Origin of the sequence: Prodigiosinella confusarubida (genome assembly GCF_002847015.1) — a bacterium.
GTDB lineage: Bacteria > Pseudomonadota > Gammaproteobacteria > Enterobacterales > Enterobacteriaceae > Prodigiosinella > Prodigiosinella aquatilis.
On record NZ_CP025085.1, the window covers coordinates 1441632 to 1499302 of the forward strand.

52 protein-coding genes and 3 pseudogenes (1 of these 55 only partly in view) are annotated in these 57671 nt (G+C 52.2%); 33 read left to right on the forward strand and 22 right to left on the reverse strand.

Translation table 11 applies throughout. The features are described from left to right. Positions 1 to 464 precede the first annotated feature (464 nt). Both CWC46_RS06605 and bhsA read left to right on the forward strand, forming a co-directional pair. The gene (locus CWC46_RS06605) at positions 465 to 1229 is read left to right on the forward strand and encodes a transporter substrate-binding domain-containing protein (RefSeq protein WP_021017662.1); all 765 of its coding nucleotides are present in this window, start codon (positions 465 to 467) and stop codon (positions 1227 to 1229) included. Between the two features lie 251 nt (positions 1230 to 1480). Next, positions 1481 to 1729, forward strand: a complete 249-nt coding sequence (bhsA, locus tag CWC46_RS06610; protein ID WP_037382669.1) for a multiple stress resistance protein BhsA — start codon at positions 1481 to 1483, stop codon at positions 1727 to 1729. Between the two features lie 163 nt (positions 1730 to 1892). On the opposite strand, the gene alr is transcribed toward bhsA, so the two are convergent. Then, positions 1893 to 2972 carry an alanine racemase gene (alr, locus tag CWC46_RS06615; RefSeq protein WP_021017660.1) on the reverse strand — a complete coding sequence of 360 codons (1080 nt, stop codon included), beginning with the start codon at positions 2970 to 2972 and terminating at the stop codon, positions 1893 to 1895. A gap of 17 nt (positions 2973 to 2989) precedes the next feature. Next, positions 2990 to 4393 (reverse strand): replicative DNA helicase, encoded by a 1404-nt coding sequence (gene dnaB / locus CWC46_RS06620; protein ID WP_021017659.1) that lies wholly within the window; start codon positions 4391 to 4393, stop codon positions 2990 to 2992. 124 nt (positions 4394 to 4517) lie between these two features. Between dnaB and CWC46_RS06625 the strand changes: the two genes are divergently transcribed. After that, positions 4518 to 5507: a quinone oxidoreductase gene (locus CWC46_RS06625; RefSeq protein WP_021017658.1), complete on the forward strand. Its 990-nt coding sequence runs from the start codon at positions 4518 to 4520 to the stop codon at positions 5505 to 5507. Positions 5508 to 5827: 320 nt separating this feature from the next. Here CWC46_RS06625 and pspG read toward each other — a convergent pair whose 3' ends face one another. The 3 genes and pseudogenes from pspG to CWC46_RS23215 all read right to left on the reverse strand — a co-directional run. Further along, entirely contained in the window at positions 5828 to 6049 is a 222-nt protein-coding gene (gene pspG, locus CWC46_RS06630) for an envelope stress response protein PspG (RefSeq protein ID WP_021017657.1), read from the reverse strand. Between the two features lie 177 nt (positions 6050 to 6226). Then, on the reverse strand, positions 6227 to 7264 hold the full coding sequence (gene dusA, locus CWC46_RS06635; protein WP_021017656.1) for a tRNA dihydrouridine(20/20a) synthase DusA: 1038 nt from the start codon (positions 7262 to 7264) through the stop codon (positions 6227 to 6229). 172 nt (positions 7265 to 7436) lie between these two features. Further along, positions 7437 to 7559 (reverse strand): annotated as a pseudogene (locus CWC46_RS23215) (MFS transporter); the annotation flags it as partial. Between CWC46_RS23215 and CWC46_RS06645 the strand changes: the two are divergent. Continuing rightward, positions 7555 to 7935: pseudogene (locus CWC46_RS06645) on the forward strand (tyrosine-type recombinase/integrase); the annotation flags it as partial. The pseudogenes CWC46_RS23215 and CWC46_RS06645 sit on opposite strands and share 5 nt — an antisense overlap. Before the next feature lie 81 nt (positions 7936 to 8016). Here CWC46_RS06645 and CWC46_RS06650 read toward each other — a convergent pair. Further along, the gene (locus tag CWC46_RS06650; protein WP_021017654.1) at positions 8017 to 8625 is read right to left on the reverse strand and encodes a TetR/AcrR family transcriptional regulator; all 609 of its coding nucleotides are present in this window, start codon (positions 8623 to 8625) and stop codon (positions 8017 to 8019) included. Positions 8626 to 8718: 93 nt separating this feature from the next. On the opposite strand from CWC46_RS06650, the gene CWC46_RS06655 reads away from it, so the two are divergent. From CWC46_RS06655 to CWC46_RS06670, 3 genes are all read left to right on the forward strand, one after another. Next, positions 8719 to 9600 (forward strand): SDR family oxidoreductase, encoded by an 882-nt coding sequence (locus CWC46_RS06655; protein WP_021017653.1) that lies wholly within the window; start codon positions 8719 to 8721, stop codon positions 9598 to 9600. 385 nt (positions 9601 to 9985) lie between these two features. After that, the gene (gene abiEi / locus CWC46_RS06665) at positions 9986 to 10525 is read left to right on the forward strand and encodes a type IV toxin-antitoxin system AbiEi family antitoxin (protein ID WP_021017652.1); all 540 of its coding nucleotides are present in this window, start codon (positions 9986 to 9988) and stop codon (positions 10523 to 10525) included. Beyond that, positions 10515 to 11438, forward strand: coding sequence for a nucleotidyl transferase AbiEii/AbiGii toxin family protein (locus CWC46_RS06670; protein ID WP_021017651.1), 924 nt, complete (start codon positions 10515 to 10517; stop codon positions 11436 to 11438). Before abiEi ends, CWC46_RS06670 begins: the two co-directional genes overlap by 11 nt. 407 nt (positions 11439 to 11845) lie before the next feature. Here the strand turns inward: CWC46_RS06670 and CWC46_RS06675 are convergent, their stop codons facing one another. Next, positions 11846 to 12568 (reverse strand): UTRA domain-containing protein, encoded by a 723-nt coding sequence (locus CWC46_RS06675; protein ID WP_021017650.1) that lies wholly within the window; start codon positions 12566 to 12568, stop codon positions 11846 to 11848. A 205-nt stretch (positions 12569 to 12773) separates the two neighbouring features. On the opposite strand from CWC46_RS06675, the gene CWC46_RS06680 reads away from it, so the two are divergent. The 5 genes from CWC46_RS06680 to CWC46_RS06700 are packed head-to-tail and all read left to right on the forward strand — an operon-like array spanning position 12774 to position 17338. Continuing rightward, positions 12774 to 13832, forward strand: a complete 1059-nt coding sequence (locus tag CWC46_RS06680) for an ABC transporter substrate-binding protein (RefSeq protein WP_021017649.1) — start codon at positions 12774 to 12776, stop codon at positions 13830 to 13832. A gap of 41 nt (positions 13833 to 13873) precedes the next feature. Then, positions 13874 to 14698 carry an alkaline phosphatase family protein gene (locus tag CWC46_RS06685; protein WP_021017648.1) on the forward strand — a complete coding sequence of 275 codons (825 nt, stop codon included), beginning with the start codon at positions 13874 to 13876 and terminating at the stop codon, positions 14696 to 14698. Further along, a complete protein-coding gene (locus CWC46_RS06690) occupies positions 14695 to 15537 on the forward strand; it encodes an ABC transporter permease (protein ID WP_021017647.1) in 843 nt (280 codons plus the stop codon). The genes CWC46_RS06685 and CWC46_RS06690 overlap by 4 nt, the downstream gene beginning before the upstream one ends. A gap of 20 nt (positions 15538 to 15557) precedes the next feature. Then, on the forward strand, positions 15558 to 16343 hold the full coding sequence (locus tag CWC46_RS06695; RefSeq protein ID WP_021017646.1) for an ABC transporter permease: 786 nt from the start codon (positions 15558 to 15560) through the stop codon (positions 16341 to 16343). A 2-nt stretch (positions 16344 to 16345) separates the two neighbouring features. Further along, entirely contained in the window at positions 16346 to 17338 is a 993-nt protein-coding gene (locus tag CWC46_RS06700) for an ABC transporter ATP-binding protein (RefSeq protein ID WP_021017645.1), read from the forward strand. Positions 17339 to 17365: 27 nt separating this feature from the next. Here the strand turns inward: CWC46_RS06700 and CWC46_RS06705 are convergent, their stop codons facing one another. Continuing rightward, positions 17366 to 18295 carry a LysR family transcriptional regulator gene (locus CWC46_RS06705; RefSeq protein WP_021017644.1) on the reverse strand — a complete coding sequence of 310 codons (930 nt, stop codon included), beginning with the start codon at positions 18293 to 18295 and terminating at the stop codon, positions 17366 to 17368. Positions 18296 to 18429: 134 nt separating this feature from the next. Between CWC46_RS06705 and lysA the strand changes: the two genes are divergently transcribed. Then, positions 18430 to 19695, forward strand: a complete 1266-nt coding sequence (gene lysA, locus CWC46_RS06710) for a diaminopimelate decarboxylase (RefSeq protein WP_021017643.1) — start codon at positions 18430 to 18432, stop codon at positions 19693 to 19695. Between the two features lie 136 nt (positions 19696 to 19831). Here the strand turns inward: lysA and CWC46_RS06715 are convergent, their stop codons facing one another. The 7 genes from CWC46_RS06715 to CWC46_RS06745 are packed head-to-tail and all read right to left on the reverse strand — an operon-like array spanning position 19832 to position 26526. Continuing rightward, a complete protein-coding gene (locus CWC46_RS06715; protein WP_021017642.1) occupies positions 19832 to 21223 on the reverse strand; it encodes an FAD-binding oxidoreductase in 1392 nt (463 codons plus the stop codon). A 41-nt stretch (positions 21224 to 21264) separates the two neighbouring features. Beyond that, positions 21265 to 22080, reverse strand: coding sequence for an ABC transporter permease (locus CWC46_RS06720; protein ID WP_021017641.1), 816 nt, complete (start codon positions 22078 to 22080; stop codon positions 21265 to 21267). A gap of 4 nt (positions 22081 to 22084) precedes the next feature. Then, entirely contained in the window at positions 22085 to 22903 is an 819-nt protein-coding gene (locus CWC46_RS06725) for an ABC transporter ATP-binding protein (protein ID WP_021017640.1), read from the reverse strand. After that, positions 22900 to 23883, reverse strand: coding sequence for an ABC transporter substrate-binding protein (locus CWC46_RS06730; protein WP_021017639.1), 984 nt, complete (start codon positions 23881 to 23883; stop codon positions 22900 to 22902). Before CWC46_RS06730 ends, CWC46_RS06725 begins: the two co-directional genes overlap by 4 nt. 14 nt (positions 23884 to 23897) lie before the next feature. Beyond that, positions 23898 to 24779, reverse strand: a complete 882-nt coding sequence (locus CWC46_RS06735; protein ID WP_021017638.1) for a creatininase family protein — start codon at positions 24777 to 24779, stop codon at positions 23898 to 23900. Positions 24780 to 24800: 21 nt separating this feature from the next. Beyond that, complete coding sequence (locus CWC46_RS06740; protein WP_021017637.1) at positions 24801 to 25256, reverse strand: RidA family protein; 456 nt, start codon at positions 25254 to 25256, stop codon at positions 24801 to 24803. Beyond that, the gene (locus tag CWC46_RS06745; RefSeq protein WP_021017636.1) at positions 25246 to 26526 is read right to left on the reverse strand and encodes an amidohydrolase family protein; all 1281 of its coding nucleotides are present in this window, start codon (positions 26524 to 26526) and stop codon (positions 25246 to 25248) included. Before CWC46_RS06745 ends, CWC46_RS06740 begins: the two co-directional genes overlap by 11 nt. Before the next feature lie 217 nt (positions 26527 to 26743). Here CWC46_RS06745 and CWC46_RS06750 point away from each other — a divergent pair, with 217 nt between their 5' ends. From CWC46_RS06750 to ahpF, 6 genes are all read left to right on the forward strand, one after another. Then, the gene (locus CWC46_RS06750) at positions 26744 to 27658 is read left to right on the forward strand and encodes a LysR family transcriptional regulator (RefSeq protein ID WP_021017635.1); all 915 of its coding nucleotides are present in this window, start codon (positions 26744 to 26746) and stop codon (positions 27656 to 27658) included. Between the two features lie 271 nt (positions 27659 to 27929). Further along, entirely contained in the window at positions 27930 to 28919 is a 990-nt protein-coding gene (locus tag CWC46_RS06755) for an ABC transporter substrate-binding protein (RefSeq protein ID WP_021017634.1), read from the forward strand. Between the two features lie 29 nt (positions 28920 to 28948). Continuing rightward, a complete protein-coding gene (locus tag CWC46_RS06760) occupies positions 28949 to 30367 on the forward strand; it encodes an amidohydrolase family protein (RefSeq protein ID WP_021017633.1) in 1419 nt (472 codons plus the stop codon). Between the two features lie 29 nt (positions 30368 to 30396). Beyond that, a complete protein-coding gene (locus tag CWC46_RS06765; RefSeq protein WP_037382560.1) occupies positions 30397 to 31395 on the forward strand; it encodes an isopenicillin N synthase family dioxygenase in 999 nt (332 codons plus the stop codon). A gap of 177 nt (positions 31396 to 31572) precedes the next feature. After that, positions 31573 to 32136 (forward strand): alkyl hydroperoxide reductase subunit C, encoded by a 564-nt coding sequence (ahpC, locus tag CWC46_RS06770; protein WP_021017631.1) that lies wholly within the window; start codon positions 31573 to 31575, stop codon positions 32134 to 32136. 81 nt (positions 32137 to 32217) lie between these two features. After that, positions 32218 to 33774, forward strand: a complete 1557-nt coding sequence (gene ahpF, locus CWC46_RS06775) for an alkyl hydroperoxide reductase subunit F (RefSeq protein WP_021017630.1) — start codon at positions 32218 to 32220, stop codon at positions 33772 to 33774. Positions 33775 to 33926: 152 nt separating this feature from the next. Here ahpF and uraH read toward each other — a convergent pair whose 3' ends face one another. From uraH to CWC46_RS06790, 3 genes are all read right to left on the reverse strand, one after another. Then, positions 33927 to 34259 (reverse strand): hydroxyisourate hydrolase, encoded by a 333-nt coding sequence (gene uraH / locus CWC46_RS06780; protein ID WP_021017629.1) that lies wholly within the window; start codon positions 34257 to 34259, stop codon positions 33927 to 33929. Next, positions 34256 to 34756, reverse strand: a complete 501-nt coding sequence (uraD, locus tag CWC46_RS06785) for a 2-oxo-4-hydroxy-4-carboxy-5-ureidoimidazoline decarboxylase (protein ID WP_021017628.1) — start codon at positions 34754 to 34756, stop codon at positions 34256 to 34258. The genes uraH and uraD overlap by 4 nt, the downstream gene beginning before the upstream one ends. Positions 34757 to 35005: 249 nt before the next feature. After that, entirely contained in the window at positions 35006 to 35941 is a 936-nt protein-coding gene (locus CWC46_RS06790; RefSeq protein ID WP_021017627.1) for a LysR family transcriptional regulator, read from the reverse strand. A gap of 155 nt (positions 35942 to 36096) precedes the next feature. Here CWC46_RS06790 and CWC46_RS06795 point away from each other — a divergent pair, with 155 nt between their 5' ends. The 10 genes from CWC46_RS06795 (at position 36097) to CWC46_RS06845 (ending at position 48761) form a co-directional block, all read left to right on the forward strand. Continuing rightward, positions 36097 to 37131, forward strand: a complete 1035-nt coding sequence (locus CWC46_RS06795) for an aromatic ring-hydroxylating oxygenase subunit alpha (protein ID WP_021017626.1) — start codon at positions 36097 to 36099, stop codon at positions 37129 to 37131. 9 nt (positions 37132 to 37140) lie between these two features. Beyond that, entirely contained in the window at positions 37141 to 38109 is a 969-nt protein-coding gene (locus CWC46_RS06800) for a PDR/VanB family oxidoreductase (protein WP_037382556.1), read from the forward strand. 108 nt (positions 38110 to 38217) lie between these two features. Beyond that, the gene (hpxO, locus tag CWC46_RS06805; RefSeq protein ID WP_021017624.1) at positions 38218 to 39372 is read left to right on the forward strand and encodes an FAD-dependent urate hydroxylase HpxO; all 1155 of its coding nucleotides are present in this window, start codon (positions 38218 to 38220) and stop codon (positions 39370 to 39372) included. A gap of 252 nt (positions 39373 to 39624) precedes the next feature. Then, on the forward strand, positions 39625 to 40395 hold the full coding sequence (locus CWC46_RS06810; protein ID WP_021017623.1) for an HpcH/HpaI aldolase family protein: 771 nt from the start codon (positions 39625 to 39627) through the stop codon (positions 40393 to 40395). 38 nt (positions 40396 to 40433) lie between these two features. Then, positions 40434 to 41600, forward strand: a complete 1167-nt coding sequence (locus CWC46_RS06815) for an ATP-grasp domain-containing protein (protein WP_021017622.1) — start codon at positions 40434 to 40436, stop codon at positions 41598 to 41600. Continuing rightward, the gene (locus CWC46_RS06820) at positions 41600 to 43312 is read left to right on the forward strand and encodes an IucA/IucC family protein (protein ID WP_021017621.1); all 1713 of its coding nucleotides are present in this window, start codon (positions 41600 to 41602) and stop codon (positions 43310 to 43312) included. Before CWC46_RS06815 ends, CWC46_RS06820 begins: the two co-directional genes overlap by 1 nt. Continuing rightward, a complete protein-coding gene (locus CWC46_RS06825; RefSeq protein WP_021017620.1) occupies positions 43312 to 44478 on the forward strand; it encodes an MFS transporter in 1167 nt (388 codons plus the stop codon). The genes CWC46_RS06820 and CWC46_RS06825 overlap by 1 nt, the downstream gene beginning before the upstream one ends. Further along, entirely contained in the window at positions 44453 to 46228 is a 1776-nt protein-coding gene (locus CWC46_RS06830; RefSeq protein ID WP_021017619.1) for an IucA/IucC family protein, read from the forward strand. The genes CWC46_RS06825 and CWC46_RS06830 overlap by 26 nt, the downstream gene beginning before the upstream one ends. Then, positions 46225 to 47403 carry a type III PLP-dependent enzyme gene (locus CWC46_RS06835; protein ID WP_021017618.1) on the forward strand — a complete coding sequence of 393 codons (1179 nt, stop codon included), beginning with the start codon at positions 46225 to 46227 and terminating at the stop codon, positions 47401 to 47403. Before CWC46_RS06830 ends, CWC46_RS06835 begins: the two co-directional genes overlap by 4 nt. A 233-nt stretch (positions 47404 to 47636) precedes the next feature. Beyond that, positions 47637 to 48761 (forward strand): ABC transporter substrate-binding protein, encoded by a 1125-nt coding sequence (locus tag CWC46_RS06845; protein WP_021017616.1) that lies wholly within the window; start codon positions 47637 to 47639, stop codon positions 48759 to 48761. Between the two features lie 108 nt (positions 48762 to 48869). On the opposite strand, the gene tnpA is transcribed toward CWC46_RS06845, so the two are convergent. The 3 genes and pseudogenes from tnpA to CWC46_RS06860 form a co-directional block, all read right to left on the reverse strand. Continuing rightward, positions 48870 to 49328: an IS200/IS605 family transposase gene (gene tnpA, locus CWC46_RS06850; RefSeq protein WP_021017615.1), complete on the reverse strand. Its 459-nt coding sequence runs from the start codon at positions 49326 to 49328 to the stop codon at positions 48870 to 48872. Positions 49329 to 49513: 185 nt separating this feature from the next. Further along, positions 49514 to 51580: a TonB-dependent receptor family protein gene (locus tag CWC46_RS06855; RefSeq protein ID WP_021017614.1), complete on the reverse strand. Its 2067-nt coding sequence runs from the start codon at positions 51578 to 51580 to the stop codon at positions 49514 to 49516. A 142-nt stretch (positions 51581 to 51722) separates the two neighbouring features. Beyond that, positions 51723 to 51953 (reverse strand): annotated as a pseudogene (locus CWC46_RS06860) (response regulator); the annotation flags it as partial. 116 nt (positions 51954 to 52069) lie between these two features. Here CWC46_RS06860 and yghU point away from each other — a divergent pair. Then, positions 52070 to 52924 carry a glutathione-dependent disulfide-bond oxidoreductase gene (yghU, locus tag CWC46_RS06865; RefSeq protein WP_021017612.1) on the forward strand — a complete coding sequence of 285 codons (855 nt, stop codon included), beginning with the start codon at positions 52070 to 52072 and terminating at the stop codon, positions 52922 to 52924. 84 nt (positions 52925 to 53008) lie between these two features. After that, entirely contained in the window at positions 53009 to 53683 is a 675-nt protein-coding gene (locus CWC46_RS06870) for a glutathione S-transferase family protein (RefSeq protein ID WP_021017611.1), read from the forward strand. A 244-nt stretch (positions 53684 to 53927) separates the two neighbouring features. Here the strand turns inward: CWC46_RS06870 and CWC46_RS06875 are convergent, their stop codons facing one another. Further along, entirely contained in the window at positions 53928 to 54974 is a 1047-nt protein-coding gene (locus CWC46_RS06875; RefSeq protein ID WP_021017610.1) for a LacI family DNA-binding transcriptional regulator, read from the reverse strand. Between the two features lie 420 nt (positions 54975 to 55394). Here CWC46_RS06875 and CWC46_RS06880 point away from each other — a divergent pair, with 420 nt between their 5' ends. Together CWC46_RS06880 and CWC46_RS06885 are read left to right on the forward strand one after the other, a co-directional pair. Then, a complete protein-coding gene (locus CWC46_RS06880) occupies positions 55395 to 56735 on the forward strand; it encodes a PTS sugar transporter subunit IIC (protein WP_021017609.1) in 1341 nt (446 codons plus the stop codon). A 15-nt stretch (positions 56736 to 56750) separates the two neighbouring features. Then, positions 56751 to 57671, forward strand: partial view of a glycoside hydrolase family 1 protein gene (locus CWC46_RS06885; protein WP_021017608.1) — the 5' portion only. 516 nt of this gene lie beyond the right edge of the window; only the first 921 of its 1437 coding nucleotides appear in the window; it begins with the start codon at positions 56751 to 56753; the stop codon falls past the right edge of the window.

The window sequence follows — 57671 nt, forward strand, 5'->3', positions numbered from 1 at the left end:
TGGGGAGGATTTTTACGGGAGACGTTGCATTATCGTGCTTCATTACTGTGTATTTATAATGGTTAATCATACTTTTCCACGCATAAAACATCTCACTTGTGCACCAAATAAAGAATGTATACCCAAAATAATTCGAGTTGCAGGAGGGCGGCAAGTGAGCGAATCCCGATGAGCTTACTCAGGTAAGTGATTCGGGTGAGCGAACGCAGCCAACACACCTGCAACTTGAAGTATGACGGGTATACCTATCTATATACATGAGGTGTGAATTTATCCTGCGGTTTGAATTTTTAATTTACTCAAAATGTTAATTGTTATGGCTATGACCCTGGGGATCCGTATTTCTGTGTGGATGATCCCGCTCTGGCTACTGGCAATAGCGATAGGCTATTCAATCAAAAAGAAAAAAAGTACAGTGTCTGCTTTGGTAGTCAATTCGGGTAATAGTTAATCAAGGGGAAGAAATGAAAAAATGGTTGCCGCTCGTCCTGCTGACTGTCGCAGGCGGTGCCAGTGCCGCCTCGCATCTGGATCAGATCCAGAAGCAGAGTGTGTTGAAAGTATGCACTACGGGAGATTACAAGCCCTACACCTCGTTGCGCGGCGACGGAAGCTATGAAGGGATTGATATCTCAATGGCGGAATCGCTGGCGAAAAGCCTGGGAGTAAAAGTTGAGTGGGTGAAAACCAGCTGGAAAACGTTAATGCCTGATTTTCAGTCCGGTAAATGTGATATTGCCATGGGCGGGATTTCAGTCACGCTGGCGCGGCAGAAGCAGGTGTTTTTCACCAATATGCTGGATGTGGACGGTAAAATTCCGTTCGTTCGCTGTGAAGACAAGAATAAATATCAAACCATTGAGCAGCTTAATCGACCTGCTGTTCGCTTGGTAGAACCCGCGGGTGGTACTAATGAGGCGTTTGTACACGCGTATTTACCGAAAGCCACTCTGGCTTTGCACGATAATGTAACCATTTTTCAGCAATTGGTGGATAAGAAAGCGGACGTCATGATTACCGATGCCTCTGAAGCATTGTTCCAGCAGAAACACTATCCGCAGTTGTGTGCGGTAAACCCTGACAAACCGTTGCAGTATGGTGAAAAAGCCTACATGTTGCCGCGTGATGATATGAGCTGGAAACTGTATGTCGACCAGTGGCTGCATCTCGCTAAAATGACGGGGCAGTATCAGAAAATCCTCGGCCAGTGGTTGGCCAGCTCGAAATAACCCTTCTTTGCCCTGTCACGACCTCACCCGGAACGCTGTCGTATTCAGGGCGCTTTCCGGGTCCAAAACCTACAATTTTAATGTACTGATATGCGTGAGTAGTGTGATGTTTCTTACTCTTAAAATATTCAGTTATTTTGAATGACAATGGCAAATTAACCCGTTTTTAATGACCAGATAGCAGGATTATGATGCTCCACATCGAAGGCAATATCAGCCTTCATAACCAAAAAAATTGTGAGAATCTTATCATGAAAGCTATCAGAAATTTTGTTGCAGTTATCGCCTTGTCTACCATTTCTTTCGGCACCTTCGCTGCTACAGAAGTGCAGAGCACACAAGGCCAGAGTATGGGTACCGTATCCGCCACTGGTTTTAGTCTGGATGATCTACAGTCGCAGTTGGCAGAGAAAGCCAATGCCGCTGGCGCGAAGTCTTTCCGTATTATCTCGACCAATGGTGGGAACCAACTACGTGGTGTAGCCGAGCTGTATAACTGATGCCATTTTTGGCATGGAAAGGTACTTGTAGAAAGATACGCGTTCCTGAACCGGGAACGCGTCATGCAGTTTTACTGCTGCTTTTCCATGGACAGCTGGCGCGATATGGCAGAAATCCGCATGGTGTTCATGGTGTTATGCGGCTTCTGCTTCGTTTTTCAGCTTATTCGTCAACGTATTCCAGTTGAATACGGGAGGTCAGGCGAGTAATCAGTTCATAGGCGCTGATGCCGTTAAAGGCAGCAACTTTTTCCACCGGTAGATTTTTCCCCCACAGAATCACCTCATCACCAACGTTGTCCTGCGCCTCCGGTCCCAGGTCGACCGAAATCATGTCCATCGAAACCCGGCCTACTAACGGCACCTCACGACCATTGACCCACACCGGCGTCCCACTTTTAGCACCACGCGGATAGCCGTCACCATAGCCCATGGCCACCACACCCAGTTTTGTATTGCGTGGGCTACTCCAGGTACTGCCGTAACCGACAGGTTCTCCGGCCTGGTGGTCACGTACCGCAATAAGATGTGAAGTCAGCGTCATGGCGGGCTGCAAATTCCATCGGCTGGCATCGCCCGTGTCCAAAGGGGAAACACCATACAGAATAATGCCAGGGCGGACCTGATCACGGTGAGCTTGCGGCCACAACAAAATGCCGCCAGACGCCGCAATGGATTGTGCTCCCGGTTTGTCTTTGGTGAATGCATCAAAACAGCTGAGTTGGCGCGCTGTGGTATCCAGTTCTGGTTCATCAGCCCGGCAAAAATGGCTCATGATATTCACCGGTTGCACCACATTGTGGCAATGGGTGAGCCGCTGGTAGAACGCTTCTGCCTGTTCCGGCAGCACACCGAGACGGTGCATGCCGGTATCCAGTTTCATCCATACTTTTAATGGGCGCGAGAGCGAAGCTTGTTCCAATGCTGCCAGTTGTTCCACGCTGTGGATAGCGGTTTCCAACTGGTGCTCGGCCAGCAGCGGCACATCGTTGGCAGAGAAAAAGCCTTCCAGCAGTAGGATCGGTTTAGTGATTCCTCCGGCACGTAATACCAGTGCTTCACTGAGACGAGAGACGCCATAACCGTCAGCGTCGTTGAGAATGTGGGCGGCTTCCAGTGCGCCGTGCCCATAGGCATTGGCTTTTACAACGGCAATCAGACGGCTTTGTGGCGCCATCTGGCGAATTAATTGCAGGTTGTGTTGCAAAGCGCGGCGATTAATGACGGCGGTTGCCGTTTTCATTCTGCATCCTTAGCGAATTAGTCATCATATTGTGGGCCAGCGTAATTATCGAAACGCGACCACTGCCCGTTAAAGGTCAAGCGCACAGTACCGATAGGGCCGTTACGCTGTTTCCCTAAAATAATTTCGGCGATACCTTTCATATCACTGCTTTCATGATAAACCTCGTCACGGTAGATAAACATAATCAGGTCGGCGTCTTGCTCGATGGAGCCGGATTCACGCAGGTCTGAGTTTATCGGACGTTTATCGGCGCGTTGTTCCAGCCCGCGATTGAGCTGTGACAGCGCCACTACCGGGACTTGCAATTCTTTTGCCAACGCTTTGAGTGAACGGGAAATTTCTGCAATTTCCAGTGTGCGGTTATCTGACAGCGCTGGCACTCGCATCAATTGCAGGTAGTCGATCATAATCAGACTCAGGCCGTCGTGTTCGCGGAATACCCGACGGGCGCGGGAGCGAACTTCAGTTGGCGTCAGGCCGGAGGAATCATCAATGTACATATTGCGTTTTTCCAGCAGCAACCCCATGGTGCTGGAAATGCGCGCCCAGTCTTCATCATCCAACTGACCGGTGCGGATGCGGGTTTGATCGACGCGGGACAGCGAGGCCAGCATACGCATCATGATCTGCTCGCCGGGCATTTCCAGACTGAAGATCAGCACGGGTTTGTCCTGCGTCATGGCGGCATTTTCACACAGGTTCATGGCAAAGGTGGTTTTCCCCATTGAAGGGCGGGCGGCGATGATGATCAGATCGGATTTTTGCAGACCGGCGGTTTTTTTATCCAGATCCTGATAGCCGCTGGATACTCCGGTAACACCATCATGTGGGCGTTGATATAACTGCTCGATACGCGAAACGGTGTTTTCCAGAATACGATCAATACTTTTTGGTCCGTCATCTTTACTGGCCCGGTTTTCTGCGATTTGAAACACGCGGGATTCGGCTAGATCCAGCAAATCTTCACTGCTGCGGCCTTGTGGATCGTAACCGGCATCGGCAATTTCATTGGCCACGGCGATCATCTCCCGCACCACTGCACGTTCACGCACGATATCGGCATATGCGCCGATATTCGCCGCGCTGGGCGTGTTTTTCGCCAACTCAGCCAGATAAGCAAAACTACCCGCCGATTCCAGTTCGCCTTTCTGTTCCAGGGATTCGGAAAGGGTAATCAGGTCAATGGGTTTGTTCATCTCCAGCAGGCGCTGCATTTCGCTGAAAATCAGGCGGTGAGCCCGGTTGAAAAAGTCATTGGTGGATACGCGTTCGGATACGTTGTCCCAGCGCTCGTTATCGAGCATCAAGCCCCCCAATACCGACTGCTCCGCTTCCAGCGAATGGGGGGGGAGTTTTAGCCCTTCTACCTGACGATCGCGGGGTCCTGTCGATTTATTGGTCGGTCTTTTTTCTGCCATTGAGCGCATTCTTTACTGGTTGATTTACCCTAAGAGAGAAGCGCATTGTATATCCGAAAAGCAGGAATGACACGTTCTGGCTGTCATGGTAAATAAGCGAAAGCAGATATAACGAGGAGAAGACATGACCAAGCGTATTCAATTCAGTACTCATGGTGGGCCAGAGGTGCTGGAATATGTGGATTTCATTCCCCATGATCCTACGCTGAATGAGGTTCAGGTGGAGAACCGGGCTATCGGGATCAATTTTATTGATACCTATTTCAGGTCCGGTCTGTATTCCCCGCCGTCGCTGCCTTCTGGACTCGGGACAGAAGCCGCAGGGGTCGTCATCAAAGTGGGAGCCAATGTCAGAAATGTTAAGGTTGGTGACCGGGTTGTCTATGCGCAGTCTATGCTCGGTGCTTATAGTGAAATACATAATGTACCGGAAGATAAGATCGCCATTCTGCCAGATGCCATCAGCTTTGAGCAGGCTGCGGCCTCTTTCCTCAAAGGGCTGACAGTTTATTATCTGTTGCGCCAGACTTATGAAATCAAATCCGGTGAGCTGTTTCTGTTCCATGCTGCCGCAGGCGGTGTCGGCCTGATAGCTTGTCAGTGGGCGAAAGCCCTTGGCGCGAAGTTGATTGGTACGGTGAGTTCTGAACAGAAAGCCGCGTTGGCGCAGCAGGCTGGCGCCTGGGCCACCATCAATTACCGTACGGAAGATATTGTTCATCGGGTGCTGGAACTGACAGATGAACAGAAAGTCAGTGTGGTTTATGACTCGGTAGGAAAAGACACCTGGGAGACATCACTGGATTGTCTGAAGCGCCGTGGTCTGATGGTGAGTTTTGGCAATACTTCCGGGCCGGTAACCGGCGTTAATCTGGGGATTCTGAACCAGAAAGGGTCGTTGTATGTCACCCGACCTTCGTTGTTTAGCTATATCACTAACCGTACCGAACTGGCGCAGGCCAGTAGTGAATTGTTTTCCATGGTGGCCAGTGGCGCGATTAAGGTTGATGTGGCAGACAAGCAAAAGTTTGCGCTGGAGGATGCACAAGCGGCTCACCGGGTGCTGGAAGGCAGTCAAACCTCGGGTTCCAGTTTGTTGATTCCAGGGCTATAACCGGATTATCAGAAAGAAAAGCGCCTCCATAAAAGGAGGCGTTTTTCTACAGCGGTAATTCCATCGAACCGTATTGTAGGATACAGCGGAATGGTGTCATGGACGATGTCACTGAGTGACTATTATTGATTTCCTGACACCGATGAAATCGGTATTAGTGCGCATATAACCGCAACGCAACGCAACACTCACCAGCAGCTGATGTGCCGCACATCCTAACAACAGTGATAAGCGAAAAATATCTGTTGGCGCACAATTTTGCATGAAAATAGTGTGCATCAGCGCTTAACACGCCGTTTTTACTCTGATTTACGCTGTTGTCAGCGATAATAGCGTGTCGGTTTCTTTTGATAATAACGCCATATCCACACTACCAGTACAGCCAATAACAGCCAGGGAAGCAGTTTGATTGCCATAAAAAACAGTCCGCCCAGTAGCATAAAAAACGTAGCAACCACCAGCGCGGCGATGACACCCAACAGTGACACACCGGTCACCATCAGCATAATAAAGAAACCAATAACGAAGAAAATATCAAACATGGCCTGCTCCTGTGGTAACGATTCTGGATTTGATTGACCATCAATCATCTCAGTGGCCGCTATAGAGGAATAACAAGATCTGTGCCAAGAATATAGCGTAGATAACCTCTTGATTTAGCTGTGTTAGAAAACATTCCAGGTTTGATGATGTGGTCTAATACGCTAACTATTAGTATTTTACACCTGGTTATGCTCTACCAGTGACAGTGCTTTTTCAACTACGGCGACGCCAGCACCCGGTTTATGGACCTGTTCACTCAAATAACGACGCCAGCGACGAGCACCGGGTATCCCCTGAAACAACCCCAGCATATGTCGGGTGATATGACCCAGACTGGTTCCCTGTGTCAGCTCTCGTTCGATATAGGGATACATGGTTTCGACCACGGTAAAGGGACTCGGCGTGTGATCGAGACCAAACAGCTGCTGGTCAACCTGTGCCAGCATACCTGGATTTTGATATGCCTCGCGTCCGATCATCACGCCATCCACATGTTGCAGATGGATTTTGGCCTCTTCCAGCGTTTTGATACCGCCGTTAATCGCGATGGTCAGCGCTGGAAAATCCCGCTTCAGTTGATAAACCCGGGAGTAGTCCAGCGGTGGTATTTCCCGGTTTTCTTTCGGGCTGAGACCGGAAAGCCAGGCTTTGCGGGCATGTACGACAAACGAATTGCAACCACCGCGTTCTGTCACTGTATGAATAAAATCACACAGGAAAGCGTAGCTATCCTGATCGTCAATACCGATACGGGTTTTGACGGTGACAGGAATGTTGACCTGCTCGCGCATTGCCTGCACACCATCCGCTACCAACGCTGCTTCCGCCATCAGGCAGGCGCCAAAACGGCCGTTCTGTACTCTATCAGACGGGCAACCGACGTTCAGGTTGATCTCATCGTAGCCGCGCTGTTCCGCCAACGCGGCACATTGCGCCAGTGCGGCCGGATCGCTACCCCCGAGTTGCAGAGCCAGTGGATGTTCTTCTTCGCTGTAAGTCAGATAGTCGCCTTTGCCGTAGATAATGGCGCCGGTGGTTACCATCTCGGTATATAACAGCGCTTGGTGGCTCAATAGGCGGTGAAAATAGCGGCAGTGGCGATCTGTCCAGTCAAGCATCGGTGCGACGCTGAAGCGGCCGCGCCAGAATGACGGCGACACAACGGTGGATTCCGAGGTCTGCTGGGGCGCTGATGCGGTTGATGGCTTACTCATAAACGATGCTGACTCACTGCCGGAGAGAGAGAAATAAGGGACGTAATATAACGTGATTTAATGATTTTTGGGATTGATATATCAATACAGTGACCGATAGCTGCTCGGTCTGGTTTACCGCGTTTTATCGGGCTGATTTCGGCATCATGCACCATACGGTTGATCGTCGGGGTTATCCCTGATCATCTCGTTCGGCTTCAACATCAATATACAACGCGTCGTAACGCCAGTATTCGCAGTCACAATCAATGATTCTGTCGTATTGATCTCGGTTGATACGGGTAATAAACAAAGCCGTGATGGTGGAAGACCGCAAAGATCCAAGAAAAAAAGCCGGTAACCATATGCTGGTTCCGTTATTGGGCGAAGCCTGGGAAATCTTACAACGCCAGCCTAAAACAGATGAGCTGATCTTCCCCTACAACGGTAAAAGCGTCACCGCCGGTTTTCAACGGGTTAGAAAAGAGCTTGGCATCGAAGACCTACGCTGGCACGACCTGCGCCGCGAAGGGGCCTGCCGTTTATTCGAAGCCGGTTTTGTTATTGACGAAGTCGCTCAGGTCACAGGCCACAGAAATATCAACATCCTATGGCAAATCTACACCGACCTTTTCCCAAACCGGGTGCATGCGAAGTTTGAGCGGTTGCAACAAAGTAAGAGTCAACACTGATCTTAACACTGGGAAAAGTGGGAAGTTTTATAATCAGTTTGATATGGTAATCCTCGCTCGAATTAACTGACGGTACACTACTCATCCCAGCATAGAAAACGCGACTAACAACATTTTCTTCACAATTAGCGGATCTTCACCGCGAGCTAGCTGTGACGAAGCATGACTTAGCTGTGCATCGATGTAGGTAGCTGCAAACTCTGATGACATGTCTGCATTAAATTCACCTTTGGCCTGTGAACGCTCCAGCCATGCTCTGTAAGCAGTCAATGCTTGCTCCTGAATGAAATCGATTTGCGCTCGTGTGGCTTCCCCCAAATGCATTCGTGATTCGCGCATTTTTATTAAAAGACATCCCTTTGGGGCATCTTTACTGTCAGCAACTGAGGTAGCAAATGACACCAAGTTATTAAGCGTTTCTCGAAACGGAGCTTCACTATTCAGCATCTCCTGCACAGGGTTAAGCACCTCTTCTTGATACTTAACAATTACAGCTTTCATCAAGCCATCTTCGTTCAAAAACTCACGATAAAGCCCTGGTTTTGATACATCACATCTCCTGCAAATTTCATTAAGGGACAAATTGCCTATGTCCTCTTTCCAGTAAGCATTCATTGCCACTTCCAAAATGTGATCACGGTCTAGCGTCTTTGGTCGCCCTCTAGCTGCTTTAATTCGATCCAAACTCATTTTTATACCGCCTGGTATTTTAATTTGACAAACAACATTCAAGACATTATTGTACCAACTGGTATTTAATTAGCAATCGAATAGGAAATAAATATGAGTGAAGTAAAAAGAAACATAGTTATTACTGGCAGTAGCAGTGGATTTGGCCGTAAAGCAGTGAAAGATTTTGCAGATAAAGGCTATCAAGTGTTTGCCACTATGCGCAGTCCAGAAGGCAAGAACGTCGCTATAAAGACCGAGCTGGAAGCGTATAGCGATTCCATCCATGTTGTGGATATGGATATCACCAGCGACGAATCAGTGAAAATTGCTATTGCAAATGTACTGGCAAAAGTAGGCCAGATTGATATTTTGATTAACAATGCAGGTGTAATGTATCTAGGCATTACAGAGGCATTTAGCATTGCCCAAGCTAGAGAGCAGATGGAAACCAACTACTATGGCGCTATCCGAACTATACAGGCTGTTTTGCCCTCTATGCGCGAGGCAAGGTCAGGTCTGATCATTAACACTTCATCAATGGTTGGTCAGATCTCAGCTCCATATTTCTCTACTTACGCTGCGACCAAGCATGCTCTTGAAGGCTACCTCCAAGGCTTACGCTATGAAATAGCACCTTTCGGTATTGATATCGCAATAGTACAACCAGGCCCCTTCCCAACGGGTCTGAGTACTGCAGGACTGCAACCTACACGCACAGATATACTTGACAGCTATGGTGAATTGGCAAATATTCCTGCCGCCATATTCGAGGAGTTCGGTAAATTTATGCAGAGCGATCAAGCACCTGATCCACAGATGGTTGTAGATGCTTATATAGAATTAGCAGATATGCCTGCTGGCAAGCGTCCTACGCGCACTACTGTAGGCATGGTTTGGGGCGTGGATGTAATTAATGCGACTAAACAACCTATACAAGACCGTGTTTTGAAAGAGATGCAACTCGACAATGTTTTAGGTGGCGCTGACGTGTAACTTTTGGAAACAGGAACGAACTATTTTTTGCTCCTGTTTCAGAACTTATGTTTTGGTGGACTACCCCTAGGATCGTGGACACTCCTGGCCTATAGTTGGACTGCCCCCAAAACCGTGGACAGATCCTGTCCTCACGATGAGGCCCGTTCAAAAGCCTCGGGACTGACCCCGCCAAGGTGGCTGTGTCCGCTCGGTAAGACGCTCAGATAAAAACATTGCATCAACTAAGCTAAGCAAGCCTACAAAGCAGTCCGCGAATTTCGCGGGCTTTTAAGTTATCAATAAACCACTTAATACATGTAATAACTGTCTACTTAATAGGTTGAATATCCATAAGTGGACACTTATACTATGAATAAGTGTATTTCACGCACAGATAGAAACTATGCAACAGACCACAGCGATCCAGCGTTTAAGTGAGCTAGACCAGCAAGGGCGCTATGTATTTAGCCAGCGCGATCTGGAGAAAATCTTTTCTGAAGATAGCAAACGGACCCTGCATGCCGGGCTTGAGCGTTTGGTACGACAGAACATTCTGGAAAGGGCTGCCCGTGGCGTCTACCTCTTTGCTTTGTCACATCATAAAAAAGGTCCAGACACTCTGGAACTGATTGCCAAAACCCTACGGCGTGGTGAATACAATTACGTGAGCCTGGAATCTGCGCTCTCCAGTTATGGCGTGATTTCGCAGATCCCAATGGACAGGCTGACCGTGATGACCACAGGGCGTAAAGGTGAATACAAAACTCACTATGGCACCATTGAATTCACTCATACCAAGCGGCCGGTCAGTGAAATTATTCAGAGTTTCATCTCCATCAACCGGCCACTGCGGATGGCCACAAAGCAAGCGGCCTGGCGCGACCAAAAACGGGTTGGCCGGAATACTCATCTGGTCCAAAAGGAAATGCTGAATGAAGATTGACCCGGCTGATTTTAATGCACTGGTGGCAAAGGCAATGCAGCAGGCTGAAGTTGCCGCCATGCGACCCGTGATTGAAAAAGAGTTACTGCACTACGATATTTTGTATTGCCTTGACCAGGCAGGTTTGCTGAATGAGTTGGTGTTTCAAGGCGGAACCTCGTTACGGCTTTGTCATGGCGGCAACCGCTTCAGCGAAGATCTGGATTTTGCCGGTGGTGTCGATTTTTCTTCTGCCAGGCTGGCAGAGATGAAAACCTGTATCGAAGACTACATTGGCAAGCGTTATGGCCTGGAAGTCACGGTGAAAGAGCCTGCATCGCTGAAAGAAGAAAAAGAGTACGCCGAACTTCGGATTGATAAATGGCAAATTAATATCACCACAGCCCCCGGCCAGAAGGATATGCCGAGGCAAAAAATTAAGCTTGAAGTGGCGAATGTGCCCGCTTACACCAAAGAAGCTTTGCCCCTTCGGAACAGCTATGACTTTTTACCTGATGGTTACGAAGACACTCTGGTGTTTACCGAAACACTGGACGAAGTGATGGCGGATAAGCTGATTTCACTGCCTGCGACTCAACGTTACATTCGGCATCGTGATTTATGGGATTTGGTCTGGCTGCAGCAGCAGAACGCCAAGCTTAAGCCTGAGCTCATCCGTTTGAAACTGGCTGACTACAAAATTCCTGACTACCAACAACTGCTGGAAAGCCGGATTGCTTCGCTGGATGAAATTGTGGCAAGTGCAGCATTTCATAATGAGATGAAACGTTTTCTACCAACCAATGTGTATGACCGGACTTTGGGGCAGGACAAATTTAAGTCCTTTATGCTGGGCACTTTGAAAAAAATGCTGACGGAGTTACATACACAGCTTTTCGGCAGTTCAACCCCTGAGCCTGAATTCAAACTTTAAGCTGTAGTGAATAGATAAAAACAGAACAAAAAACAGGCAAAAACGACAAAAATTAACGACACCTGCCCCATATCTGCCCCATGAGAATCTCAGCCTTTGCCAAATAAGGGTTGCAGCCAAGATCTCACCAGTCAAGCATCGGCGCGACGCTGAAGCGGCCGCGCCAGAATGACGGCGACACAACAGTGGATTCCGAGGTCTGCTGGGGCGCTGATGCGGTTGATGGCTTACTCATAAACGATGCTGACTCACTGCCGGAGAGAGAGAAATAAGGGACGTAATATAACGTGATTTAATGATTTTTGGGATTGATATATCAATACAGTGACCGATAGCTGCTCTGTCTGGTTTACCGCGTTTTATCGGGCTGATTTCGGCATCATGCACCATGCGGTTGGTCGTCGGGGTTATCCCTGATCATCTCGTTCGGCTTCAACATCAATATACAGCGCGTCGTAACGCCAGTATTCGCAGTCACAATCAATGATTCTATCGTATTGATCGCGGTTGATACGGGTAATAAACAAAGCCGGGCTGCCGGGGGCCATTTTCAGTATCGGCGCGGCGATGGTGGGTAGTGGTGTGGGGAGCATGATAAAACGTACCCGACCATAGCGAATGCCGTAGTGAGACCAGTAATAATTGGTTAGGGATTGTGTCAGATCGGCTTGTAGTAAATCGGGGAAATAGGCCGGATTGAGGTAGTGTTCCACGTATAACACTGCACGTCCGTTGATGCGCCGCAACCGTCTGATGCGGTAGATTTCCGTCCCTTCCTGTATCTCCAGATGCTGGCTGATTGACGCGCTGGCGGCGACAAGATTGGCATCCAGCACTTCCGTTTCTGCGACCCGCCCTTGTTTTTCCGCCATCTCATGGAAATGACTTTTGTGCAGCGGGTTATAGCTCAGGCGTGGTGGTGAGAGAAACCAGCCACGCCGGAGTTCACGGTAGACGATGCCCTGTGATTCCATCATGGTCAGCGCCTCACGCAATGTAATTCGCGTGGTGGAAAATTGTTCACTCAATGTGCGTTCCGAGGGCAGTCGGGCCGTAGTAAATTCTCCCTGGCGAATACGTTCAGTCAGGGCATCACAAATCTGAGTGACAGCAGTGGATTGCGTTTTCATTGCGGTAAAGCCTTAACGTAGTGCGACCTGCACCATAGCAGGGATTATCGGGAAATCAAATCTACCGAATCTTTAATGTTCATCGTGATGAAATATAACCGTCGCACAACTGTCATGTAATTTTCACACTATTGTGGTGAATTGGCGTGGTTATTGCTGGACTAGACCAGAGTACGTCAACCCTCCCATTATCTGGAGTATCATGATGAGAAAATTATTGTCTTCCGTACTAATCAGTACGGCGTTGCTTTCCTCGTATTCTGCCGTGGCGGCGGATAATTTGTCTGCGCTGGAAAAAGCGGCCCGAGCGGAAGGACAGGTTAACAGCGTCGGTATGCCGGACAGCTGGGCCAATTGGAAAGAGACCTGGAATGATTTATCGACCAAATACGGGTTGAAACACAGTGATACCGATATGTCTTCCGCAGAAGAGATCGCCAAGTTTATCGCGGAGAAAAACAATGCCAGTGCAGACATCGGCGATGTTGGCGTAGCGTTTGGGCCGATAGCGGTACAGAAGGGCATCACCCAACCGTATAAACCCAGCACCTGGAGTCAGATACCGGCCTGGGCCAAGGATAAAGACGGAAACTGGGCCGTGGCCTACACCGGTTCTATCGCTTTCATCATCGACAAACAGCAGGTGAAGAATATTCCACACAGCTGGGCCGATCTGTTGAAAGGCAAATACACGGTCAACATTGGTGATGTGGGGGCAGCTTCCCAGGCGGCGAACGGCGTTCTGGCGGCCAATTATGCGCTGGGTGGTAATGAATCCAACCTCAAGCCAGCACTGGCTTTCTTTGCCAAACTGGCCAAAGAAGGACGTCTGGGTTTAGCCAATCCGGGGCTTGCCAATATCGAAAAAGGGGAAGTGCAGGTTGGCGTGATATGGGACTTTAATGCGCTGAACTACCGAGACAAGATTGATAAAAGCCGTTTTGAAGTGCTGATCCCGTCTGATGGTTCGGTTATTTCCGGTTATACCACGATTATCAACAAGTATGCCAAACACCCGAATGCCGCCAAACTGACCCGTGAATATATCTTCTCTGATGCTGGTCAAATCAATCTGGCCCGTGGTTATGCTCGCCCGATTCGTGCCAAGTACATAACGTTGCCTGAAGATGTGAAAGCCAAATTGTTGCCGGATGCGGAATACAAGAATGTACATCCAGTGATGAATGCTGCCGCATGGGAGAAGAGCGTCAAAGCGTTGCCGCGTCAGTGGCAGGAAAATGTCATCATCAATATGAAACAGTAAGTCCGTAAATAGCGTAGTAAGTCGTAAAACGGAGCAAGTGGATGAGAACGATTCTGGTGGTGCTGGACGGACTGGCTTTTCAAGTGGCACGCGACGCCATGGGGTATATGCAGGCCGAGTGTGCGGCGGGGCGCGGTCAGTTGTATCAGCTTGAATGTGAGCTACCGTCGCTGTCCCGTCCGTTGTATGAATGCATCATGACGGGCAGGACGCCCGTCGAGAGCGGCATTGTACACAACGGGATTTCCCGGTTAACCCACGGGCGCAGTATTTTCCATTATGCCCGGGATGCCGGATTAACCACGGCGGCGGCGGCCTATCATTGGGTCAGCGAACTGTATAATCGCGCGCCGTTTGACGCCGTGCGCGATCGTCATACAGAAGATCTATCGCTGCCGATACAGTACGGCCACTTTTACCATGACGACAGCTATCCAGATTCGCATCTGTTTGAGGATGCAGAAAGTCTACTGCGCCGTTATCAGCCGGATTTTCTGCTGATCCATCCGATGAATATTGACGATGCCGGTCATCGGCATGGGTTGTCATCGCCGCAGTACCGTAACAAGGCACGAATGGCCGATGGTTATCTATCGCACTGGATGCCACGTTGGTTGGCGGAAGGGTATCAGGTACTGGTGACGTCGGATCATGGTATGAATGACGATCACAGCCATGGTGGTAGGTTGCCACAGGAGTGTGAAGTGCCGTTGTATGTGTTCGGCAGTGGATTTTCGTTGCGAGCCGATGCCGCGCCACAACAGACTGAATTATGCGGCGTAGTGTGCCAACTGCTGGGTGTGCCGCATGACAAACCCTGGTGCCGGGAGCTTCTCAGCATCAGTACGGAGAGGGTGATGGTGTGAAAAAAAGCTGGCTGAGTGGGTTGATCCTGTTGCCTTTTTTTGTCGTATTTGCCGCCTTTCAGATAGCGCCGCTGGTATGGATTACCATTAACAGTTTTTACAGCGACGTGAATGAAGCCTGGGGGCTGGCAAATTACGTTGATATTTTAACGTCGCCATTTTATCTACAGGCGATCCGTTTTTCGCTCGAAATTTCCTTTTGGTCGAGTGTCTATGGTCTGATCATCGCGCTGATTGGCGGTTATTCGTTGCGCCAGCTCGGTGCTGGTAGATTGCACCGGTTTGTAATGTCATTTGCCAATATGACCAGTAACTTTTCCGGTGTTCCGCTGGCGTTTGCCTTTGTGATTATGCTGGGGCTGAACGGTTTCTTGTCACTGTTGTTGAAACAATATGGTTTGCTGGGTGGATTCAACCTTTATTCACGCAGTGGCCTGATTATGATTTACACCTACTTTCAGATCCCGCTTGGTGTATTGCTGTTGTATCCGGCGTTTGATGGCCTGAAAAGCGAGTGGCAGGAATCCGCAGCGCTGTTAGGGGCCAGCAGAGGGCGTTACTGGCTGCATATCGGTATACCGGTACTGACGCCGGCCTTACTTGGTACTTTTGTGATTCTGTTTGCTAACGCCTTAGGCGCCTATGCCACCATTTATGCGCTGACCAGCGGCAACTTTAACGTGGTGCCGATCCGTATCGCCGCGCTGGTGTCCGGCGATATCTCACTCGATCCTAATATGGGCAGTGCACTTTCCATATTACTGGTGGCACTGATGACCCTTATTACTGTGATTCACCAATGGCTGCTGCGACGGAGTTATACCCATGTCGCCAAGTAATGGTTTTTCCGGAGGCAACCATGTTCTGTTCTGAAAAGCGTTATCACCAGCTGATGGTGTGGCTGCTACTGTTAATACTGATGTTACCGCTGCTGGCAACGTTGAGTTATGCATTGGCGACCGAGTGGGGGGCGCGTATTTTGCCGCAGGGCCTGACCCTGAAATGGTTCATTGCACTGTGGAGTGATCCGCGTTTTCTGGCGGCACTCGGTCATTCTTTACTGATTTGCTTCGGTTCGCTGCTGTTTTCGCTGGTGTTGGTGCTGCCAACGATGTTCGTCATTGCTTATGCCTTTCCGCAGTTGAATGCCTTGATGAATGTGTTAATTCTGTTGCCATTTGCCGTGCCCCCGGTGGTTTCCTCTGTCGGGTTATTGCAACTGTATGCCACCGAACCGTTGGCAATCACCGGTACGCCATGGATCCTTATCGGTTGTTATTTCACTATTGCCCTGCCGTTTATCTACCGGACCATTGCCAATAATATGCAGGCGATTAACCTACAAGAGTTACTGGATGCCGCGCATTTACTCGGTGCCAGTACCTGGCAGGCGGCGCTGTTGGTGGTATTGCCCAATCTGCGTAAAGGCGTGGTGATTGCCGTGCTGCTGTCTTTCTCATTTCTGATCGGAGAGTTTGTTCTCGCCAATATGCTGGTGGGAACCAACTATGAGACGTTGCAGGTCTATCTCTACAATAAGCGTGACGATAACGCGCACTTTACCAGCGCGTTGGTGATCTCCTATTTTCTGGTGGTGCTACTGATCACCTGGTTGGCCAATTATCTGAATAAAGAGAAAAGCTGAAGATGGCATACCTTGATGTAAAAAATCTCAATAAACACTATGGCCAGGTACAAGTTTTCCATGAGATCAACTTTTCTGCCGATGAGGGGGAATTTGTCACTCTGCTGGGACCGAGTGGATGTGGCAAATCGACTTTATTGCGCTGTCTGGCGGGGTTGACCCCGGTGGATAGCGGACAGATTCTGTTGCAGGGGCAGGATATTGTGCCGCTGACTCCGCAGCGACGAGGGATCGGCATGGTCTTTCAAAACTATGCGCTATTTCCGAATATGACGGTGGCCGGCAATGTGGCTTTCGGCTTGAAAATGCAAAAGCTCGCGGCGGAAGAGATCCGCAAGCGCGTAGCGGAAGTTTTGGCGCTGGTGGAGCTCAGTGACTACGCTACTCGTTATCCGCATCAGTTGTCGGGCGGGCAATCGCAGCGTGTGGCGCTGGCCCGCTCACTGGTGACGCGTCCGCGTCTGCTGCTGCTGGATGAGCCTTTATCGGCGCTGGATGCCCGTATCCGTCGCCATCTGCGTGAACAGATTCGTCGCATTCAACAAGAGCTGAATCTGACCGCCATCTTCGTCACTCACGATCAGGAAGAAGCGCTGACCATGTCAGACCGTATCGTGTTGATCAATAAAGGCGAAATTGTGCAGCATGGTAATGCCGAAACCCTGTACACCCAGCCGGCCAACCTGTTTGCCGCCGGTTTTATCGGTAGCTACAACCTGCTGAGCGCCGAACAGGCAATGACGCTGACCGGGCAAACCTTCAGCCATCAGGTGGCGTTGCGCCCGGAATCCATTTATCCCTGTTCCCCTGAGCAGGGGCTGGCCGGGGATATCATTGGTCATAGCCTGTTGGGTAATGTGATCCGCTATCGTGTGCGGGTAAAAGGGATTGAACTGCTGGTGGATGTGCTGAATCGCTCGGTTGACGATCTGTATCCGGATGGCAGCCGCATCGGTTTACAGATCGATACCGCGGTACTGCGGGAAGTTGCCTAGCCTTTATTGGCACATAGCGTCGACGCGCTATGCGCCAATAACCTGTTGCAAGCGTGCCGGGAACGCCTGTGCCACATCGTGTAACTGGGTAATAAAACGATCCACCAGTGCCGACGCCGGACGATGGTTCGGGCGTATCAGACTAACAGTAAAAGGGACATCAATGCTGAATGGTCGTACGACGACATCGGCTGATGCGGTGGCGTAATCCACCGCGGTTAGCGGATTGACGATCGACACACCAATGCCCGCCCGCACCATCGAACAGACAGATGCCGCACTGTGGGTTTCCAGCACCAGCCTGCGTGCGATGCCTGCCTCCTGAAACAGTTTATCCAGCAACTGACGATAGCTATCGGTGCTGGATAGACTGATAAACGGTTGGTTATTGAAATCATCCGGTGTCAGTACGGTTTTCCCTGCCAGCGGATGGCGCGCCGGCAGTACGCAGACTTCATTCAACTGCATCAGCGTTTGCCGCTCGGTTCCGGCGGGAGTAACTGTATTTTCCGTCAACCCCAGGTCATGTCGCTGGGCTGAAAGCCACTCCTCCAGCAACGGGGACTCCTGTGGAATGATGTGCAGATTCAGCATCGGGTAGCAGGCGAGTAATGGCTGACAAACGTCGGGTAACAGTGATTGTGAAAACACCGGCAGACAGGCCACCGATAAGTGCGCCTGTTGAAAGCGGCGGATATCCTGTGCGGCACTGACGATACGCTCCAGCCCGTAATAGGATCGCTGTACTTCTTCAAATAGCTGCAATCCCTGTGCGGTAGGGTGCAGGCGACCGCGTACCCGCTCAAACAGTTGCATCTGTATCAGTCGCTCAAAACGTGCCAGTTCCCGGCTGACCGTCGGTTGCGAGGTATTCAGCAACGTGGCGGCTTCTGTCAGGTTGCCGGTGGTCATTACCGCATGAAAAATTTCGATATGTCGCAGGGAAATGTCAGCCATAAACCCGTCTCGATGGATAGCGTCAACCTATATCATAGATGAATAGATTCTGCGTAAAAGGATATTTGTTTACCTTCCGGGGACTCTTCACAATATTCCACATTCCATCGTTTATTTTTTAGGTAACAGAAATCATGCCACACGATCTCAACGACACTACCCAGGCGCTGAATGCGCAAAGCCTGCGTACATTACCGGCCCGCTTTGGCTGCCCGGTCTGGGCCTATGATGCGCAAACCATCATCGACCGTATCGGACAATTACGTCAGTTCGATACTATCCGTTTCGCACAGAAAGCCTGTTCCAACACCCATATTCTGCGTCTGATGCGTCAACAGGGCGTTAAAGTGGATTCTGTTTCACTGGGGGAAATCGAGCGTGCGCTGGTGGCAGGATTTGTGCCGGGCACCGACGCCCATGAAATCGTGTTTACCGCCGACCTGCTGGATAGCCCGACGTTACAGCGCGTCGCCGAACTGAACATTCCAGTCAATGCCGGATCAGTGGATATGCTGAGCCAGCTTGGCCGCGTGTCGCCGGGGCATCCGGTATGGCTGCGGGTCAATCCCGGCTTTGGTCACGGGCACAGCCAGAAAACCAATACGGGTGGTGAAAACAGCAAGCATGGCATCTGGCATGCCGATTTACCGTTGGCGCTGGCGGAAATTGAACGTTACTCGCTCCGGCTGGTTGGTATTCATATGCATATCGGTTCCGGTGTGGATTATGGGCATCTGGAGCAGGTCTGTGATGCCATGGTGCGTCAGGTGATCGATTTTGGGCAGGATCTTGATGCCATTTCCGCCGGCGGCGGTTTGTCTATCCCGTATCGTTACGGTGAAGAGGCCATTGATACCCGGCATTATTTTGGGTTGTGGCATCAGGCGCGGGAGAAGATTGCCACGCATCTGGGGCACCCGGTTACGCTGGAAATCGAACCGGGTCGTTTTCTGGTGGCGGAATCCGGTGTGCTGGTTGCTGAAGTCCGGGCGGTAAAATCGATGGGGAGCCGCCATTTTGTGTTGGTAGATGCCGGCTTTAATGACCTGATGCGCCCGTCGATGTACGGTAGCTATCACCATATTACGTTGTTGCCCGGGGATGGACGTGATATCAGCGATAGCACGACATGGCGGGATAGCGTGGTCGCCGGCCCGTTGTGTGAGTCCGGCGACGTGTTTACCCAACAAGCGGGCGGTGGTGTGGAAACTATCGCTTTACCGGCGGCGCAGGTGGGCGATTATCTGGTCTTCCATGATACCGGTGCTTACGGCGCGTCAATGTCCTCCAATTACAACAGCCGTCCACTGTTGCCGGAAGTGTTGTTTGAAAACGGTGAGCCACGGCTGATCCGTCGTCGCCAAACGTTGGAGGAACTGCTGGCGCTGGAGCAACTGTAGGTAAGTGATTTGAATACTGTTTGCAGCGGCCCCATAGGGGGGAGGCCCAGAAACGGGCCTCAGCCAACACCGCTGCATCTTTCAAGATGCAGCGTATCCCGGTGCTATGCACTCTTTCTGTCTGCGCGGTGTCACATTATGGGCGTGGCTGCTCCTCCGGTAACAGCGAGTCTCGCATTTCCCAGCCACGCAGTTTGCCAGGATTGAGTAACCCATCAGGATCAAAAGCCTTTTTAACCGCGACAACCTCCGGTCGAATAATGCCTTGCTTGCCGTCTTCAACCTGTAATACGTGCGGGTCATTAATTTTTACCCCGTGGTCGCGGAATATCTGCATTATCTCATTCAGGCGAATTTCGCTGGAATAACGGATTAACGGCAGGCCGCTACAGGTGATGTTACCGTCGTTGTCACGCAGGAATTCGATATGCGATATAACTTCATCGCCAAATAAATGCGCCATCTCGACAATTTGCTGCATATAACTCGCGGGTGCAAAGGCGGTTTGTAAATAGGTGAAGGTAGGGTCGACTTTCAGCGCGTGCAGTGTGGTGTGGTTCCAACAGTATTCCATCAGCGACGAGTGGGTCGCACGCGCGTTATCTGCCGACTGACGCACGGCATTCTGCCCGGCATACTGTGCTAACAACCCATCACACAGCGGTTCACTCTCCTGCGCCATGATACTGATTACCGCATGCTGCCCAGCCTGGTAATGGCGGCGTAAATGGGTAAAGCAGGCGGGGATCGGTGCGGCAAACAGCGCCAGCTCGCGTTTGACCAATCCCGGCGAGCGAGCCAGTGCATCAGCGTAATTCAGCGCCGTGGTGAAGTCGTCGAACATGTCCAACCGTTCAATCCAGTTGTGGATGGGCGCCAGCGCTAGCTCAATCTCAAGAATAATGCCGTTAGTGCCATAGGTGTGGTGCAACAGCAGTGCCTGCGGTGCCGGGATCGTCAGTACGCGTGGTTCAGCTTCCATGGTCATGACCTTTATGCTCAGCACATTGCCAGGCGCGGCCAGCGGGCCGTAATTAATGGAGCCGATACCGCCAAAGCCGCCGCAGTAAAGCCCGCCGAGGCTGGCCAGCCGATAGGTGGATGGCATACAGCGTAGTTCCCAGCCCGCGGGGCGGCTCAAGGCTTCGATATCCGCCAAACGAATGCCGGCCTGGGCGCGCACCACGCCGTCGCCAAATGAGCACACCTGATTAAATAAGGTCATGTCCACCATAATGCCGCCTTCTAACGGCACCAACTGACCATAGTTACCGGTACCGCCGCCACGCAGCATCAACGGCAGTTGCTGCTGCACACAAGCAGCAACCAGCAGGCGCAGTTCTTCTTCATTACGCGGGCGTACCACGGCATCCGCTTGTTTGTCTTCCAGTTGTTGTTTTAGCACTGGACTGAACCAGTGGAAATCGCGCGACAAGCGTTTGACCTTTGCTGTCGCCCGCGTCCACTCCAGCGTGGGTAACGCCTGGTGGATCAGGGTGACGGCGATCTGGCGTTGTTCATAATCCATATCATCAGTACCTATAATAAGTCGGTTGGTCACTCAGACGGCTAATTGGACTGCACCACTTCGCTTTCATGCCAGGCGCTGAGTGCGCGACGTGATATCCAGGACATCACCCCAAACAGCATGATGCCCGCCAGCGAGATCAACAGTAAGGCCGCGAACATCAGCGGAATATTCAACTGATAGCCAGCCTGCAAGATTTGATAGGCCAGACCGGTGTCGCTGCCGCCGGTACCGGCGACGAATTCCGCCACCACTGCGCCGATTAGCGACAGGCCGCTGGAAATACGCAGCGCGCCGAAGAAGTAGGGGAGTGCCGAGGGGATACGTAGACGCAGTAGGATCTGTAATCGGCTGGCATGATTCAGTTTGAAATAGCTCAATAGACCGGGCGAGACGCTGCGCAGTCCCTGAGTGGTGTTGGAAATGATGGGGAACACCGCCATCAGCGTAGAGCACACCACCAACGATAGCGTGGTGTCTTTCACCCAAATAATAATCAATGGCGCGATGGCGACGATCGGCGTCACTTGTAGGAACACAATGTAAGGGAATAGCGCGGTTTCAATAAAGCGGCTTTGCACCAGCAGAAATGCCACGCTGGCACCAATCAGGATCGACAATGCGAACGAAATCAGGGTGATTTTCAGGGTGAACAGCAGTGACAGCATCAGTGATGCCAGATTGTTCCACAGACTTTGCACCATCACCAGTGGCGACGGCACCAGAAACGTCGGGATGTTGAACCAACTGACCCAACCTTGCCACAGAAAAACCACCAGTATGGCGACCAGTAGCGGGTAAAGCACCTGGCGGAAACGTTGATTGTTCATCAGCGGAGAAAATTTTCGCGTTTTCATGTTATTACTCCATACCAGATTGGCTGGCCTGCAACAGACTGTCCTGCAACTGTTGCGCATAGTGTGAAAACTGCGGGCTGACACGGAAGCGGTCAGTGCGTGGGAAAGGCTCATTGATGGCGATGTTTTCCACTACCCGACCTGGGCGGGCCGCCATCATGATCACGCGCTGGGAAAGAAACACCGCTTCGTGGATAGAATGGGTGACAAACACCACTGTTAGATTCTGTTCTCGCCACAGGTGCAGTAAATCACTGTCCAATTTGTTGCGGGTGATTTCATCCAGTGCGCCGAAGGGTTCGTCCATCAGCAGTAGCTTGGGTCGGGTGACCAGTCCGCGGGCAATAGACACTCGCATCTGCATGCCGCCGGAAAGCTCACGTGGCAGTACGTGGGCAAATCGGCCCAGTCCCACCAGTTCCAGCGCTTCACTGACGCGGGTGTTGGCTTCAGCGCGCGGGACGCCAGCCAGATCCAATGACAACCGCACATTGTTATGCACATTGCTCCACGGCATCAGTGTGGCTTCCTGAAACACGAACGAAAGCGGTAGCCGCATTTTTTCTCGGCTGTCACGCCGCCACAGCACCAGCTTGCCATCACTCGGTTCCACCAGTCCGGCAATCATCTTCAGGAGTGTGCTTTTGCCACAGCCGGAAGGCCCTAACAGGGTGACAAACTCACCCTGATTGATGGTGAGATTTACGGGTAGCAGCGCCCTGGTGCCGTTGCTGTAGATTTTTTCCGCTGACAGAATCTCGATAGCTGGCGCGGTAGTGCGGTGGATATCTCTCATCACGGTCAGTTTGGCTGTCTGGTTCATGGCATAACCCGTGCGTTTTTGATTAGGGCGAGGGTGTAACTCTGAGCAAAGGGGACTTTGTTCGCGTCGATCAGTTTGTTTTTCACCAACATGTCCCAGGTCTTTTTCAAACGCGGCTCGGTAATGGTTCCAATGCCGCCGGTCTGGGCGTCGCCGCCGGTCACCAACTGGTATTTCTTCATTTGTGACAGACTGAATGCCAACTGGGCGGCGCTGATACTTGGGTTATTTTTATGGATCAGCACATTTCCTGCGGTTGGGTCTTGCAGATACGATTTCCAGCCCTGCATCGAGGCTTTCACGAACGCCGCCAGCACCGCCGGGCGTTTTTGCACGGTGCTCGCCATGCAGATGATCGAGTTGCCGTATGGCGGGTAGCCCCAGTCGCTCAGCGGATAAACGTGGAATGGCTTGCCGCCTTTGGCCACCGCAAAGGGTTCAGAGGTGATGTAGCCCTGTTGCACCAGATTGTTGTCCGCCAGAAACGGCTGCACGCTGAAGGTGTAAGGGCGGATACGGGCGTTGGCCAGCCCCAGCTCGCTCTTGGCCCACGGCCAGAAAGAGGTGTATGCCTCGGTGGCCAGCAGAAAGGTTTTGTCTTTTAGCTCCTGTGGATTTTTCACTGCGTCATGGGTAATGAACACCGTTGGCGAATGCTGGAACACGGTGGCGATGGTCATGGCATGTACCCCCGCTTGCCAGGACTCCAGCGCCTGACCATTGTCGCCAAGGACACAGTCGGCCTGACCGGCAGCCATCAGTTGCATCACGTTGACCTGCGGTCCTCCCATTTTGATGGTGACATCAAGCCCGGCGGCTTTGTAGCGACCGTTGGCCTGGGCATCGTAAAAGCCACCGTGTTCTGCCTGCGCGTACCAGTTAGTGAGAAAGGTCAGTTTTTCCGCCGCCATGCTGGAAGAAGCGACGGTGAACAGCAACAGGCTTAGCAGCTTGCCATAAGGCGAAAATCTCGTTTTCATCGTAAGTATTCCTGTTATTCAGTGGCAAAAGGAGACGATGGCGGCGTCACGCGCGATTGCACAAAACCGTGCCAGTGATGTTTACCCCAGCTTGGTTCGTTGCGTACTACCCATTCCATCTGATGGACTTCGGTTATGGCTTGCGCCCAACTGTCGGCCAGTGAGTCAAGAATCGCCTGGCCTTGTTCAGCGGTAGCGTCGGTTGGGTCACCAATCACTCCGCTGGGGCTGAAGTCGTATGATGCCCAGGCAGCGGCCGGACGGCCGCTGGACAGTGTTGGGCAGGGAAATACGGGCGGATAACTGGCCACTGCCTGTTCCATATGTACGTATTCTGGTGCCAGTGCCAGCATCAGGGCGGTTTCGCCATGACCGGCGTGCATCGCCAACTGTTGTTCTCTGACGCTCAGGAATTGGTCGGCCGCATTCGGTACCCGGAACACGTCATGGGCTATCAGCACCATGTCGCCGTGCCGCAGTCGTAGTTCGCGCCCGGCCATTTGCAACACCTGCGGCTGACCGCCGTGACCGTTGATCATCAGCAATTTGCGAAAGCCAGCACGATAAAGGGATTCACCGATCTCGAGCACGGTTTGCAGCAAGGTATCGCCGCTCAGGGTTAGGGTGCCGGGAAAGTGCAGGTGTTCGTCGGATTTACCGTAAGTGATAGGCGGGATACCAAACGCCGGTATATTTTCTGGTAAACGAGCCAGCGCATGACCCGCCACGCCGGAGGCGATCACGCTGTCCACCGCACAAGGCAGGTGCGGGCCGTGCTGCTCAATGGCGCCGGTCGGTAAAATGATAACGGTGTTGGCCTTGTCCGGTAGCGCAGCAATTGCAGGCCAGCTCAGAAAAGGAAGGAAACGTGATGCGGGAATATAACCGTTTATCATAATTTGCCTCATCGTCAGGGATTATTGTGGTAGCCAGGCAGTGGCTTCGACTTCAATCAGCACCTCGTCGCCGGGCAGCATTTCACTGACCTGTACCACCGTAGAAACCGGCGGTTGCTGCGGATAGAACAGCTTTCTTACCCGGTTGTAATACGGGAAGTGATCCAGATTGCGGAAATATTGCACCAGTTTGAACACATCGCTCATTTGCCCACCGGCGGACTCAATGGTCAGACGGATGCTCTCCAGCACATACCAGCTCTGCGCCAGGATTGGCCCCTCTTTGGCATCAGTGGAAAATTCACCGGTTTCACCCAACAGGCGACGCGCCTCTGGCGGAATATCCTGATAGCCGCGTACGATAAGCGAGCGCTGTGGATTGACCGGGATAATGCCGGAAAGAAAGATAAAATCGCCGGCGCGATGCCAGGCGGCATAGTGGGCGAGCGGTTTGCCCGCGCCAGCGTCAAGCATCATGAGCGAGTTCCTTGTTCCACGTCCGTTGGTGAGTGATGGCGCCACGGCGTATTACTACGCGGGCGGCACTGTTCAATGGCCAGGTGCCAATATCACTGCCGGGGAAGATAACCATATCGGCCGGGTTGCCTGCCGCCAGCGGTGAGCCAGTCGGGCCAGCACCAGTCAGTGAATGACGATCGCAGATCAGCCGTGATTGCTGGTCGAAAATCTGGTCAAGCTGGGCGGCGAATAGACTGCATATCAGCGTATCCACCGGGTCATAGCTGCCCGTTGGGCAGAAGGCATCCTGCACGTTGTCACAGCCGAGCAATACCGGTACACCAGCGTCCTGGGCTTCTTTCAACAAGGTGATGCCGCGCTGGCGCGGCGTGCGGCCGGTAACGGCATCCTGCAATAGCAGATTGGTCATTGGCAGGGCGATCAATGTGACGCGCGATGCCGCTAATGCGGCAAGTACCCATTGCGCCTGTTCTTCGCCGCCAGCCGCCAGGGCGCAGCCGTGGCTACAGCAGATGTGTCCGGGGAAATCGTGCTCGGTCAGGTAGTGAGCCAGCCATACCAGGCCGTTTGCTGTCGGCGACAGTTCTTCATCAATGTGCAAGTCCAGGTTTAATCGCCAGCGCGCCGAGCAGCGCATCAGATTAGTCATCGCCGCTTCATCCCAGTTAGATGAGTGGATGAACGCGCCGAGCAGCCCCTGTTCATTGCTGTCTGCAACTTGACGGGCTATTGTTTCAGCCACTGCGATATCGGCAAATAGCGGCAGCGGCACCAGCGCTACGCGCTCCAGCGTGCAATCGTGTTGATCCAGCGTAGCGATTTCCAGCCAGGCGGTGGGTGGTGTGGCAGTAAACCAGTCGATATGGGTGCGCAGATGGCTGACACCGCTGGCCACCGCCCGCGCCAGGCCTTGTGCGGCGCGCTGGTGGATATCTTGCGGACTCCAGTGGCGACGATCTTGATGCATGGCGTCGATGGCGGCCAACAACCCCGGTCCTGCCGGGCGGCTGCGTTGCCGGGTAAACGTTTTGTCCAGGTGTGCATGGGGTTCAATCATACCGGGTAACACCAATGCGCCGCCGAGATCCCACAAGCCATCCGTAGGCTGATGACCTGGAATCAGTGCAGCAATGTGGCCGGCGCTGAACAGGATGTTGCCGTTAAGCGGTTCCCCGGTTTGTTGTGGCCAGCTGGCGGGTAATGCCCAAGCCGGTAGCCGCGCATTACAGAGGCCGTTCAGCGGTACAGGTGGGCGTGACATAGGCATGGCGAGACTCCGTGTTGACATTAAAGGTCCAGAACCAGAACCGGGCTTTTGCCCGGGAACAACACCGTGCGAATTGCTTAAACAGGATTATCAACACGCTGGACTCGTCTTGAAACGAAAGTTCCCGTTGTCATGGAAGCTACGTTATTGTTATATGATTGTTGCGTCCATTGCTTTGATTCGCACGTCTTGTTGCAAAAAAGAGAGCACCCAACCCATGTTTGCCTTCTCCCGGTTTTTGTTGTATTTCACTGAAGTGGCCCGTCAGGGCTCGTTTCGTAAGGCATCGGAAACGTTGCATGTCGCGGCGTCGTCCATTGACAGACAGATACTGCGCGTGGAGGAGGAGCTGGAAATGCCATTGTTTGAACGGCATCCAGCTGGCCTGCGTCTGACCGCCGCCGGTGAACTGCTGCTCAACGCCGCCAATAATTGGAAAAAGGATTTTAGTCGGGTGCGGGATCAACTCGATGATTTGCGCGGATTACGGCGCGGACACGTGCGCATCGCGACCATTGATGCCATCAACCGGGGGTTTTTTTCGTCGATGCTGAAGAAAATCCACCTGGAATACCCGAATGTCTCATTCACCCTCACCACCATGAATAATATTGATATCCAGCAGGCGTTGATTTCTGGCGATGTGGACTTCGGTATCATGCTCAATCCGCAAAGCTCGAAAGCGTTGCAGGTGCAGTCATTCGCTGAAATCAATTTAGGGATCGTGGTGCCACAAGGCCACCCACTGGCGGGACGTGACCGTATTCGTTTCAATCAGTGCCTGGACTATCCGTTCATCATTCCCTCCGCACCGTTGATGCTGGCCGAACCAGTGCAGGCATTGTTGAATATTAACGGTGGCAGCGTTAACGAAGTGGGTATTTCCAACAATATCCACATGATTCGCTCGTTGATCAAAGAACAGATTGGCATCGGTATTCTGTGTTGGTTGGACATTATGGACGAGGTACAGCGTGGAGAACTGATATTCATTCCGCTTAGCGATCCGCAGTTAAAGCCGTTTACTTTGTCACTGTGTGTGGCACCGGCGCGGCAGTTATCGATCGCCGCGTCGATGATGCTCAAGCGACTGGAAATGTTGTTCAGCCAGTTGCAGACCGAGAGCCGGTAAACGGAATAGTTTGCACTGGTTTGGTGCGGCCTGCGCTGTGTTGAATCAATCGTTGCAGCTGGCGCAGCGGAAACCATCGAAAAAGACGGGGCGGCAGAGTCTGTCACAGATTGGCATCATTTTTGTATCATCCAGTGTGAGTAGAAGCGGTCAGCACAGATATCGGTGCGGGACATTGCTCAGCAATCATTTTCCGGTTCATGACATGAGCTGATTTGAGAGGCTGAGCTATCCTTACCCGGCCTCTCCGACAGCAACAAGGAGAGGCGCAATGAAGGTCATATCACGTATTACTCTGTCATGCTATATGCTGAGCGCGCTTGCGCTTGGCGCTGTTTCCCCGGCCGTTCAGGCCAATGAAAAACTGGTACTGCTGACGTCCTGGTATGCCCAGGCCGAGCAGGGCGGTTACTATCAGGCACTGGCTACCGGGATTTACCGACGCTACGGTCTGGATGTCAGCATCCAGTCGGGCGGGCCACAGGTCAATGGCATGCAACTGCTGCTGGCAAAACGCGCCGATGTGATCATTGGCTATGATTTACAACTGTTGCAAACCGTTGAACGCGGATTCCAGGCTGTAGCGATTGCCGCCCCATTCCAGTTCGACCCCCAAGGCTTGCTGACCCACGCCGGGGTAACCTCCCTGAGAGATCTCAAAGGTAAAAACATTCTGGTGTCCAGTTCAGGCCAGTCGACCTGGTGGCCGTGGCTGAAAGCACGTTACTCATTGAGTGATGCACAGACCCGTCCTTACACCTTCAACATTCAGCCATTTGTGGCCGACGAGAATATTGCCCAGCAGGCTTATGCCAGCTCAGAGGTTTTCCAGGCACACAAAGCCGGAGTGAAAGCCAACTTCTTCCTGTTTGCCAAGTATGGTTATCCACCTTATGGCGGCATTCTGATCACCCGGCCGGATGTGATTGCTCATAACCGCGACGCGATGGCCAAATTCGTGCGCGCCTCCATGGAGGGCTGGGTGAGCTACCTGAAGGATCCGACGCCGGGAAATATGTTGATCAAAAAAGAGAATCCAAACATGGGGGATGATCTGCTGGCGTGGGGGGTGGCGCAAATCAAAAAGTACCACTTGATTGACGGTGGCGACGCGGCTACCCAGGGCTGGGGGACGATGACCGAGGCGCGTTGGCAGAAAACGCGTGATTTCATGGTCAATGCCAAATTGCTGAAAGCCGACACCCATTGGCGACAGGCTTACACCACCCAGTTTATTCAGGATCTGCATGTTAAGCCCTGAGAGCCATGCTGTAAGAGGAGTCTGCTGCCGTGTCACTATTGATTAAAAATGCTCACGCCATTCTCACCGGCTTGCCGGGGGAGGCGGGACGTCACACCGGGCCGGATATTCGTGTCGTTGATGGTGTGATCGACGCTATTGGCGTATTGACGCCATTGCCGGAGGAGCCGCTGATTGATGCCCGTGATTGTGTTGTGTACCCGGCATGGGTCAACACTCACCATCACCTGTTTCAGTCGTTGCTGAAGGGAGAACCACAAGGATTGAACCAGAGCCTGACCGCCTGGTTGAGCGCCACGCCGTACCGCTTTCGTGCCGCTTTTGATGAACAGACGTTCCGTCTGGCGGTACGCATTGGCCTGATTGAGCTATTGCGCTCGGGCTGTGCCACGGTTGCCGACCACAACTATCTGTATTGGCCGGATATGCCGTTCGATACGTCAGAGATCGTGTTTAGTGAAGGGGCGGCGCTGGGGATGCGCATCGTGTTGTGTCGGGGGGGCGCCACTCAGACACGAGCGTTGGAGCAAGATTTGCCGATCGCGCTGCGCCCGGAGAGTATCGACAACTATATAGCGGATATTGAACGGCTGGTGAAACGTTACCACGATCCGCGGCCAGAGGCGCTGCGCAAGGTAGTAATGGCACCGACCACCGTGTTGCACTCGGCACCGTCGTCGCAATTGCGCGAGATGGCGCGGGTGGCGCGTCGGTTGGGTATCCGCTTACACAGCCATCTATCGGAAACCGTGGATTATCTGGATGCGGCGCGGGCCAGGTTTGCCATGACGCCAGTGCAGTTCTGCGCTGAACACGAGTGGCTGGGGGATGATGTGTGGTTCGCCCATCTGGTGAAATTGTTGCCGGAAGAGATCGCTTTGCTGGGGAAAACTCGAACCGGCATTGCCCATTGTCCGCAGAGCAATGGGCGTCTGGGCAGCGGCATTGCCGATCTGGTAGCGCTGGAACAGGCGGGCGTGACGATTTCACTCGGGGTCGATGGCGCAGCGTCCAATGAAGCGGCAGACATGCAGAGCGAAGCGCATGCCGCATGGTTGTTGCAGCGCGCGCGAAAAGGCATGCAGGCGCAGCCACGTTACGCCGGTGGCACCTTTGAGGGGGGGGCTGACGCCGTCACCATCGAAGATGTGGTGCGTTGGGGGAGTGCAGGCGGTGCACAAATCCTTGGGCTGACGCGTAGCGGCACTCTTCAGCCTGGCATGTTGGCCGACATTGCCATCTACCGTCTGGACGATCCGCGTTACTTTGGTCTGCACGATATGGCGATTGGTCCGGTGGCCTGTGGTGGTCGTGCAGCGCTCAAGGCGTTAATGATCAATGGCCGGCTTATCGTTGAAGATGACACCGTGTCTGGCATCGATCTGGGCGCTATGCGTCAAGAGGCGTTGTCGGCTGTCCGCACACTGAAACGGCGTGTGGGCTTGTAACCTGAGAGAAAAAGAACAGGATAATCATGATGACCCAATCCAATAACGCTCAACGCTATACGTTGCAGGAACTGGAAAACGAAGCGCTGATGGGGGCCGTTGGCCAGGAAACCTTTGCCCGTGAAGTGCGCTGCATTGATTTATCGGATTTTGAGCGGCGGAAAAGCGAAATCGCCGACCAGCTATGGCGGGCCGCTGTAGAGATCGGCTTCTTCCAGGTGAGTAATCACGGTATTGATTTGATAGACATCCACCACGCTTTTGATATGACGGAACGGTTCTTCGCGTTGCCCGAAACCGTCAAGGCACAGTATCCGCTGACCCACAATGCTGGCTGGGAAAGTCGAGCGCAAGTACGCCCTTCTACCCGTACCCCGGATCAAAAAGAGTCTTATCAGATAACGCGTCCACTGATGGATGGCTTGTGGCCGAGCGAGCAGGTGTTGCCGCAGTTCCAACACACCATGCTGGCATTCGAATCACGCTGCTGGCAGCTGGGTATGAAACTGCTTTCCTGTTTTGCCCTCAAACTGGGCTTCCCTGAGCATTTTTTCCAGCAGGCCCACAACCCGAACCATGCCGACTACCAGAGCACCTTGCGCATGCTGCACTATTATGCGACTGACCCGCAGCAGGTTACTCCGTCAGGGCAATGGCGTGCCGGGGCGCATACCGATTTTGACTGTCTGACGCTGTTGTTTCAACGTCCGGGGCAGGGTGGATTGCAGGTTTGTCCGGGTAAAGACCGAGAAAGCCAGCAGTGGACCAACATTGAGCCGAGTGAAGAGGTGATCACCTGCAATATCGGCGATATGTTGATGCGCTGGAGTGATGATCAACTACCGTCGAATTTCCATCGGGTGAGGAACCCGACGCCGGACGAGTATCAAGGCCCTCGTTACAGCCTGGCGTTTTTCTGCCAAGCCAATAAAACAGTGGAAATTGTTGGGCCAGGCGGGAAATATCCGACGATCCGCGCCGATGCATATCTTCAGCAACGTATTCAGGCCAACTTCGCGACAGGATAGCGACAGACGTTCCCTTCCCACGTTTTTATGACGCTCTGGCGCATCGGCTACCAGATCTATTGGTCACGAGTAAGGTATTGCTTATTGATTCGATACAGACAACGGATTAGTGACGGGCATCACATCATTGTATTTTAGCTCCCATACCAAACACATGCGACAAATGAGGAAATACTGATGTCCGTTATTAATACCCAGGTTAAACCGTTTAAAAATCAGGCGTTCAAAGCAGGTCAGTTTATTGAAGTCACTGAAAAAGATATTGAAGGCAAATGGAGTGTGTTCTTCTTCTATCCGGCTGACTTTACGTTTGTCTGCCCGACTGAATTGGGTGACGTAGCGGATTATTACGACGAATTCCAGAAGATCGGGGTTGATATCTATTCTGTATCCACCGATACCCACTTTACCCATAAAGCGTGGCATGGCAGCTCTGATACCATCGCTAAAATCAAATACGCCATGATCGGTGACCCGACGGGTCAACTGACGCGCAACTTTGAAAACCTGCGTGAAGCAGAAGGTTTAGCTGACCGTGGTACTTTCATCGTTGACCCGCAGGGCATTATCCAGGCGGTGGAAATCACCGCGGAAGGTATTGGCCGTGACGCTTCTGATCTGTTGCGCAAAATAAAAGCGGCTCAGTATGTCGCCGCTCATCCTGGTGAAGTGTGCCCGGCAAAATGGCAGGAAGGTGATGCCACATTGGCGCCGTCTTTGGATCTGGTTGGCAAAATCTGAATAAGCCAGCGCTGTTGATAGACTGATTTTACTATCGGGTGCCCAGCACCCGATTTTTTCCGCCAATGCCAGGGACCCTCTATGCTCGACAATAACATGCAGATCCAGCTGAAAGCCTATCTGGAAAAATTAACCAAACCGGTTGAGCTAGTGGCGACGCTAGATGATTCGGTTAAATCTTCTGAAGTCCGGCAACTGCTGATCGAAATTGCCGAACTATCTGAAAAAGTCAGCTTTTTTGAAAACAATGAACTGTCGGTACGCAAGCCTTCATTTCTGATCACCAATCCGGGATTGGCGACCGGGCCTCGCTTTGCCGGTGCCCCGCTGGGACATGAGTTCACTTCACTGGTGTTGGCGCTGTTGCAGACGGGGGGCCATCCGTCAAAAGAGACTCAAGAACTGCTCGACCAGATTCGCTATCTGGACGGTAAATTCCATTTCGAAACCTATTACTCGCTGACCTGTCACAACTGTCCTGATGTGGTGCAGGCACTGAATTTAATGTCCATCCTGAATCCAAATATTACCCACACCGCAATTGATGGCGGTGTGTTCCAGGATGAGATCAAAGAACGCAATATTATGGGCGTACCCACGATATTTCTGAACGGCGAGCACTTCGGTCAGGGACGCATGAGTCTGGGGGAAATTGTCGGCAAGATTGATACCGGCGCCAGCGATAAACTGGTCGAAAAGCTCAACAATCGCCCGATTTATGATGTGTTGGTTGTCGGTAGCGGCCCGGCGGGGGCAGCGGCGGCGGTGTATGCCGCCCGTAAGGGGATCCGTACCGGACTGATGGGGGAGCGTTTTGGTGGGCAGATTCTCGATACCGTAGATATTGAAAATTATATCTCGGTACCGAAAACTGAAGGTGCCAAATTGGCCACTGCGCTAAAAAGTCATGTTGATGACTATGACGTGGATATCATTGATCTACAAAGCGCGCAGAAACTGGTGCCAGCCAGTGAACCTGGCATGCCGCATCAGATTGAAACCGTATCTGGCGCGGTACTGCGATCCCGCAGCATTATCATCGCGACCGGCGCCCGCTGGCGGAATATGAATGTGCCCGGTGAAGATCAGTATCGTACTCGTGGGGTAACCTACTGTCCGCACTGTGATGGCCCCTTGTTCAAGGGTAAACACGTGGCCGTGATCGGCGGCGGTAACTCCGGCGTTGAAGCCGCTATCGATCTGGCGGGGGTGGTGAAACACGTGACGCTACTGGAGTTTGCGCCGGAACTGAAAGCGGATTCCGTGCTACAGGATAAATTACGCAGCTTGCCAAATGTGGATGTCATCATGAATGCGCAGACGACTGAAGTGCTGGGGGATGGACAAAAGGTCATCGGACTGGCGTATCAGGATCGCGTCAGCAGCAGTATTCATAAGCTGGCGCTGGAAGGGATCTTCGTGCAGATCGGCCTGTTACCCAACACCAACTGGCTGGACGGTACCGTGGCGCGTAACCGCATCGGTGAAATCGAGATTGATGTCAAATGCGAAACCAGTGTGAAAGGGATCTTCGCTGCCGGTGACTGTACTACCGTGCCGTACAAACAGATTATTATCGCCACGGGTGAAGGGGCCAAAGCCTCGCTGAGTGCCTTTGACCATTTGATCAGAACCTAATACTGCTCGGTATCCGCAATGTGTGGTCGAACCGACCGGCGTTGGATTATTCCTCTCATTGTGGTGACCTGACGCCGTTAGCATGCTGACGGCGTTTTTTCTGGCTATTTCGCTATCCGCCAGGGTGTTCAGCGTATGCTTTTCTCTCGGTATCAGCTACCGCGATAGGTGGACCAGGAAAAAGGTGAAATCAGGAACGGCAGATGATAATGACCGGCACCAGTCAGTTGAAAGTCGATTTGTGCCGTCACGTACAACGCCTCTCGACCTGTCGCGGCAAACCACTGGCCGATGTCTGCCGTCATACGGTAGCGACCGGGTAATAGCGGATCAGCGGTGAAGGCCGCAATGCGGCCGTCATCATTGGTCTGATCTTGCGCCACGCTATGCCATTCATCGTTTTCCCACCGTTCCAACAGGATATTCACTCCCGCTGCGGGTTTTCCCTGGGTGGTATCCAGAATATGGGTGCTGAGTGTGTTCATGCGCGAATGATTCCTTCCAGTCTGAGTAACGTGATTTGGCGCAATTGCTCCAGTGTTTCTTCTATTTCTTGCTGTTCACTGTTCTGTAGCCGACGCTGTAGTATCTGTAGGATCTCTTCTCCACTGCGATCGTTGGCACGGATCAGAAATATCCGGCCAAAGGTGTCTTCATAACGGGAATTACCTATCCGTAATGCTGCCGCCAGCGAGAGGTTTTCGGTACTGATGGCTGCCTGTTCCTGCCGGGAAAAATCAGCGTGCCGACTGGTACTGCCAGCCTGTTCACCGATACGGGGATGAGCGCGTAGTGCCAGTGTCAGTTCCTCCACCTGCCAGCCGGTCATTGCCTGCTGTCCGGTGGCCAGTAGGGCGGCACGGTTGCCATAAGGTCGCCTGGCGGTCACTTGTCTGGCCCAATCGGGAATGGCAACACAAGATTCTAGTAGTGCCACCGCTTCATTGATATTGAGCTGGTTAAAGGCTTCCAGTGTAATCATTGTTTCTCTCCTTGCCCGCTGGCAACAATAGATTCTTTGGTATGACTTTTCGTAATAAGAGATCTGCAACTAGCATGCCATTTATATCGAGATGGCTGACGGGTTCCTAAAAGCCGCTTTTTCCGAATTGAGCGTCAGATAGTTGTACCCGGACAGATTGTCACCCAAACTGGATTTTTTCGGACGAATACCTGGCATTGTCGTGTTTCTTGAGACAAGAATGTGACCGTGTGAGATGACAGGGTGCCTTTATGGTGCGTCCGTAGCGTTTTTTCCCATGTCTGCATGCATATCATCAATGGCTTGCGTAAAGTGTTTGATCACTAACTGCGCCGCCCGCGATAACTGACGTTTGGGCGCTACACACAGCGCCAGCGTCAGGGGCCTAACAGCTTGATGGCTGAAGGGGACGAATGCTAATGTGCCACTTCTGACTTCACTATATACATCCAGCAGACTCAGGATGCCTACCCCGACATTCTGATATACCAGCGATTTCATCACTTTAAGATCATTACACACCATATTTTGTACCGGGATGAGATGGTGACGGTGGTACAACCCCTCCATGCGTTCATGCACCATGAGTGGCGCGGCAGGCAGTAACTGGCGGTAGCTGACAAGTTGGCTGAGGGTGACATCAGTCTGACTTGCCAGCGGATGTTCCGGCCGCATCACCACGCCAATGGGGATTTCGGTAAACGCCCGTACCTCGATACCTTGCCCTTCCAGCGGATCGAGCAGAATACCGATATCCACCTCAGACTCGGCCACCAGACTGTTGATGGCATAGCTTTCGTCGGTATGGAGGTTAAACGTCAGATGAGGATATTGACGGCTGATCTCCGCCAGTGCCTGGATCAGCACCCCTTCGCTCAGGGCGGCAACCATTGCCACGGAGACATGGCCGCGCTTGAGTCCCTGTAATTCATCAAAACGCTGGCGCGTGAGGGCGTACTCTTTTTTCCAGCGATGCAGATCACTGTAGAGTAGCTCGCCTGCGGAAGTGAGTCTCAATCCACTGGGCAGCCTTTCAAACAGCGGGGTTTCCATCTTCTCTTCTGCCATCAGAATCTGCCGGTTGATGGCGGAGCTGGAGACATGCAGCACCTCGGCAGCTTTACGCAAACTGCCCGTAGTGGCCACCGCCATGAAGTAATGGGAAAAACGGGACAAGGGATCCATAGATTTACCTGTACGAATTTTTGCAGCGAATATGTTAAAAAACTATTATGGACTGCAACACTTCTTGTTATCCACAATAACATTACCCATTTATTGTTCTGGCTGATGGCGGGTTGATATCAGCCTGATCCGTCTCTGTGTGAAAGGTGATGCTTATGAAGGTAACGCTGAATCCCCCCGCCAATTGCTCCTTTGCGTCTGATGACTGGTATCGTTTGGCCCGTTACTGGCATCCGGTGGCGCTGGCGGCAGAGGTTGGTCCAGCGCCTATGTCGGTCACGCTGCTGGATGAGCCATTAGTGGTGTACCGTGCCGGGGACGATATTGTGGCGGCACGGGATATCTGTCCGCATCGCGGGGTGCCGCTCAGTATGGGGTCGTCTGACGGACAGGGGATTGTCTGTCCTTACCATGGGTTGCGATTTGGAGAGGGCGGACGTTGTAATCGGGTGCCAGCCAGCCCGGATCTGCCGATTCCGCCCAAATTGAATCTGCTGACCTTCGCAGCACGAGAACAGTATGGCCTGGTGTGGGTGTGTATGGATCCGCCGGATGGCATTCTGCCGGCCCTACCGCTGATGCCGCACTGGGATGATGACGGCTTTCAACAGATTGTCTGTCCCTCTTTTCATATCGCCGGTTTTGCCGGACGCCAGATTGAAGGTTTTCTGGATGTGGCGCACTTCGCCTGGGTACACACTGATACTTTCGCTGATCCGAATAATCAACAGGTGCCGGATTACCAAACGCTGGAAACCCCCTACGGATTCAATGCCGATTATGTGAGTTCGATGTCCAACTTTGCTCATGGTTCGGGATGTCAGGCACCTGAGGGGTTTACCTGGTTGCGTCATTTCGAGATGCACCTGCCGTTTACCGCCACACTGACCATTCATTTTCCGGATGAGGGGCGTCTGGTGATCATGAATGCCGCTTCACCGGTATCCGCGCGCAAAACGTGTCTGTTTGTGCCGATAGCCCGCAATTTTGATCTGCATATTCCGCTAGAGGAGGTTCATGCCTTTAACCGACGGGTGTTTGAGGAGGACCGGGTGATGGTGGAAAGCCAGCGGCCGGAGCATCTTCCGCTCGACCTGACACTGGAAGCGCATATTCCGGCGGATCGCAGCTCAATTGCCTACCGACGTGGTCTAAAACGACTGGGTTTCGGTGCGTTTTTTCTGGTGTAAGAGGGGAGTATGCCAATGTTGAATGTGGTGGTTGATGCTCTTTTCCGCCAGGGGGAAGGCAATTTGGCGCTGCGGCTGGTATCGGCGGACGAACAGCCGCTGCCCGCATTTGAAGCGGGTGCCCATATTGATGTTCACCTGGCTGATGGTATCCAGCGACCATACTCGCTGGCCGGTGATCCGGCGGATCGCGACCATTATCTGCTCTGCATCCGGTACGAAGCGGCTTCTTGTGGCGCCTCCCGCTATGTGCATGAGTCATTACGCGTGGGGCAGCACCTGAGCGTGTCCTACCCGCGTAACCAGTTTGCCCTGGTGCCAGCTAAACGTTATCTGTTGCTGGCGGGGGGCATCGGCATTACTCCGCTGTTATCCATGGCGGAGTCGCTGGATCAGGACGCTACGCCGTTCGAATTGCACTATTTTGTTAAACATCGGCGTGCCATTGCTTTTCGTGATCGTCTACAGCGAGGTTTTCGTCATGGTGAATGCCAGATTTGGTGCGGAAACGAAGGGCACAGTCCACGCCAGACACTACCGAAAAGCCTGTATGCGGGGGCGAGTCATCGGCGTTTATATGTGTGTGGCCCGTCAGGATTTATGGCGCAGGTGATCCAGCAGGCACAAGCTCACGACTGGCCACAGGATAGGATCCATCATGAGGCGTTTTGTCCGCCGGTTGTGGCGGACAGCGCAACAGCGACGGACAGCGAATTCACCGTTGAGCTGGCATCTTCCGGTCGTTCATTTCGGGTGCCGTCAGATAAAACCATTGCCGCCGTGTTGTTGGAAAATGATGTAGCGGTGCCGCTTTCCTGCGAAATGGGGATTTGTGGCGCCTGCCTGACCGCCGTAAGGGAAGGTACGCCGGATCACCGTGATACCGTGCAATCTGACGCAGAAAAATCCGACCCGGATCAACACATTGCGCTGTGCTGCTCTCGTAGCCACTCGGCGCGTTTGGTTATTGATTTATAAGCATCAGCCGATGCGCTGATGGATCAGTGAACTCGGTGGCGGATGCGTCAGAGATAAAGGGTTGGCACACAAATTGCTGCACTTGAAACGGCAACAAATGGGGGATAAATGAAAGCTCTGGTGATTGGTGCCGGTATCGGCGGATTGTGTGCGGCGGTAGCGCTGAAAAAAGTCGGGATCGCCTGCGACGTCTTTGAGGCCGTGGCGGAAATTAAACCGGTGGGTGCAGCCATTTCCATCTGGCCTAATGGTGTGAAGTGCATGAACCATTTAGGCATGGGTGACATCATGGACCGTTGTGGCGGTCCGATGCACTACATCGCGTATCAGGATTACCAACAAGGACGGATCATGACTCGCTTCAGTCTGAAGCCACTGGTGAACCGGGTGGGAGAACGTCCTTGTCCTGTCGCCCGGGCGGAATTACAGGGGCAGATGTTGGATTTCTGGGGACGCAAATCGGTGCAGTTTGGTAAACGCGTCAACCGTATTGAGGAAAACGCTGGCGGCGTCAGCGCTTATTTCAGCGACGGTAGTGTCGCGCAGGGTGATTTTCTGATTGCGGCTGACGGCACTCACTCCGTCATTCGACCTTATGTGCTGGGGTACACGCCGGAACGCCGTTACGCCGGGTATGTTAACTGGAACGGACTGGTGCCAATTGATGAAACCATTGCTCCCGCCGACCAGTGGACCACGTTTGTGGGGGAGGGCAAGCGCGTGTCGCTGATGCCGGTAGCCGATGGCCGTTTTTACTTCTTTTTTGATGTGCCGTTACCAAAAGGGTTAGCGGAAGATCGCCAGAGTGTACGGCAGGATCTGCAACGTTATTTCTCTGGATGGTGCCTGCCGGTACAGCAGTTGATCGAGCGGATTGATCAGCAAACTACCAATCGGATTGAAATTCACGATATCGACCCTTTCAATCAATTGGTTCGTGGTCGGGTTGCGCTGCTGGGGGATGCCGGCCACAGTACCACGCCGGATATCGGGCAAGGTGGGTGTGCAGCGATGGAAGACGCCGTCGTCCTGGGGCAGGTGCTGGCGTCTCATGACCGCATTGAATCAGCCCTGCTGAATTATCAACAACAGCGACGTGATCGTGTACGGGATTTGGTGCTCAAAGCCCGTAAACGCTGTGATATCACCCACGGTAAAGAGATGCCACAGACCCAGGCGTGGTATGAAGAACTGCGGCAGGAAACCGGCGAACATATTATTGACGGGTTGTGTGACACGGTTTTGGGTGGACCGCTGGCTTGAGATACCACTGAGTCAGGCCTTTCCCTGATGGCGGGCCGTGCTCTTTTTTTACGTTAATAAAGAAAAGGATATGACTGCACCAACCCGTTTCACCCTGGCCTATCCACGGAATTACCTGAGAAATCAGAATTTGTTCAGAATGAAGATATTCATGAGAGAACTATTTAATAATTTAAAATAAAAAAACATGAAAGATACAATTCATTAATGATACTCTTAATGGTAACTATTATCATTAGCATTTAAATCATTATGCCATCACTGTATTTACTCTCAGATCGGTTGCAACAACAGCATCCTCTTTTCGGTATTTTGAATTCGGTCTCCCATCCCACTTTGGTTGAAATGATTGCCTGCGCCGGGTATGACTTTGTCATTCTGGATATGGAACATCTCCCTCATAACGAAACGTTGCTTTCACACTGTATTCAAATAGCGCAACTCAATGGCTGTGCGCCATTGGTTCGGTTAACGGTAAACGATCTGGATAAAGTTGGGCGAGTGTTGGATATGGGGGCTCACGGGATTGTTCTCTCCCGCACGGAAACAGGGCAACAGGTTCGGGCCTTACGCGATGCCATCTGTTTCCCACCTCGGGGAAGGCGCGGTATTACCGGCGGGACGGTCACTGGTTTCGGCACACGGTCGCTCCCCGATTACATCCAGCAAGCCAATGAACAGGTGTTGCTCATTCCGATGATTGAATCCCGCGCTGGCGTGGAATCGATAGATGACATTCTTGCTATTGAAGGCGTGAGCATGGTCATGGAAGGGGCCCTTGATCTTGCGCTCGATCTTGGCCTGGGACCCACTCCTCATCACCCAGACGTAGAGGTGAGCATTCGCCAGATAGCCACGCGCTGCAAACATGCCGACATCCCGTTTTGTGCCAATCCGCGCACGCCTGAACAGCAGCATTTCTGGCAGCAAGCTGGTATTCAACTCTGGCTGTGTGGTGAGGATCGGGGATTCTTGTTCCGTACTCTGCGACAGCGTTTGCAGGATATTAAAGCGTCTTCCTGACTTCCATTAACCCTTTCTGCAATCAAACAGGTATCAACATGCTGTGTAAATCTCCTTATTTGATAGTCAGCCACGTCGTCAATGCCGCCGTGATCGAAGGTTTTATCCCCGCCGCGCAACAACTGGGATATCCGGTCGTCCTGGTGACCGATCAGTATCGAGCGCATAACCAGATGCTGGAAGGTCAGGTGCAGATCCTGGAATGTGATGTTTTTAATCCGTTGGCCATCCTTGATGCGTTGACGGAAGAGGGGATGACGCCGGCGGCGGTGTTTTCCAATAGCGATCACCTTCAGACGTCCACGGCAATTGTGGCCAGCGCGCTTGGCCTGCCGGCTAAAAACTGGCCGATCTGTTATGTCGCAAAAGATAAGTGGCGCATGCGTCAGCGTCTGGCTTCACTGTCACTGCCCTCCGCCTGGTCAGCACAGCTATTACCGACCGACACGCCTGATCCCACCTGGCCTTGGCCATTAGTCATAAAACCCAGCCAGGGTGTCGCCTCCATGGATGTTTCGCTAATCCGGGATTGTGACATGCTTAATCAGCATCTTGCAGTGTTGCCGTTGCGTCAGACTTGGTTGCTTGAACAATTCCTGCAAGGCCCGCTGTTTACTCTGGAAACGTTTGGCGATGGCCATGAACTGGCGGCACTCGGTGGTTTCGATGTCGAACTTTCCGCTCCGCCGCATTTTGTGGAAATGCAGGCACGTTGGGAAGGAGAACACACGGTCCGCTGGCGTGATCAGGCTCTGGATCAATTACGCCAGTTTGGCGTTGGATTCGGCGTGTGCCACAGCGAGTTTATCGCGACGGAAAACGGCCCGGTGTTGGTTGAAATTAACTATCGCAGCATCGGCGACGGACGGGAGTTCTTGTTGGATCGTATCCTGCCCGGCGGTTGGTTTACCCCTATTCTGCAACTTCACCTTGGTCAACCGATCCCGACCATAAAACCGGCGCAATTACAGGCACTGATCCACTATCTGGTGGCCGAGCGCAGCGGTCTATTATCTGCGGCCCCTCAGCCGGCGAAGTTACCGGGACTGCACTACCGTCGTTTAAAAGAGCAGGGCGAGCCTATCGCGCTAAGCCACTCCAACAAGGACTATCTGGGCGTGCTGTATCTGGAAGCGCCTGACGTTGACCAGTTGCAGAGGCTTACCCAAAAGGCGCTGGCTAGCCTGCACTGGGAGATCGCGTGATGAATCAACGTGATTACATCACACTACGTATCATCAATGCATGCCTGCGGGAGAACGTCTCCGGCGTGTTGAGTCGTGGTGAAGTGCGTCTTGAAAATGGGGAACACTGGCTATATAACGCTCACCTGAACGCGCCGCTGCGCCTTCTGGTCCGGGAAAGTGATTATATGCAACCCTGGGTAGCCGTCGCGCCTGACTGGCAAATTCTCAACCAGGACGATTGGCAATCACAACAGGGTTATGGCGCCTGGCTGGCTTTGCTGATGCCGGATAATCAGGATGAAACTCGGCAACTGTATGCCAGCTATCAAGAGGAGGCGGATGCCGCCTGCGAGCAGGGGGAATTATGCCGCGAGGCGTTTCAGACGCTTCATGATGCCCTGGCTCGCAAACCTCATGACATGACCTGGGGAGAGCGTTTGTTGCATGCCGATCAACTGGCAAGTTACCTCGATCATCCCTATTACCCCACGGCACGGGCGAAATTCGGTTTCGATGTTGAACAGTTACGTCAATATGCGCCGGAGTTTTGTCGGCCTTTCCGTTTACACTGGCTGGCCGTGCCCTGCGCCAGTCTGACCTTGACGCGACCGGAACGTCGTCCGCCGTGGTGGCCTGATTTCACCCAGGTTGGGCTGTCAGATAATTTACGCCACAGTCATGAGTTGATGCCGGTTCATCCCTTGACCTGGCAACAACGCCCCACACTGCCTAACGGCGTGGTAGCGGCCCCATTTTCCTGGCTGACTGTCTATCCCACGCTATCTGTGCGGACGGTTCAACTGGCCGATTATCCGGATACGCACATCAAAATCCCGCTGGCGATGCGCACGCTGGGACAAAAGAATATCCGTCTGATTAAGCCTTCCACACTCTATGACGGACAGTGGTTTGCCGAAATTCTACCGCAGCTTGCGCAACAAGATCCTCGCTTACAGGGGCGTTTTCGCCATGTTGATGAGTCGTTTTGCGGTCATCTTGGCGACGAAAAATGGTTTGCCTTTCTGGTCAGGCGCTACCCCCGACCGTTAAGCAAAGAGACCCTGGCGCCGGTTGCCGCGCTGGGAAGCACTCTGCCTGATGGTCGGTCATATCTTGAATTGATGCTGAGCCAGTCAGGTATGACGACCGTGACACCGTGGTGGCAGGCGTATTGTCAGTTAATGGCGGATGTCCATCTGACACTGTGGCTGCGCTATGGTATCGCGCTGGAATCAAACCAGCAAAATGCCATTCTCAGCTTCAGACCCGGAGAACCGCTGTCACTGGTGATGAAGGATAACGACGCGGCGCGCCTATGGCCTGAACGCTTCACCGCCGCACGAGCCGATCTGGCACCCGCTCTTGCCGCACTGCATGACGAGCGCATCTGTGTGGATAACGAAATGGCGCTGGCGCAAATGTTTATCACTATCACGTTGCAACTCGATCTTGCCGCTGTTCTGGAGAGTCTGGCCGCCAAAGGCGTTCTGGTGCGGGAGCAGGGATATCGGACGCTGGCGGATACGTTATGGAAAACGCTGGACTGTCTGGCCGCGGACGGGTGCGATACGCGTCTGGCTCGCGAGGTGTTGTTTGCGTCGCGTTATCAGCCAGTGAAATATCTGTTGTTGAGTGGCAGCCTATTGAGCAAGCAAACGTCCGGGGCCGCGGATATTAATAAATATTATGGGCTGAGTGGGCCTAACTTCCTGCGCAGGGAGCGGGCGTGATGCAAACCACGCTAGGTGTGGTGCTGGTCTGCCATTTTCTGGCGGCTTTCACGGTACTGGGGGTTCCTCTGTTCCTTCCCCGGTTGTTGCATGCGTTTGGTATTGGCGAAAACAGTCAGTGGATCGGAGGACTATTTAGCCTGCCCACGATTATGACTGCGTTAACTGCCCCCTGGTGGGGGCGATTCGCCGACAAATACGGCCGCCGGCTGTCACTACAACGCGCACTGCTGGGCTTAACGTGTGCGTTTGTCATGGCTGGCATGGCACCGTCATTACCCTGGTTAATCTTCGCGCTGTTGCTGCAAGGTATTGCCGGAGGGACGCTGGCCGCCGCTAATGGATATTTATCTGTCAGTCTGCGCGGTGAGTCATTGGCAAAGGCGCTGAACTGGACACAATTCTCCGCGCGTTTGGCTCTGCTTAGTGCGCCACCGCTACTGGGTTGGATACTGGGGGAGTGGCCTGATTTATCACTGCGTTTGTGGTTATGGCTGGCGCTATTGCCGCTCAGTGGATTTGTTCTCTCGCTGTTTCTGCCGGCAGAGGGTGAAACAGTACCCGTATCACGGTCGGTAACCGAGAGTGAAGCATCGCACGCCGCGCTTCCCCTTGCTCCTCTGCTTGGTCTGCAATTTCTGTTTAATTTCACCATGGTGGTGACCTTTCCCTACTTTTTACCTTACGCAAAAATGTGGCTGGGCGAAGGGCTGTGGATCGGCGTCTTTTACAGCTGGCCACATCTGCTTTATCTGGTGTTGCTCCCGTTGTTGCAGCGTTTTCCCAGCTCGTCACGGCATTTCCTGTATGGCAATGCGCTGATTGTGGTATCGGCGATCTGGCATAACGTTCTGGACAGCGCGCCCGCGTTGCTGGCGGCCCGCACGCTTTTGGGGATCGGCATCCTGTTGGGATACAGCGGCATTAATCAGCTTATCAGCCAGGCGACACAATGCTCAGATGCCGGACACTGGTTTGGTCGTCTGGATGCACTGGGCAAATGGGCTGGCGTGATGGCTGGGTTGTGCGCAGGTTGGCTCTGTACTCACTGGTCTTTTGCTACTCCGTATATCGCATCTGCCGTCGCTGCAAGCCTGGCACTGATGCTTTTCCTCCTTTCCCCGTTTAAGGAACCTCAGTATGTCAACATTACTCGCCGTTCGTGAAAAAGGGGCGCAGGCGCTGGTGTCATCGTCTCCGGCCCGGGATGCCGCGCAGTACGCTGGTCTTACTGCGCTACTCAACTGTTACATTCGTGAATTTGCTCAACCACAAGGGGAGGTGTGTCTGGCCTCTCACGGCAATATCCCCCAGGCGTTGAGCAGTAAAATGCTGCGAGGGGACGTCGTTCTGATCATGTTGCATGCCAGCCAGAAATTGCTGGCAATAAAAGCCGAACGCTGGAGTTTGCTGGGGCGAGGGTATTACGGTAGCGCGCCTTTTATCAAGCAGTTTGGCAAGCCATGGCGAGTGATGACCTGCCGCGAGGCGATTTCGTTACTGTTAACTGAAATGGCCGCCGTGGTGCAGCAACCGGTAAATCAGGAACTGATGGAACAGATAGAGAACAGCATCGCGGTAACACAGGCATTTCTGGAGTGTAAACCTGCCAGACCGGCGGTGATGGGGTATATCCGCAGTGAGCAGAGTCTGTTGTGGGGACATCCCATGCATCCTAGCCCGAAGAGTCGCAGTGGTGTGGAGCATCAAGCGTTACTGGCGTGTTCTCCTGAAGTGGGGGCGCGGTTTGCGCTTTACTGGTTCAGGGTCGATCCGGCTTTCTGGCAACTTGGCGGCAATGCTGAGGTTACCGATATGCTCACGTCACTGGCGGGTGAGGCGCATTGTTACCCTTGCCATCCCTGGGAAGTGACCCATATCGTCAATTCTCCTCTGTATCAGCGCGCACTTAGTCAGGGCGCGATTATCCCGCTGGGGGAGAGGGGCGTGGAATTCCTGCCGACGTCATCGGTACGAACACTGTATAGCGAAGGACTGCGCTGGTATCTCAAATGTTCCATTCATGTCCGCCTGACTAACTGCGTGCGTAAAAACGCCTGGTATGAACTGGAAAGCGCCGTTGCGCTCAGTAAGCGGTTAGCCACTCATTTCGATAAACTTGAAGTACAAACACCGGGTTTTCACATCATGCGCGAACCGGCGGCCAGCAGCCTGGATTTCAGTGCGCTGGCAAAACCCGGAGAGCAGCAAGAGATACGCTATCTTCAGGAGTGCTTTGGGATTCTTTATCGTGAAAATCTGTCGCCAGCAACGCTTGAACGCTACCAGCCGGAGATGGCCGCAGCGCTGTTTGCGTTTGACAGGACTGGTGAGAACCATACCCGGAGGTTGATTGGCCAACTGGCGTCTCAACACCAGTTGCCTTATCACGATGCTTGTCTGCGCTGGCTGACGCACTATCTGGATCGGTTAGTACCGGGAGTTTTGCACGCCTTCTTTGCTGAGGGCATTATTTTTGAGCCTCATCTGCAAAATGTGTTGGTTGGATTTGAAAACCATCTGCCAACCCAGATTTGGGTTCGTGATCTGGAAGGCACCAAACTGGTGAGTGAATGCTGGCCGGAGAGCCAACTGGCCGATATGTCTGCGCGTGCGCGTCAGTCGGTCTGGTATCCCCGGGAAAAAGGCTGGAACCGCGTCGCCTATTGCCTGTTCATTAATCATCTTTCCGAGGCCATTTTTCATCTGTCAGACGGCGATCGTGTGCTTGAACAACAGCTCTGGGATTTGCTCAGTGCGCAACTGGAAACATGGCAACAGGAACCAGAAGTTGCCGCTATGCTGGCGGGCGCGCCTATCCCTTCGAAAAATAATCTGCGTACCCGGCTATTACAGCGGGCTGATAAGTTAGCTGATTATACCTTGATGGACCATCCGATAAGGAGCCGGCAATGACGCCTCGTGTTTATCAGAAGCTGCGTGAATTGCAGCAAAGTCGTACTGTTCCCTTTTGCGGCTATGTGTATGATTTGGGCTCACTACGATCACATATTCAAGCTATGCGCTCTGCCCTGCCGGAAGGCTGTGAGCTGTTTTACGCGGCGAAAGCCAATCCTGACGAGCACATCCTGAATACGCTGGATAGGTGGGTGGATGGATTTGAGGCAGCCTCCGGCGGTGAGTTAGCCTGGTTAAAGCAGCATGTTCCGGGTCGGTCGTTGATTTTGGGTGGGCCGGGAAAACTGACTTCAGAGCTGGAGCTGGCCGTCCGCCATGAGATTGATGCCATTCATGTCGAAAGTCTTACCGAGCTAAACCGGTTGGAGGCGTTGGCGCAACAAACGCAGCAGAGGGTAAGTATTTTACTCCGAATGAACATTCCGTTGCCGGGCATTGAGGGGACGCGCTTGATGATGGGCGGCAAGCCCACGCCTTTCGGGCTGGATGTGGACGAACTTCCCCAGGCTTTACGTATCGTGAAGGCTTCCTCCTGGTTACAGCTCAAGGGGTTCCATTTCCATTTAATGTCCCATCAGCTGGATGTTGAGCGCCATCTTGCATTAATGCAGTGCTATCTGCGTCAGGTAAAGGCGTGGTGTCGCGAGTTTGCGCTTGAGGTGCAACTGGTTAATGTCGGCGGTGGGATCGGCATCAATTACCAGGATCCGACGCGTCATTTTGACTGGTCTGCTTTTTGTGCGCGTTTACCGCACACTATTGCTGCCTGCGATGCACAACATCTGACACTGCGTTTTGAGTGTGGCCGCTATATTAGCGCAGGGTGTGGTTATTACGTGATGGAAGTGCTGGATGTGAAGAAAAATCTAGGCGAATGGTTTGCCATTGGTCATGGTGGTACACATCATTTTCGTACGCCCGCCGCGCAGGGGCATGATCATCCTGTCACCGTGTTAAGACGAGAACACCGGCCTGCGGTGATCGAAAACCAGCGGGTGACGATGGTGGGGCAACTGTGTACGCCGAAGGATGTGCTGGCTCGCCAGCAACCTGTTGCGGCACTTGCACCGGGTGACTGGCTGGTATTCAGTCTTGCTGGCGCCTATGCCTGGAATATTTCTCATCAGAATTTCCTGATGCACAGCCCGCCAGAGATGATATGGATTGACTGACAATGGCACGATGGGTCGGCCAGCTTGATTCCCCCGCCTGTGGTGGCGTATTTTCTGTTTTTTTCTTCCTGTGCCTAGTAGATTTCAGGATGCGGGACGGTGGCGAGAGAATGAATGTTGCCGAGCTTACGTCAGTAAGTGATTCGGGGCGTGAACGCGGCCAAAACGCACCGGCAACGTGAAGGATGACAGATATATAGTGCTGATATTCACTTTTTTAACATGAGATAACGATGAACAGAGCAATCTGGTTTTTGATTTCATTGGTGATGTTGTTGTCACCGGCGCTAAGTACCGCATCACCGCTCACGGTAGTGGATATGGCGGGGCGAAAAGTAACACTTAATGTGCCGGTATCACGGGTAATACTCGGCGATAGCCGTATGTTGTTGGCGATGAACATTATTCACCCGGACGCACCTCTGAGCGACATTGTTGCCTGGGACGACTCACTTATTCGCCGGGCGCCGGATATGGCACGCCATTATCAGCAACGTTATCCACAACTGAGCAAAATTACCGTTTTTGATAACCCTTATCGCAGTGGCTTCAGCGTCGAACGTGCGCTTCTTTTACGGCCTGATCTGATTATTTTTGACACTGGCCTGCTGCCCAGACTGCGCGATAGCGGAACACTTTCACTGCTGGAAAAAAGTGGTATTGCGGTGATATTTATTGATTTCAGGCATCAGCCGCTGACGAACACCTTGGCCAGTATTCGTCTGCTTGGCCAGGTTTTTGCGCAGCCACAAAATGCGCAACGCTTTATCACGCGCTACCAGCAGTTGCTTGAGCGTGTGCAGCGTCGTATTGCTCAGATCCCTCAGACGCAGTGGCCAGGTGTTATATTTGAGAACCATGCCGGTATGACGGGCGACATGTGCTGCGCCGTTTTTGGGCGCAACAGTTTTGGACAATTTATCACGGCGGCAGGCGGACGTAATCTTGTCGAAAACAAGGTTCCCGAGCAAGGGGCGGATATTAACGTCGAGCAATTGATTACGGACAATCCGGACTATTATCTGCTGAGCGGGGCAGACTGGAGCCAGCGCGGCAGTAAATCGCTCGCGGTTCCTTTGGGTTATGAGGCATCACGAGAAACTGCGTTACCGAAACTTCAGCACCTGATGACTCGCACTGGGTTCTCGGTTCTCAAAGCGGTGCGAGATAAGAAGGTGATGGCGATTTATCATCAATTCTACGATAGCCCTTTTAACGTGATTGCGCTTGAAGCGATGGCGAAGTTTTTCCACCCACAGCACTTTACGGATGTTGATCCGCACAATGATCTGGTGGCCTTTTATCGAGAGTTTACCGGCGTGGATTACTCAGGCTTATTCTTTCTAACGCTCCAGTAAAATAAATATCCTCCGGCATAGCCGGAGGTTTTTCATATGCGCCTATAAGGCTCTGTTACCAGCCGCGCCCTAACAGGCGCATCACGATCTGACATTTGCATCTATAGATTACTTACGGCCCGTAAACGGGCTACCCGGATATGGGATCGAGAGTTGCTCACCCAACTTATCTTGCTCCAATTGGTGCTTTATGTATTCTTGTATCTTCGATGTATTCTTTCCCACCGTATCTACGTAATACCCTCGACACCAGAATTCTCGATTTCGGTATTTAAACTTCAAATCGCCAAATTGCTCATAAACCATCAGGCTACTCTTACCCTTCAGGTATCCCATAAAACTCGACACACTCATCTTCGGCGGGATCTCCAGAAGCATATGGATGTGATCCACACAACATTCTGCCTCCACTATGTTCACGTTTTTCCATTCACACAACTTTCTTAATATGCCGCCAATTGCCCTGCGCTTTTCTCCATAGAACACCTGCCTTCGGTACTTCGGCGCAAAAACGATGTGATATTTACAGTTCCATCGGGTGTGCGCTAAGCTCTTTTCGTCCCCCATGGGGCCCCCTTTCAATTTTTTGTTTAACTTTTGCAGTTGCCAGACCGCAAGGTGTTTTAACAAATCGAAAGGGGTTTTTATAACCGACTTATAGCTGAAAGCTTTACGGAACCCCCAGCCTAGCTGGGGGTTTTCTATAGACAATAAGGCCAGCCCGTAGCGGGCTGGCTGTATTGAGACCTCGGTCAGAACTTATAACTCAGTCCAACGGTCACCGAACGGCCTGGCGCAGGTTGTTGTCCCCATGGGCTGGTGTCAATGCCTCGAAACCAGTAGTCTTCATCAAACAGGTTGTTCACACTGACATAACCACTGAGCAGGTTTCGTCCGGATTTCCACAGGTCGCGACTAATCTGTGCATTCCATACCCAGTAGGATGGCATTTCACCCGCCGAGCCGTTGGCATTTTCATTAACCGTGTTAGCCGTATCCGAGAAGGATTTACTGAAGTAGTAACCGGCTAGTGTAAACGTGGTTTCACGCCATTCATAGCTACCATCAAGTGTAATCTGGTGGCGCGAAGCGTAAGGCACTTCGTTGTTTTTGTACTGTCCGTTCATCTGTTCTGCATCAAGATAAGCATAACCGGCGTGCAGCTTCAGGCCCTGAACAACTTGCGGCTGCCAATAACCTTCCAGCTCAATCCCCTGATGGCGTGTTTTGCCGATATTTTCATACGTATCATTGGTGCTGTTATAGGAAACCTGATCGTTGTAATCGATACGATACAGACCGGCATTCAGGCTGATATTCGGCGCTGGGGTGTAACGGACGCCACTTTCATAGTTCCAGGAAAGTTCAGACGTTACGTCGCCGCCTTTAACTATCTGAGTGGCCTGTGCCGGGCGCAGGCTTTTCTGTGCATTGGCGTACAGGAACCACGCTGGCGTCATCTGGTAGCCGAGGGTTAGACCAGGCAACCACTGTTCATCAGGTGCGGACGTATTTAAGCCGGAAACACTATCCCGGTACTTTTCACTAATGTGCTCATAGCGCATACCTGGGGTAATGGTCAGACTATCGTCAAAGAGTTTTACCGCGTTACTGATGTAACCGGCCCAGGCTTTGTCATCAAAATGCCAGTCACGGGTGGTGGTGGTGGTACCGGTTGCCAGCGTGCGTTGGTTCACCTGATAGTCTATTTTTTCCTGGATGAAACGGGTGCCGAGGATCCATTGCTGGTTCACATTGTCACCATCAATATTCAGGCTCAGACGGGGTTCCGTACCCCAGACTTTAAAATTACGCGGCGAGTTTTGCACAACATCGGCTGGCAAAGACGGATTCCAGGTCTGGCCGGAGACGCGACTCATGCCCACATGAAAGTCGCGGTCAGATTCATGTCCGAAAAACATCCAGTTCAACTCGGCGGAGTCGATAAAGCCCAGCGAACCGAGTTGCTGATTATAGACCGCGCTGTAGCGCTTGGTGTGCCCATCATAATCATCCCAGGGGCGGGTGCTTTGGCGGCGATTGGCATTGTAGTCTGCACTAGTCAGTGCGCCAGCCAGATCGGCATGTGCATCGTAATATTGATAAGAAAGGTCAAGAGTGGTGTCTTCGTTGATGTTCCACAGGCCGCGCAGGTGGTAGTTTTGGACTTTACTGGCGCTATGGTCGCGGAAGGAGTTCCCCTTGACCTGGTTTAGTTCCACCTGCAAACCAAAATCGTCATTGACCATTCCACCGGTACGCAGGTAGGTATCCCAGAGATTTTTCCCGTGTCCGTAAAAAGTCGCCCGTTCAGTAATCTCATTTTCCCACGCCACCGGGATCGGTTTGCTGATGAGGTTAATCACACCGCCAACGTTGTTAGGGCCGTATTGGACGGCGGCACCGCCACGCACCACATCAATACGATCGATAGTGGAGAAACTAACCGGGAACAGTGACATTCCCTCTTGGCCGTAAGGCGCTAGCGCCAAGGGGATGCCATCTTGCAGAATCTGGGTGCGACCGCTACGGCTGTCATAGAGACCGCGAACCGAAATCTGGGGTAAAATCCCGGTTCCGGTTTCATCCTGAATTTTTACCCCTGGCACGCGCTGCAAGGCATCATCCAGTGTCCGGTTTGCGTCTTTGTGCAGTTGCTCCTGTGTAATCACCGTACGGTTTCCGGGCCAGGTTTTTACTTCGTCGGCCCCGGAGTCACCCAGTATGTTGCCATTAACGGTGATGGTTTCTTCTTTTGCCAGTGCGGTGTTACTGCATAGAATTAAAGCAATAACGCTGGCAATACGACTATATTGCATTAGCACAATCCTTTTATGTTAATGATAATGATTCGCATAATAATATTTCGAATCATTACCAAATAAAAAGGATTATTTTACATTTATGCACCTTTCCTTACGCTGACGATATTCCAGACTCAACTTGTGGGATTTTAACGAGCGTATTTACAGTATGTTCATATCCTTCGTGCTGATAACCCCACACTTGATCCAACAAACTCAGATAGGAAAAAACCTTGCTGAGCATGGGGAACGGTTTCTCCAGATAGTCATCGTCGCTCCGTTCCGGATTTAATAACCGGTGTATTGCTCTGGAACGTGCGCCAATAATGATAATTGGCGTATAGCGTGTCTGCCAACAAATTTCCAGCCTGTCAACGCCAGGTAGCATACGCTCCCCCAACCACTCAAAAAGATCGTCATTGCCTGCTTGCATCACGCTAATGACGTGCGAATATGATGATCTTCTCACTCTCATCTATTTTTTCGCTGAACAGGAAAATCACAATGGCAGATAACAATTATCAACCACCAAAGGTCTGGACATGGGATAGTGAAAGCGGCGGTAGCTGGGCGAACATTAATCGCCCTACGGCAGGTGCTACGCATGAGGCCACCTTGCCCATTGGCAAACATCCGTTGCAGCTTTACTCATTGGGCACGCCCAATGGTCAGAAGGTCACTATACTGCTTGAAGAATTGTTGGCGCTGGGGGAGCAAGGGGCGGAATATGATGCTTACCTGATTGCGATTAGTGAGGGGGCGCAGTTCTCAAGTGGCTTTGTCGCTGTGAATCCCAATTCTAAAATACCCGCGCTAATGGATCATTCAGCAACGCCGCCCATACGGGTTTTTGAGTCAGGCTCCATCCTGCTTTATCTCGCCGAGAAGTTCGGCCATTTTCTGCCGCAATCCCTTGCCGCCCGTACCGAGGCACTGAACTGGTTGTTCTGGCTACAAGGCGCAGCACCCTATCTGGGGGGCGGTTTTGGTCACTTCTATCACTATGCTCCTGTCAAAATTGAATATGCTATTAACCGTTTCACCATGGAGGTCAAGCGTCAGCTCGATCTACTCAACAGGCAACTGCAAGATCATCGCTATATTGCAGGCGATGAGTATTCGATTGCCGACATGGCCATTTGGCCGTGGTACGGTAATTTGGTTCAAGGGCTGCAATATGAGGCTGGCGAATTTCTGGATGTGAAGTCTTATCCACATCTGCTGCGCTGGGCGCTGGAAATTGCTGAACGTCCTGCGGTTAAACGTGGGAGTATCGTCAATAAAACCAGGGGAGAACCTGGCAAGCAGCTTGCTGAACGCCATGATGCCTCGGATTTTGATGGTCTATCCATCGGATAATAACACTGGGAAAATCCGCCGCGAGACGTCAGTTAACCCGCACTTTTTGTCAGTCAGATGCTGTTATGATTCAAGGAAAACAAAATGTTAAAATTTTACTTTCATCCCACGCCGAATCCAATGAAAGTGGCTCTTTTTCTGGAAGAAAGCGGTCTGCCCTACGAGCTCATCCCGGTTGATACCCTCAAAGGCGAACAGCATTTGCCTGCTTTTCGCCAAATCAATCCGAATGGAAAATTACCCGCCATTGACGACAATGGCACTGTCGTTTTCGATTCTAATGCAATTCTGCTGTATCTTGCCGAAAAGACGACGAGTTTCCTTGGCCAGCCTGAGGATCGGGGCGCGTTGTTATCCTGGCTGATGTTTATTGCCACTGGATTAGGCCCTTTTTCGGGGCAATCTGTACATTTCCAGCGCATGGCACCAGAACCGATTCCTTATGCGATTAATCGCTACCGCCGTGAAGCAGAACGTCATTACGCGATCCTCGATGCGCATCTGAAAAATCGCGAGTTCATGGTAGGCAACAGCTATACCATTGTCGATATGGCGGCATGGGGTTGGATAGATCGCGTTGCAATGGTTCTTGACGACAAAGCGCTGCAACGGTTTCCTAATCTGGCCCGCTGGTTTAAACATATTGATAGCCGCCCTGCTGTTGGGCGCGCCCGCGCAGTGGGTAAAGATGTGCAATTCAAGAGTGAACGCGATGAGGTCGCTCTGCGTGCTCTGTTCCCGCAGAACTTCACCCATTAACGACGGATATTCATCACCACCGATCGCCATTCTTTATTTCAAGACAACATAGCTGCTGTCCACTCTGTATGGTATGCCGGTTATTTCTCTGCCACTGGTTTTGGCAGACATTGAACGTTACTCGTTCCGGCTGGTGTATATTCATCTGCACATCGTTCTGGTGTGGATTATGGTCAAATAGTGAAGAGCGTCTCGGGCTAATGAACAGGTATAGCGATGATTTGTCGCTATACCTGAATGCGGGTTAACGCCGATGGTGGTTTGTCATTGATTGTCGGGGGTCTGAAGCGTAGGGACCCGGTAGTACCGATTCCCTGATTTTCAGTTCCCCGGTGAATGGGGAAAGTGGTTTGACGTCCTCTTCGGCAATCAGCTTCAGCGCTTGTGTGATGGCCGCGCTGATCATCTCCTCTATCGGCAGATAAACGGTAGACAAGGAGGGATGCAGGTAAGCCGCGTTAGGTTCATCATCAAATCCAAACAGAGACAGATCCTGCGGCAGCTGTTTGCCCGCTTCGATAAAGGCCTTCATCGCGCCGACAATCATGTCGTCATTGCTGGCAAACAGTGCAGTAAAGTTGATATTGCGGGCCAGTAGTTCTTGGGCGGCGCGATAGCCGCTGGATACGGTACTGTCGCCATTGGCGATCCACTGCGGATTGAACTTGATCTGGTGGAATGCCAGCGCCTGTCGATAGCCCGCCAGGCGCGTCTGTGCCGTAGGGGTTTGCATCGGCCCGGTGATACAGGCAATTTCCCGATGACCCTGTTTTACCAGGTAATCGACCACCTGAAATACCGCCTGTTGCTGTTCAAAGGATACACAGCGTTCGCGCATCAGCGGGAGGTCACGGTTGATCACCACCAGTGGTACGGTAGCGTTCTTCAGTAACGTCATCAATTCTTCGTCAGACATATGACGCGTGTAGAGAATAATGGCGTCACAGCGGCGATCGGTCAGTAGTTGAATCGCCTGTAATTCATCGTCCGGTGTGTCATGCCCATCGGTGACGATCAAATGCTTGCCACTGGCTTCTGTCAATTCTGCGGCACGGCGCAATAGGCGGCCAAAGTAAGGACCATCGAAATTGGATACTACCAGACCAATACTGTTGGAACGGCGATTTGCCAGCGAACGGGCCAGAAAGTTGGGGCGATAACCCAACTCTTTCATTGATTTGAACACGATATCCCGCGTGCTTTGCCTGACCTGCCCAGTGCCGTTGAGCACCCGTGAGACCGTGGCTTTGGAAACCCCCGCGTGATTGGCCACATCAAGCATGGTAATCATGGAAATTCACCTGTTTAGGTTTATCGCTAAGATCCCTCATTCTAACACAAGGGGCGTCGGATAGCCGTGACCATCCCCAGATTTGCTGCTGTACTGGTAAGTTAAACCGCCGGAATTCGCCGCGCTATCCGTGTGGCTGGAAATGGTATCCCAGGTTTTCCTTAATGGTTGGCTTCCAGCAGATCGTCGGTTTGTTGCCATTATTTACTCTCTTGGTATGCCAAAATTAACGTAACTCATGGTATTGGAATTCCAATATTGGCTTGTGAGAACAATGTCACAGAAAAATTATTCATTTGTTTTATTTTTGGTATGCCAAACGCAAAGGCGCGAACCTGTAGTCCACTCTCTGCGCGTAACGGCCATCTGTGGGGCAATCAAACCCGCGATATAACAATATGATGATCAAGAGGTGGTGTTATGTCATTTAAGGACCAACTGATCGATTCTTTAGGATCCTTTGCCAATCAGTTCAATAGCCTGCGATATATCATGGCCATTAAGGCGTCGTTTATTACTTTAATGCCGGTGATCATTGTTGGTGCTTTTTCGGTGTTGATCTCCAACATGGTGCTCGATCCCAGAAACGGATTGGCCAGCTTTGCTATGTTTTCGTTTTTGGCGCCGTTAAAGCCGATTATGAGTGGGATCAATTACGCGACACTGAGTTTTCTCACCATTGGTGCGGCGTTCCTGATCGGTATCGAACTGGGGCGCATCAATGGCTCCCGTAGTCTGTTCCCCGGACTGCTGGCAGTGATCTGCCTTGTCTCTATCACGCCGACCACTATTGACATGGTGGTCAATGGTCAGACGATAGCGGTGAAAGATGTGCTGGCCAAGCAGTTCTCTGATACAAAAAGCCTCTTTCTCGGGATGTTTATTGCCATTCTTTCTGTGGAAATCTATTCAAAGCTGGAGAAAGTGGACTGGCTGAAGATTAAAATGCCGGACAGTGTTCCACCTAATGTTTCTGCCTCTTTTTCCGCCTTGTTCCCGGCCATTATCACCGTGACAGTGATCGCCACATTTGGTTTTGTGTTCCATGCTGTTACGGGGATGTACCTGTATGACGCCATTTATAAGGTGGTACAGCAACCGTTGGAAGCTGTAGTACAAAGCTTGCCAGGTCTGCTGATTCTGATGTTTGTGGCGCAGATGTTCTGGGTTATCGGCATTCATGGTAACCAGATGATCAAACCGATTCGTGAACCGCTGTTGTTGGGGGCTATTGCGGTCAACATGACCGCATTCGAACAGGGGAAGGAAATTCCCAATATCATTACCATGCCATTCTGGGATGTGTATATGAGTATCGGTGGCTCCGGGTTGACCATCGGCCTGCTGCTGGCGGTCATGATGGCTTCTAAACGCAGAGAGATGAAAGAGATCGCCAAGATTTCGTTTGGGCCCTGTGTGTTCAATATTAACGAGCCGGTGATATTTGGTATGCCGATCATGCTTAACCCGATTCTGGCTATTCCTTTTATTATTACACCGTTAGTGACCGGCACTATTGGTTACTTTGCCACGAGTATGGGGTTTGCCGGTAAGGCGGTGGTAATGGTGCCCTGGACTACGCCACCGGTCATCAATGCCTGGTTGTCTACCGCCGGTTCAATGGGAGCGGTTGCCACTCAGATGGTCTGTATCGTGGTTGCCACGCTGATCTATCTACCGTTTGTCAAAGTGGCCTCACGGCGTGCGGAATTGGCACAGATAGAGGCTGAAGCCGCAGAGATGAATCCGGCAAAAAATTAAACAAGAGAGGGTGTAATGAGTAAGGTATCTGTCACCATTCCGTCTGATTTTATTCTGGGTGCTGCCGCATCTGCTTGGCAAACTGAAGGCTGGGGTGGCAAGAAGGACGGCCAGGATTCTTATCTGGACTTATGGTACAAGCGGGATCGTCAGGTATGGCATGACGGTTATGGCCCGGCGCAAGCCACAGATTTCTACCATCGTTATCGTGAAGATGTGGCTTTAATGAAGCAGGTGGGGTTGACGCATTACCGTACTTCCATCAACTGGTCACGCTTCATGCTGGATTATGAAAACGGCATTGTTGACGAAGAGTACGCTACTTATATCGATAACCTGCTGGATGAGATGCTTCAGCAGGGCATCGAGCCAATGTTGTGCCTGGAGCACTATGAACTTCCCGCCTATCTATTTGAAAAATATCAGGGTTGGTCGTCTAAACACGTGGTGGAGCGGTACGTTCTTTATGCGCAAGCCGTGTTTGCCCGCTATGCCGGTAAAGTCAAACGCTGGTTTACTTTTAACGAACCGATCGTCGTCCAGACCCGCATCTATCTGGATGCGCTGCGTTACCCCTATGAGCAAAACACCCACACCTGGATGCAGTGGAATCACCATAAAAACCTGGCAACGGCTAAAGTAGTGCAGTTGTTCCGCCAGAAGGGCTACCACCAACAAGGCGGCAGTATTGGCGTAATTCTTAATCCGGAAGTGACTTATCCGCGCTCCAGTGCGGCACATGATGTGGAGGCTGCGCGTCTCTACGATTTGTTTTACAACCGGGTGTTTCTGGACCCGGCTCTGAAGGGGGAATATTCGCCGGAGCTGATGGATCTGCTGGAAAAACATCAAATTCAGTGGGATTACACCACCGAAGAGTTGTCGATTATTCGTGACAACACTGTGGATGAAGTGGGCATTAATCTGTATTACCCG

Coding starts and splice junctions, on each gene's coding strand:
- CWC46_RS06605 (WP_021017662.1), top strand. CDS start 465: ATGAAAAAATGGTTGCCGCTCGTCCTGCTGACTGTCGCAGGCGGTGCC.
- bhsA (WP_037382669.1), top strand. CDS start 1,481: ATGAAAGCTATCAGAAATTTTGTTGCAGTTATCGCCTTGTCTACCATT.
- alr (WP_021017660.1), bottom strand. CDS start 2,972: ATGAAAACGGCAACCGCCGTCATTAATCGCCGCGCTTTGCAACACAAC.
- dnaB (WP_021017659.1), bottom strand. CDS start 4,393: ATGGCAGAAAAAAGACCGACCAATAAATCGACAGGACCCCGCGATCGT.
- CWC46_RS06625 (WP_021017658.1), top strand. CDS start 4,518: ATGACCAAGCGTATTCAATTCAGTACTCATGGTGGGCCAGAGGTGCTG.
- pspG (WP_021017657.1), bottom strand. CDS start 6,049: ATGTTTGATATTTTCTTCGTTATTGGTTTCTTTATTATGCTGATGGTG.
- dusA (WP_021017656.1), bottom strand. CDS start 7,264: ATGAGTAAGCCATCAACCGCATCAGCGCCCCAGCAGACCTCGGAATCC.
- CWC46_RS06650 (WP_021017654.1), bottom strand. CDS start 8,625: ATGAGTTTGGATCGAATTAAAGCAGCTAGAGGGCGACCAAAGACGCTA.
- CWC46_RS06655 (WP_021017653.1), top strand. CDS start 8,719: ATGAGTGAAGTAAAAAGAAACATAGTTATTACTGGCAGTAGCAGTGGA.
- abiEi (WP_021017652.1), top strand. CDS start 9,986: ATGCAACAGACCACAGCGATCCAGCGTTTAAGTGAGCTAGACCAGCAA.
- CWC46_RS06670 (WP_021017651.1), top strand. CDS start 10,515: ATGAAGATTGACCCGGCTGATTTTAATGCACTGGTGGCAAAGGCAATG.
- CWC46_RS06675 (WP_021017650.1), bottom strand. CDS start 12,568: ATGAAAACGCAATCCACTGCTGTCACTCAGATTTGTGATGCCCTGACT.
- CWC46_RS06680 (WP_021017649.1), top strand. CDS start 12,774: ATGAGAAAATTATTGTCTTCCGTACTAATCAGTACGGCGTTGCTTTCC.
- CWC46_RS06685 (WP_021017648.1), top strand. CDS start 13,874: ATGAGAACGATTCTGGTGGTGCTGGACGGACTGGCTTTTCAAGTGGCA.
- CWC46_RS06695 (WP_021017646.1), top strand. CDS start 15,558: ATGTTCTGTTCTGAAAAGCGTTATCACCAGCTGATGGTGTGGCTGCTA.
- CWC46_RS06700 (WP_021017645.1), top strand. CDS start 16,346: ATGGCATACCTTGATGTAAAAAATCTCAATAAACACTATGGCCAGGTA.
- CWC46_RS06705 (WP_021017644.1), bottom strand. CDS start 18,295: ATGGCTGACATTTCCCTGCGACATATCGAAATTTTTCATGCGGTAATG.
- lysA (WP_021017643.1), top strand. CDS start 18,430: ATGCCACACGATCTCAACGACACTACCCAGGCGCTGAATGCGCAAAGC.
- CWC46_RS06715 (WP_021017642.1), bottom strand. CDS start 21,223: ATGGATTATGAACAACGCCAGATCGCCGTCACCCTGATCCACCAGGCG.
- CWC46_RS06720 (WP_021017641.1), bottom strand. CDS start 22,080: ATGAAAACGCGAAAATTTTCTCCGCTGATGAACAATCAACGTTTCCGC.
- CWC46_RS06725 (WP_021017640.1), bottom strand. CDS start 22,903: ATGAACCAGACAGCCAAACTGACCGTGATGAGAGATATCCACCGCACT.
- CWC46_RS06730 (WP_021017639.1), bottom strand. CDS start 23,883: ATGAAAACGAGATTTTCGCCTTATGGCAAGCTGCTAAGCCTGTTGCTG.
- CWC46_RS06735 (WP_021017638.1), bottom strand. CDS start 24,779: ATGATAAACGGTTATATTCCCGCATCACGTTTCCTTCCTTTTCTGAGC.
- CWC46_RS06740 (WP_021017637.1), bottom strand. CDS start 25,256: ATGATGCTTGACGCTGGCGCGGGCAAACCGCTCGCCCACTATGCCGCC.
- CWC46_RS06745 (WP_021017636.1), bottom strand. CDS start 26,526: ATGCCTATGTCACGCCCACCTGTACCGCTGAACGGCCTCTGTAATGCG.
- CWC46_RS06750 (WP_021017635.1), top strand. CDS start 26,744: ATGTTTGCCTTCTCCCGGTTTTTGTTGTATTTCACTGAAGTGGCCCGT.
- CWC46_RS06755 (WP_021017634.1), top strand. CDS start 27,930: ATGAAGGTCATATCACGTATTACTCTGTCATGCTATATGCTGAGCGCG.
- CWC46_RS06765 (WP_037382560.1), top strand. CDS start 30,397: ATGACCCAATCCAATAACGCTCAACGCTATACGTTGCAGGAACTGGAA.
- ahpC (WP_021017631.1), top strand. CDS start 31,573: ATGTCCGTTATTAATACCCAGGTTAAACCGTTTAAAAATCAGGCGTTC.
- ahpF (WP_021017630.1), top strand. CDS start 32,218: ATGCTCGACAATAACATGCAGATCCAGCTGAAAGCCTATCTGGAAAAA.
- uraH (WP_021017629.1), bottom strand. CDS start 34,259: ATGAACACACTCAGCACCCATATTCTGGATACCACCCAGGGAAAACCC.
- uraD (WP_021017628.1), bottom strand. CDS start 34,756: ATGATTACACTGGAAGCCTTTAACCAGCTCAATATCAATGAAGCGGTG.
- CWC46_RS06790 (WP_021017627.1), bottom strand. CDS start 35,941: ATGGATCCCTTGTCCCGTTTTTCCCATTACTTCATGGCGGTGGCCACT.
- CWC46_RS06795 (WP_021017626.1), top strand. CDS start 36,097: ATGAAGGTAACGCTGAATCCCCCCGCCAATTGCTCCTTTGCGTCTGAT.
- CWC46_RS06800 (WP_037382556.1), top strand. CDS start 37,141: ATGCCAATGTTGAATGTGGTGGTTGATGCTCTTTTCCGCCAGGGGGAA.
- hpxO (WP_021017624.1), top strand. CDS start 38,218: ATGAAAGCTCTGGTGATTGGTGCCGGTATCGGCGGATTGTGTGCGGCG.
- CWC46_RS06810 (WP_021017623.1), top strand. CDS start 39,625: ATGCCATCACTGTATTTACTCTCAGATCGGTTGCAACAACAGCATCCT.
- CWC46_RS06815 (WP_021017622.1), top strand. CDS start 40,434: ATGCTGTGTAAATCTCCTTATTTGATAGTCAGCCACGTCGTCAATGCC.
- CWC46_RS06820 (WP_021017621.1), top strand. CDS start 41,600: ATGAATCAACGTGATTACATCACACTACGTATCATCAATGCATGCCTG.
- CWC46_RS06825 (WP_021017620.1), top strand. CDS start 43,312: ATGCAAACCACGCTAGGTGTGGTGCTGGTCTGCCATTTTCTGGCGGCT.
- CWC46_RS06830 (WP_021017619.1), top strand. CDS start 44,453: ATGTCAACATTACTCGCCGTTCGTGAAAAAGGGGCGCAGGCGCTGGTG.
- CWC46_RS06835 (WP_021017618.1), top strand. CDS start 46,225: ATGACGCCTCGTGTTTATCAGAAGCTGCGTGAATTGCAGCAAAGTCGT.
- CWC46_RS06845 (WP_021017616.1), top strand. CDS start 47,637: ATGAACAGAGCAATCTGGTTTTTGATTTCATTGGTGATGTTGTTGTCA.
- tnpA (WP_021017615.1), bottom strand. CDS start 49,328: ATGGGGGACGAAAAGAGCTTAGCGCACACCCGATGGAACTGTAAATAT.
- CWC46_RS06855 (WP_021017614.1), bottom strand. CDS start 51,580: ATGCAATATAGTCGTATTGCCAGCGTTATTGCTTTAATTCTATGCAGT.
- yghU (WP_021017612.1), top strand. CDS start 52,070: ATGGCAGATAACAATTATCAACCACCAAAGGTCTGGACATGGGATAGT.
- CWC46_RS06870 (WP_021017611.1), top strand. CDS start 53,009: ATGTTAAAATTTTACTTTCATCCCACGCCGAATCCAATGAAAGTGGCT.
- CWC46_RS06875 (WP_021017610.1), bottom strand. CDS start 54,974: ATGATTACCATGCTTGATGTGGCCAATCACGCGGGGGTTTCCAAAGCC.
- CWC46_RS06880 (WP_021017609.1), top strand. CDS start 55,395: ATGTCATTTAAGGACCAACTGATCGATTCTTTAGGATCCTTTGCCAAT.